This window comes from Pseudoglutamicibacter albus, assembly GCF_031458175.1.
Taxonomy (GTDB): domain Bacteria; phylum Actinomycetota; class Actinomycetes; order Actinomycetales; family Micrococcaceae; genus Pseudoglutamicibacter; species Pseudoglutamicibacter albus.
Genome location: NZ_JAVDXX010000001.1, coordinates 980,415 through 1,038,085 on the forward strand (window position 1 = coordinate 980,415; position 57,671 = coordinate 1,038,085).

Sequence of the window (57,671 nt, forward strand, 5' to 3'; positions counted from 1 at the left end):
GCGGAAACACCGACACCCAGCATCGTGACTTCTGTCTCCTTTTGCTTTGGCGTGTTGTTCGCGGTATCACTCGAGCTCACACGGGCACCGGAGTTCACACGCGCTTCGACAGCTGAGGTGGTGCTAGAGCCTTGTGCCGAACCGGCAGCACGTCGACGACGCCGGCCGCCAGCGCGCGCTTGCGTCGAGTCTGTATCGCTACCCGAAGCCTTCTGGGCAAGCTGAGTAGTCGCTGCCGCTTTCTGTTCAGCAGCTTCAGAGCGTTTCACCGACTTCGACGCCGGCTTAGCTTGAGCTTCCGATTTCTCGCTGCTGCACCCGTTGTTTTCGCTGCGCACGTTGTGCTCGGCGTGCTCGCTATTTTCGGTGCGCTCGTGTTGCTCGCTACGCTGGCGTCCGCGTCCTCCACGGCCACGGCGTCCGCGGCGGCGCCGGCGGCTGCGCCCCTCGCTCGAGGTCTCTGAGGCACGTTTCCCGTCTCGATCGTTCGCATCGGGATTGTGTTTCTGCTCCGCGTGGTCTGTTTCAGTCACCGACTGGGTTGCTTCAGCACCGTCGGATTCCTTGAGCGCCGTCTCGCCTCCAGCGTCGTCACCGTGTTGGGATGCCGCCGCAATTTTGGTCAAAGCTTCGCGCGTGGCGGCAGCACGTTTCTCGCGTTCACGCTCCTGCTCAGCAGACTCTTCGCTGTTGCCGTTGCCCGAATTTTCGTGCCCCTTATCTTCGTGCTGTTGACGCTGGGCTTCACGCTCTGCTTGGCGGGCCTTACGGCGTTCCGAACGTGTCGGGCGGTCATTCGGGCGGTGCACGTGCTGTTGGCGTCCGCCACCGATGAGTGGCTCGTCGTGAATCAGGATGCCGCGGCCCGAGCAGGCCTCACACGAGGTCGAGAACACTTCAACCAGGCCGGTTCCGACGCGCTTGCGCGTCATCTGAACCAAGCCGAGGCTCGTAACCTCGGAGACTTGGTGTTTGGTGCGGTCCCGGGCGAGGCATTCGACAAGGCGACGCAACACGAGGTCGCGGTTAGCTTCTAGGACCATGTCGATGAAGTCGATCACGATGATGCCGCCGATGTCGCGCAAGCGAAGCTGGCGGACTACCTCTTCGGCGGCTTCAAGGTTGTTCTTGGTGACGGTCTCTTCAAGGTTGCCGCCGGTTCCCGTGAACTTGCCAGTGTTGACGTCGATGACCGTCATGGCTTCGGTGCGGTCGATCACCAAGGAGCCACCCGATGGCAAGTTGACCTTCCGGTCCAGTGCTTTAGCTAGGGTCTCGTTGATGCGTTTGGCGTCGAAGACGTCTTCTTCGCCTTCCCACTTGGAAAGACGATCCAGCAGGTCAGGAGCAACGTAGGTGACGTATGCCTCGATCGTGTCCCACACGTGTTCGCCTTGAACCACGAGCTCAGAGAAGTCCTCGTTGAACACGTCGCGAACGGTCTTGATGGTCAGATCAGGTTCCGCATACAGCAGTTCTGGTGCGCGGGTCTTCGTCGAGTTGGCGGCCTTTTCGATCGCTTCCCATTGAACGCGCAGCCGGTTGATGTCGTTCATGAGTTCTTGCTCGGAGGCGCCTTCGGCAGCCGTGCGAACGATGACGCCGGCCTCGTCCGGGGTGTGCTCGCGCAGGATCTTCTTCAGACGCGTGCGCTCGACTTCAGGGAGTTTGCGTGAAATCCCGGTCATCGATCCGCCCGGAACATAAACCAGGTAGCGGCCAGGCAGGGAAATCTGGCTCGTCAGGCGTGCACCCTTGTGCCCTACCGGATCCTTAGTGACCTGAACCAGGACGGAGTCGCCGGATTTGAGTGCGTTCTCGATTCGCTTTGCCTGGCCATCCAGCTGGGCAGCATCCCAATTGACTTCGCCTGCATAAAGCACAGCGTTGCGTCCGCGACCAATATCGACGAAGGCCGCTTCCATGGAAGGCAACACGTTTTGCACACGTCCAAGGTAGACGTTGCCAATCAGAGAGTCTTGGGTTGTGTGGGAGACGAAGTGCTCAACCAGGATGTCGTCTTCGAGCACACCGATCTGGATCCGGTCCTCGTCTTCACGCACGACCATCTTGCGGTCCATAGATTCACGGCGTGCGAGGAACTCGGCTTCTGAGATGCCGTGACGGCGGCGGCCTATATCGCGTGATTCTCGGCGGCGTTGACGCTTAGCTTCCAGCCGGGTTGAGCCGCGCACGGCCGTGACCTTGTCGGGTGCTTTATCCACGGAGGAACGCGGAGCCCTCACGCGCGTGACTGTGCCTGGCGGGTCGTCGTGGCTTCCGCCTTCGATCTCCATGTCCTCAGTTCCCCTGCGGCGGCGACGGCGACGACGCGAGGTCGTTGTCTGCTCCGGCTCATGATTGTCATGGTTACGGGAACCTTTGGGCGCGGATTCGTTCTCTGCGTTCACAAGGTCATCTGTGCTCAGCAGGTCACCGAGCGGCACGTCTGGAATAGCGAACGGATCGTACGTGACGTTAGCTGCCTGTTCAGCCGTCGCGGTGTTTTCTGCCGATGTCGCGTTCTCAGCAGAGGCTGTATGTTCAGCAGATTCTTGTGTCTCTGCTTCTTTATTCTTCGCCATAGGTGGCTACTCCCAGCGGGCCTCCTGCCACAGCCAGGGGCCTCGTACTCGTCATCAGATCTAAGCCGTAGAGTGCGTGTACGCAACGCCTTGATCCGGAAGTCATTGTCCGGCTCGGCCTCTCACACCGAAGCACCCACCGTTTCGGTGTTCCCTCGCGCCCATTCGGGCTTCAATAGCGCACGGTCTCATCCGCTTCGATCATCCTTGAGGATGATTCCAGCCGCGTCATTATGCGGCGGTGAGGGCGATCTCGCGCCCCGGTAACTCATGAGATGCTCATGCGATATTCATGCGGGTTTCCTGGCAGCGAGGCTACGGCGCGCGTGCAGCAGCAAGCACATAGCCGCGTTCAGAACGCCCGCTTAAGATCGAAGGATCTGAGTGCGGTGTCCCTCCGCCCAGGGAAACCCACCAAAACACGTATTATCGAAAAGGAAACACACAATCGGTGAGTAGAGCGCCCCGGCCTGTGGATCCGGAAGGCTCTGACACTGATTGTCTCACATCACCATAGATTGTTCTCGCTACCACTAGATGCTGATAAGGAATTCGCTTCAATGAACTCGTTAGCTTCAACAAATCATCAGGGTTCCGGTGAGAATCTGGCGGCTGATCGTTCCGGGCGTGTCCACGAGCTTCCGTGGTGGGCAAGCACCCGCGGGTTCGGGTGGGTTGTGCTCGTGTGCGGTGTTGGTTCGCTTTATGGTGCTGTGGAGCTCACGCTTGAGCGGATCCAGCTCTACATCAACCCGAATCACATTGCTGCCTGCGATGTGGGTGGCGCGTTCTCGTGTAGCACGGTCATGAAGTCCGCGCAGGCATCCGTTTTCGGGCCGCCGAATCCTTTTATTGGCCTGGTCGGCTTCACTGTCTTGATCGTGGTCGGGGTTGTGTTGGCCACAGGTACGCGTTTGCCGCGCTGGTTCATGAACGCCCACTTGCTGGGGACTGCCGCCGCTACCGGTTTTTTGGTGTGGCTCTACACCCAGGCGGTCTACGAGATCGGTTCGCTGTGCCTCTACTGCATGGTGTGCTGGTTCTTCATGGGTCTTCTGTTGCCGGTCCATGTGGCGAGGAATATCCTCACCAATGATCTTCCTGCACCGAAGGTGTTGCGCGGGTGGGCCCAACACGGCGCCTGGCTGACCTCGTTCATTGTCCTGGTTGCCTGTGCTGGGTCCATCATGGTGGTCTTCTCGAAGCAGCTCTTCGGCTAGCCCGCGCACAGACACCTCAGTGCCTAACCGCACAGTCACCTGAGTGCATAACCGCGCAGACCTGAATTCATAACCGTGTAGGCCTCCATACATGACGATGGCGTGGTCACCTTTAGTAGGTGACCACGCCATCGCTATGTCAAGGCGTTCCTGGAAACCGGTGGCGGCTTAGGCGTCAGCGAACCACAGACCCAGCTCGCGTTCTGCAGAGGCGGTCGAATCGGAACCGTGTACGAGGTTCTTCTGGACTCGTTCGCCCCAGTCGCGGCCGAGGTCGCCGCGGATCGTGCCTGGAGCTGCCTCGGTAGGGTCGGTCGCGCCAGCAAGCGAACGGAAGCCTTCGATGACACGGTTGCCTTCAACCTGCATCGCGAAAACCGGGCCCGAAGACATGAACTCGAGCAACGGCTCATAAAACGGCTTACCCTCGTGCTCTTCGTAGTGCTTCGCGAGCAGCTCACGGGACGGGGTCTCGAGCTTGGCCTTAGTGATGACGTAGCCCTTAGCTTCGATGCGAGCCATAATCTGGCCCGTCAAGCCACGTTCAACGCCGTCTGGCTTAACCAATACAAGAGTGGATTCCATGAAAATGAGTCCTTAGAACTTTCGAAGATGTTTGAGGAACTTCTGCTCTTCAGCGTATATGAGGCTACCTGGCAGACCTAAGCGTCACCTTCGAGACCGAGCGCCCTCTTGGTAGCTAGGCCTCTCCGTGCTGAGCTTCCCATTCGGCTTGCTCCCGGGCCCGCTGGACGTTCTCCCGGTCCATCTGTTTGCCTTTGATAATCCCGTAGGCCCAGATACATCCGAAAAGCCCTCCAACAAAGTACATCATCGGCTCCAAGATCCCGAGCGCGATCATCACGACTTGCAAGCTCCACCCCAGTGCGATACCCCACGGGTAACGCAAGAAAGCGCATGTGAGGATCATCACCACACCGATCACTACACACGTGAGCAGATACGGCAGTCCGCCGCCTTCCATCAGGCCGTGCTTACCGAAAAGTGCGAGGCCTGCGAAAACCACTACGAGGGCTTCAAGCGTCAAGGTTGAGGAACCAAACATGACAGCGATCGACCGCTGCTGCTTGCGCTGACCCGGCCGCCAAGCAAGCTGCTTCTTCGTATAGCGTTTCTGGGCCACCTATACCTCCTTCGTCGGGTTCAGTAAGGCACGCGCCTGACCAATCAGTGTGATCGAGCCGGTCACTAGAACTCCGCCGCCCATGTCCTCGGCCTCATCTGCCTTCGCGGCAGCCCAATCCAGCGCGTCCGGGACCGACTCCGTGATGAAAATATCCTCTTCATCGAAGCCGGCGTCCACAGCCAACGCGGCAAGATCCCCAGCCGGGATCGAGCGCGGTGAATCCGACTGCGTGATAGCGACGTCACGCACCAGCTCACCGAGCTCTTCACGCCAACGAATCAGCATCCCTAAGGCATCCTTCTCTTGCAGAATGCCCAAAACCAATACGAGACGAGAGAAACCGAAGGCTTCCTTGAGCGCTTTCGCTGTCACAGTGACACCGGCGGGATTGTGCGCAGCATCCAAAATGAACGTCGGGGACGTGCGCACTGTTTCGAGCCGTCCGGGGCTCTCGGCAACACCGAAACCTGCACGCACAACCTCGATATTGAGCGGTCTATCTCCCCCGCCGAGGAACGCCTCCACAGCAGCTAAAGCGACCGCGGCGTTCTGCGCTTGATGCTCACCGTGCAAAGCCAACGCGATATCGGTATAACGCTCGGCGAGCCCCTGGATGGTCAGCAGTTGGCCACCTACAGCCAGCTGACGTTCGGTAGTACCGAACTCAACACCTTCGAAACGCCACTGTGCGCCCTTCTCTTTGGCGGCATCGAGCAGAACTTGCGCGGCCTCCGGATCCTGAACGGACGAAACCAGGATCGCGTCCTGCTTGATGATGCCTGCCTTCTCAGAAGCGATGTCGTGGAGGGTATCGCCAAGAAGGTCCGTATGGTCAAGGTCGATCGGCGTGACCACGGCAACCTGACCATCGGCGACGTTGGTGGCGTCCCAGGCCCCGCCCAAACCGACTTCAAGCACAACAACTTCAACTGGTTCATCAGCGAAGACAGCGAAGGCGAGGATCGTGACCGCCTCGAAGAACGTGATCGGGTTCTCCCCTTGCTCACGCAGTTCGGCGTCCACTATCTCAAGGTAGGGCTGGATCTCATCCCATATCCGAACCAGTGTGGTGTCAGCGACCGGATGCCCGTCTATCACGATCCGCTCGGTGACGCTCACCAAGTGCGGGCTTGTGAAACGGCCCGTACGTATGTCATGAGCAAGCAGGAGCGACTCAATCATGCGGGCGGTCGAGGTCTTCCCGTTCGTTCCGGTGATGTGGATGACCGGGGCCGCCTTCTGCGGATCCCCCAGAACATCCATGGCCCGCCGCATCGCGTTCATGCGGGGTTCTATCTTGTTCTCCGGGGCACGCGCAAGCAACTGCGCGTACACCCGAGCCACACCTTCCGGGTCTTTCAGATCCGGTGCGTTGTGTTCAGACACGAAACGTTCAGCCTTCCTGCCCGGCACCATCAGCGGCATCCGCCGCCTCGACCGTAGCGCTCGGCGCATCAACATCCGCGGCTTCAGTTGCGAGCTCGACAGCAAGGGTCTCCCCCGCAACCAGTTCACGATGCGCTTCAACCGCATCGACTACCGCCTGCTCAGCACGGACAACGACCTTGGCGCGTTGGCCCACGCTCAAACCGGAATCACGGCGCGCGGCCTGGATCACACGGATCACGTCGCGGGCAACACCTTCGGCTTCCAGCTCCGGGGTCACGTGAGTGTCCAGAACCACAAAGCCACCCGAAGGCAGAACCGCTGCCGCACGAGCGCCAGCCGAGGCCTCATCGACAACCGTGGTGAGTGTGTACTCACCCTCATGCAGTTCGAGCCCGCCAGCGGTCACCGTGCCGTCCTCGGCAACAGACCAGTCACCTGTCTTCGACGCTTTGATCGCTTGCTGAACCTGCTTACCCAAACGCGGGCCGGCGGCGCGAGCGTTCACCACCAGCGTGCGGGTGATGCCGTAGGCGGCCTCGTCGACCTCAGCGGCATCAGCTAGGCGAACCTCCTTGAGGTTCAGCTCATCAGCGATGATGTCAGCGAACGTACCCTGCAACTGTGCCGCGCCATCGACCACAACATCCATCGCGGCCAGCGGCAAACGAACACGCAACTGGTGAGCCTTACGCAAGCTAGAACCCTGAGAAGTGATCGAACGCGTCAGATTCATGAGTTGAACCAGCTGCGGATCCTGCGGGAACTTATCCGCATCCGGGTAGTCCGTCAAATGCACCGAACGGCCACCCGTCAGGCCACGCCACATCTCCTCAGTAGCCAGCGGCAACAGTGGAGCAGCAACACGGCACACCGTCTCCAAAACGGTGTACAGAACATCCATCGCCTCCGTGTCTTCCTCGAAGAAACGGTGACGAGAGCGGCGCACATACCAGTTGGTCAGCAAATCAGTGAAGCGACGCAAAGCCTCGGTAGCGCCTGCAACCTCGTAGCGATCCATCGAATCGCGAACATCGCGAACCAAATCGCCGGTAGCAGCGAGCAAGAACCGATCCAACGGATCCTTCGCGTCGTAACGCTCTTGAGCCTCATATCCCTTGCCACCTAACGAGGAGTTGGCATAAAGGGTGAAGAAATACCACGTGCTCCACAACGGCAGAAGAACCTGGCGGACGCCCTCACGGATGCCTTCCTCGGTGACGATCAAGTTACCGCCACGCAAGATAGGCGAAGACATCAAGAACCAGCGCATCGCGTCGGAACCATCGCGGTCCAGAACCTCGTTGACGTCCGGATAGTTCTGCAAAGACTTCGACATCTTCTGACCATCCGAGCCCAACACGATACCGTGAGAGATCACGTTCGTGAACGCCGGGCGGCCGAACAGCGCGGTCGCAAGGATATGCATCGTGTAGAACCAGCCACGGGTCTGGCCGATGTATTCAACAATGAAGTCCGCCGGGTTGTGGGTATCGAACCACTCTTCGTTGCTGAACGGGTAATGCACTTGAGCGTAGGGCATCGAACCGGAATCGAACCACACATCCAAAACGTCCTCGACGCGACGCATCACGCCTTGGCAGCCATCGCCACAGCATTCAGCGCCACACTCGACGGTGAGTTCGTCAATGAATGGGCGGTGCAGGTCGACTTCGCCCTCATGGTTGCGTGGCAGACGACCGAAGCGTTCCTCAAGTTCAGCAAGCGAACCGAAAACCTCGATGTGTTCGCACTCGCCGCAGTCGCACTTCCAGACCGGGATCGGGGAACCCCAGAAACGGTTGCGGGAAATCGACCAGTCACGCGCATTTTCAAGCCACTTACCGAACTGGCCATCCTTGACGTTGGAAGGGATCCAGTTAATCTGTTGGTTCAGATCAAGCATGTCCTGCTTGAACTCGGTGACCTTGACGTACCACGACGTGATCGCGCGGTAGATCAGCGGTGTGCGGCAACGCCAGCAGTGTGGATAGGAGTGGTTGTAGGTCGCTTGCCGCATGAGGCGAGCGTTGGCCTTGAGGCTCGCGATGATCGCCGGGTTCGCATCGAAAACCTGGACGCCTGCGATCTCCTCGAGCTCGGTGCCTTTGAAGAACGGCAAGAAGCGGCCGCCCTCATCCACCGACAAGATCACAGGAATCCCGTTGGCTTCACACACCCGCTGGTCATCCTCACCATATGCGGGGGCTTGGTGAACAACGCCGGTACCGTCCGTAGTCGTGACATAGTCATCTACCAGGATCCGGTAGGCATTGGATGTATCGAACTTCTCGTTATCAGCCAGAACCTGCCACAGCGGCTCATACCGCAATCCCGCCAGCTGCTCGCCGGAGTATGTGGCGACCACCGCATCGTGCGCTGCATCAGCATCCGCGTAGCCGAGGTCTTTAGCGTGAGCCGCGATCAGATCCTTCGCCAGCAGGTAGCGAGCGCCCGCGGCGACCGTGTTGGTCTTAGGCTGCTCCGGCCCGGCGGGAAGCACTGCGTACTCGATCTGTGGGCCCACTACCAGTGAGAGGTTAGTCGGCAGAGTCCACGGGGTCGTGGTCCAGGCGAGCACGGCGACGCCGGTCAGTTCGTCTGCCAGCGGGTTATCGCCTTCAGCGGTGATGGGGAACGTGACCGTGACCGTCGGATCCTGTCGATCCTTGTACACGTCTTCATCCATGCGCAACTCGTGGTTGGACAGCGGGGTCTCGTCACGCCAGCAGTACGGAAGGACGCGGAAACCCTCATACGTGAGGCCCTTCTCGTGCAGCGTCTTGAACGCCCACAAGACCGACTCCATGAAGGACGGGTTCAGCGTCTTATAGTCGTTTTCGAAATCCACCCAACGCGCTTGGCGGGTCACATACGTCTGCCACTCTTCGGTGTATTTGAGCACCGACTCACGGCAGGCCGCGTTGAACTTGTCGATCCCCGTCTCGAGGATCTCGTTCTTATCCGTCATGCCGAGCTGCTTCATCGCCTCCAGCTCAGCCGGCAGACCATGGGTGTCCCAACCGAAGCGACGTTCCACGCGGCGGCCACGCTGCGTCTGATACCGGGCAACGAGGTCCTTGACGTAGCCGGTCAAAAGGTGGCCGTAGTGAGGCAGGCCGTTAGCGAAGGGAGGGCCGTCGTAGAAGACGAATTCGTTCTCGCCGCCCTCACGCTGATCGATCGAGGCCTGGAACGTTCCGTCCTTGTCCCAGAACTCGAGGATCCGCTCTTCGATTGACGGGAAATGCGGAGACGACGGGGTCTCACCCGACGGGTCGGTTGTGACGCGAGGATAGTGAGATTCACGAGGACTATGCATGGGTGCCTTTCCAGCTCTTAGACCTAGTACGGCCAGGTCATCGTCGTGGGAAAGGGGACGAGCCACACGATGCAACGCATCGGTGATCCGCGGTACCACCCCGATTGCTGGAGTCAAGAAAACGCCAGCCACTCGTGCTCAGCTGTAACGGGCTGTCCCGTCCGGTTCTACTCACCCAACCATATTGATAGTGGGTTTTCTTCCGGAAGGCTCACCGGTGATTGCCGGGTCAGTGCCTCAATTGTCTGTCAATGATTTTAGCTGAATTGGCGGCAAAAGCCATCACAGCCGCGAGCTACTTCTGGCCGAGTGTGCCGCGAATCACTTTGTGCTGCGCGGCCTGCGCTACAGGCCGGATAACAACCTCGTCGATATTCACGTGATGCGGAGCGTTGACCGCGAAGGAAACAACCGAAGCCACATCCTCCGCGGTAAGTGGATTCTCGACACCCTCATATACGGCGTCTGCCCGCTGTTGGTCGCCGCCGAAACGCCGCAGTGAAAACTCCTCGGTCGCAACCATCCCAGGCAGAACCTCGATGACACGCACGTTATTCTCTGCCTCCTCAAGCCGCAGAACCTGGGTCAACGCGCGCTCTGCCGACTTCGCCGCGTTATAGCCAGCCCCGCCTTCGTACGAGACGATTCCAGCGGTCGAGGTGAGGTTCAGAACCGTACCGCCGCCATCAACCGCACGCAGATGCGAAAGCAAAGCCTTCGTGAGCTTGAGCGTACCGATCACGTTGTTGTTATACATCCACTGCCAGTGCTCAAGGTCAGCTTCAGCTACCGGTTCCTGGCCGCGTGCGCCACCGGCGATGTTGATGAGGGTGTCCGCTCCCGCATCGACCGCTGCGGCCACAATACGGTCAACTTCAACATCCGAGGTGATGTCAGCAGCTACCACACGGCATCCGGTCTCTGCCGCCAGGGCCTCCAGCTTCTCAGCCCGACGGGCAACTGCAATCACTTCCCAGCCAGCCTGACGCAAAGCAACCACTGTCGCGCGACCAATACCGGCCGAGGCACCCGTGACGACAGCACAATGGGAACCAGCCGAGGCAAGGGGCAAGGATGAAGAACTGCTCGCTGCGGAAATACTCGATGCGGGAATATCAGAAGCCATGGCATCAACTGTACGTCGTGACGCAAACCCCACTACACCCTTGCCGTAATCCCCCTACATACATGGGAGAATGGCCGCATGTCTGAGAATCCTCAGGGCACAGACACGCCCACTGAAATCAATGTTCCCGACCGTCCAGGCCTTGAAGGCCTCGAAGAGAAACTCAATCAGCGTTGGGCCGAAGAAGGCACCTACAGCTTCAACGAGGACACCACCCGCGCTGATGTCTACTCGATCGACACGCCACCGCCTACGGCCTCTGGTTCCCTCCACGTAGGACACGTGTTCTCCTACACGCAGACCGACGTACTGGCCCGCTACCAGCGCATGAACGGCAAGAACGTCTTCTACCCCATGGGCTGGGACGATAACGGCCTGCCAACGGAGCGCCGCGTACAGAACTATTACGGTGTGCGTTGCGATCCGGCAGTCCCCTATGACCCTGACTATCAGCCGCCAGCTCAGCCTGCGAAGAACCAGCGTGACTGGGACGCGATCTCGCGTCACAACTTCATCGACCTGTGCCTGAAGCTGTCCGAAGAAGACGAGAAAGTCTTTGAGGACCTCTTCACCCGGCTCGGCCTCTCGGTCGACTGGAACATCACCTACCGCACGATCGATGAACATTCGCGCGCCACCAGCCAGCGTGCCTTCCTGCGTGATCTTGCCGCAGGCAACGCCTACATGGCCGAGGCCCCAACGATGTGGGACGTGACCTTCCGCACCGCTGTAGCCCAGGCGGAGCTTGAGGACCGCGAGGTGGACGGCGCACAGCACCGCTTCAACTTCACTGCGGCAGATGGCCGCGGCATCGAAATCATGACGACGCGCCCTGAGCTTTTGCCTGCGTGCGTCGCGTTGGTGGCTCACCCGGATGATGAACGCTATCAAGACCTATTCGGTTCCACCGTTACTTCGCCGCTATTCGGTGTTGAGGTTGAGGTGCATCCGCATCCGCTTGCCAAGCCTGATAAGGGTACTGGTATCGCGATGATCTGTACGTTCGGTGACGCTACCGACGTGACCTGGTGGCGTGAACTCAACCTTCCGACCCGCTCTATTGTGGGCCGTGATGGCCGCCTCATGCGCGAAACCCCAGAGTGGATCACTACCGATGCCGGGCGTGCAGCCTACGAGCAGATGGCTGGGAAGACGATCTTCTCCGCTAAAGAGTCCGTGGTGAACCAGTTGCGCGAGGCTGAGCTGTTGCTCGCGGAGCCGACCAAGATCAAGCATGCCGTGAACTTCTTTGAGAAGGGCGAACGCCCGCTCGAGATCGTGACCTCCCGCCAGTGGTACATCCGCAACGGTGGCCGCGATGCCGAGCGCCGTGACGAACTCATTGAGCGCGGGCGTGAACTCGAATGGCACCCCGGCCACATGCGTTCCCGGTACGAGAACTGGGTTGAGGGCCTCAACGGTGACTGGCTTGTTTCTCGCCAGCGTTTCTTCGGCGTGCCGTTCCCCATCTGGTACCCGATCACTCAGGACGGCGAACCGGACTACGAGAACCCGATCATCCCGGATGAGCAGCAGCTTCCTGTTGATCCGCTCGAAGACGTCCCTGCTGGATACACGGCAGAGCAGCGCGATCAGCCGGGCGGGTTCATGGGGGATCCTGACGTGCTCGACACGTGGGCTACCTCGTCCTTGACCCCGCAGATCGTTGGGAACTGGGGTGTGGACGAGAAGCGTTTCCGTAACGTCTTCCCGTTCGATCTGCGCCCGCAGGGCCACGACATCATCCGTACCTGGCTGTTCTCCACGGTGGTCCGCTCCAACTCGCTCGAAGGTGTTGCGCCGTGGAAGAACGCGGCACTGTCGGGTTGGATCCTGGACCCGGACCGCAAGAAGATGTCCAAGTCCAAGGGCAATGTGGTTGTTCCAACCGAGATCCTGGACCAGTTCGGCTCCGATGCAGTTCGCTACTGGGCCGCCTCGGCCCGCTTGGGTGCGGACACCGCGTATGAGGTCGGTCAGATGAAGATCGGCCGTCGCCTTGCGATCAAGCTGCTCAACGCATCGAAGTTCGCTTTGAACTTGGGCGCTGACGAATCGCAGATCCTGCACGGCTCCGCTGATGTTGTCACGAACCCGTTGGACCGCTCGCTCTTGGTCCGCCTCGCTGAGGTGATTGAGAAAGCCACCGCGGCGTTTGAGGCTTATGAGTATGCGCGCGCGCTCGATCTCACGGAGTCCTTCTTCTGGGACTTCACCGACGACTATGTTGAGCTCATCAAGGACCGCGCATACGGCGGCCGTTCGGAGGCTGAGACCGCGTCCGTCCGCGCTACTCTCGCCACAACCCTCGATGCGTTGCTTCGCCTGCTGGCACCGTTCCAGCCGTTCGCTACCGAGGAAGTGTGGTCCTGGTGGCGTGCTGGTTCTGTGCACCGTGCGGCCTGGCCGAAGGCTGAGGAGATCCGCGCTGGCCTTGCAGATGCCGACGCCGAGATTCTGCCGAGCGTTGGTCAAGCCCTCATCGGTTTGCGTAAGGCTAAGTCCGATGCGAAGGTCAAGCAGCGCACGCGTGTTCTTTCCGGAACGATCACGGGTCCGGATGCCATAATCGAACGGGTGCGTGCAGCGCTCGAAGATCTCTCGGCTGCTACAGCAGCGGATTCGCTCGAGCTTGTTGTTGGCGGCACCGAACTGGTTGTCTCCGACGTCGAGCTAGAACAGGCCGAGGAAGCATAACCTAACGGATAGCGAACATGAAGGTCCCTGTCACGCGACTATGCGCGTGACAGGAACCTTCATTTTTGGAAGACTCGCGTTACTCAGCAGTCCTCTCCTGAGAGGGCAATACTGCGTCTATGCAGACTTGCGTTCTTCGATGCCCGGATGCAGAACCAACTGAGGTTCTTTACCGTCAGTGATGACGTCTTCAGTCACGATGACTTCGGCGACATCGCTACGGCCCGGAACATCGAACATGATCGAGCCAAGCGATTCTTCGAGGATCGAACGCAGGCCACGGGCACCCGTTCCGCGTTCCAAAGCCATATCGGCGATCGCACCGAGCGCACCCTCCTCGAAGGTCAGGCGCACGCCGTCGAACATGAACATCTTCTGGTACTGCTTGATCAAAGCGTTCTTAGGTTCGGTGAGGATCGAGATCAACGCATCACGGTCAAGGTTCTCTACCGCGGTGATCACGGGGAGGCGACCAATGAACTCTGGAATCAAACCGAACTTGAGGAGGTCTTCTGGCTGAACGTCGGCATAGGAAACCTCGTCAGCCTTCAGCGTAGTCAGCGGAGCGCCAAAGCCGATCCCCTTGCGGCCAGCTCGGGCGGCGATGATGTCGTCGAGACCCGCGAACGCGCCAGCCACGATGAACAGAACGTTGGTCGTATCGATCTGCAAGAAGTCCTGGTGCGGATGTTTCCGTCCACCCTGGGGCGGGACGGAAGCTACCGTGCCTTCCAGGATCTTCAGCAGAGCCTGCTGAACGCCCTCACCCGATACGTCGCGGGTGATCGATGGGTTCTCAGACTTACGTGAGATCTTGTCGATCTCGTCAATGTAGATGATGCCGTGCTGGGCACGTTCAACATCGAAGTCAGCTGCTTGGAGAAGCTTCAGGAGGATGTTCTCAACGTCTTCACCAACATAGCCGGCCTCGGTCAGGCTCGTGGCATCAGCAACAGCGAAAGGAACGTTGAGGCGACGCGCTAAGGTCTGGGCGAGATAGGTTTTACCTGAACCGGTTGGCCCAACGAGCATGATGTTGGACTTCGCTACCTCAACCTCGTCAAAGTCCTTGAGCGATTCGCTACCTGCCGAACCGTTGCCATTAATGCGCTTGTAGTGGTTATAGACCGCAACAGACAAGGCACGCTTGGCGGCTTCCTGCCCTACAACGAACTTCTCGAGGTGCTCGTAAATCTCTTGCGGGCGAGGCAACTCCATCTCTTGGGTTTCCTCAACCTCTACGCTTTCCTCTTCAATGATCTCGTTGCATACCTCGATGCAGTCATTGCAGATGTAAACCCCTGGGCCCGCGATGAGACGGCGAACCTGCTTCTGGCTCTTCCCACAGAAAGAGCATTTCAACAGATCCGTAGCTTCGCTCACGAGAACTCCTTAGAACTTTTCTGCGCAGGCAACTCGCCCGCGCTCTGACTAGCTTCCACTCTAGGCCAGGGGTCTGACACTTATGCATAGATAAAGCGCGTGTTCACCCTTCGACTCCCCTATTCTATGAGGAAGCTGAGGCAAACACGCGCCTTATCTGTGCGCGCGCCTTCTTCGATTGAGTCACACTCATTAACTGTGTGCGCTGAGGCGCGTCGCGCGAAGCCTTGCGCTTATGAGCGGGTCATCTTACGCGAGGTGACAACCTCATCGATCAGGCCGTACTCCTTCGCGCCTACCGCGGTCATGAAGAGGTCACGTTCGATGTCTTTGTCGACCTGTTCGGAGGTCTGATTCGACAGTTCCGCGAGCGTATCAGCAAGCCACTGACGCATACGCAGGACCTCATCGGCCTGGATCTGCAGGTCGGTCGCCGTGCCGCGCTCTCCCCCGCCCATCGCAGGCTGGTGGATCAGTACGCGAGCGTTCGGCAATGCCAGGCGCTTGCCCGGGGTACCTGCAGCGAGAAGTACGGCAGCAGCTGATGCGGCCTGGCCGAGGCATACCGTCTGAATCTCGGGACGGATGAACTGCATCGTGTCATAAATCGCAGTCATCGCGGTGAATGAGCCACCCGGGGAGTTGATGTACATCGTGATGTCGCGTTCCGGGTCCATCGATTCAAGGACCAACAGCTGCGCCATCACATCGTCAGCGGATGCGTCATCGACCTGTGCGCCGAGGAACACGATGCGATCTTCGAACAGTTTCGCGTAAGGGTCTTGACGCTTGAAGCCGTACGGGGTGCGTTCCTCGAACTGTGGGAGGATGTAGCGGTTTTCAGGAAGGTTGCCCGCCGCCGCAGAGAAGTTCTGTGGATCAAAGTTCATGAGTTCTCCTTAGAAGACGTTGGGCTTAGTTCTGGACGCCGCCGGTGCCAGTCACGGAGGATGCGTTCACAGCGATGTGGTCGAAGAAGCCGTATTCCTTGCCTTCTTCTGCGGTGAACCAGGAGTCGCGCTCGTTATCTTTGAGGATCCTCTCAAGTGGCTGGCCGGTCTGTTCCGCGGTCAGTTCGCTCATGACTTTCTTCATGTGCAGGATCAGCTGAGCCTGAATACGAATGTCAGATGCGGTGCCTCCGATGCCGCCGGATGGCTGGTGCATCAGGATGCGGGCATTCGGGGTCGCATAGCGCTTGCCCTTGGTTCCGGAGGACAGCAGGAACTGGCCCATCGATGCTGCGAGGCCGGTAGCGACGGTCACGACGTCGTTCGGGATGAACTTCATCGTGTCGTAGATGGCCATGCCCGCGGTGATCGAGCCACCTGGTGAGTTAATGTAGAGGTAGATGTCCGCTTCCGGGTCTTCCGCGGAGAGTAGTAGCAACTGGGAGCAGATCGTGTTGGCGATCTTGTCTTCTACCTGACTGCCCAACCAGATGATGCGTTCCTTCAGCAGGCGCTTGTAAATGTAGTCTTCCTGCATTGCCGGGTCTACGGAGGACATGCTCGGTGTCTCTTCAGAGCTCGTCATACTTCTCCCTCTCTGTGAGGTCCTCAGAGGTAAACCCATAGCGGGTCTACGTGAATTGCTTGCTAACGACATTACCTAGGGGGCCGTTGCTTATCAGGGGGAAAACAGGGTGTTTCGCTTACGGCGTGAGCTCACTCGCTAGGAGCGGACAACCCAGGCACCGGGTCCACGACTCAGCGATCGCGCGGATCGCTGACGACAACGCGGATGCCTCACAGACAACTCCGTGCCTTTAACGTGGATGTGGCCCCGCTAGATGATCTAGCGGGGCCACACGGGGTTCTGCACGAGGATTTAGTTCTCCTCGGTTGCTTCCTCAGTCTCCTGTTCACCTTCTGGGGTGACGAACGGGGTCAGGTCGACGTCCTTGCCGTCGGTGTCCGTGACCTTCGCTGACTCGAGGACCTTAGCGAGGGCCTTACGGCGGCGAACCTCGCCTACAACTGCCTCGATCTGGCCGCCCTGGCCGAGCATCTGCATGAACTGCTGTGGGTCCATGCCGTACTGCTGGGAGGTCTGGAAGATGTATTCGAGCAATTCGTTCTGCTCGACGCCGATCTCTTCTTCCTCAGCGATCTTGTCGAGGACTACCTCGGCGCGGAAAGCCTTCTCGGTGTTCTGGCGAACTTCCTTACGGTGCTCTTCGGTGTCGTGGTCATCATCTTGGTTAGCCGAGTTGAAGTGCGCTTCAACCTGCTCCTCGATGACGCTCTCTGGGAGCGCGACCTCGACCTTTTCAAGGAGCGCATCAAGTGCCTTGTCGCGAGCCTCGACGCCCTGCTGCATGACTGCGTCTTTCTCTGCACCTTCGCGCAGGGAGTCGCGGAGCTCTTCGATCGTGTCGAATTCGGAGGCCAGCTGAGCGAACTCATCATCAGCTTCCGGTAGCTCGCGCTCCTTGACAGCGGTCAGGGTGACCTTCACGGTAGCGTCCTTACCGGAGTGCTCACCGCCTGCCAGCTTGGTTTCGAATGCGGCGTCCTCGTCAGCGGACAAGCCAATCAACGCCTCATCGATGCCTTCGAGCATGGTACCCGAGCCGATCTCGTACGAGAGGCCGGTTGCCTCATCAACAGTCTCACCGTCAATGGAGGCTGCGATATCGATCGTGGTGAAGTCGCCATCCTGTGCAGGGCGGTCCACGGTCTTGAGTGTGCCGAAGCGGCCGCGCAACTCATCGAGGGCTTTCTGCACGTCCTCGTCTTTAGCTTCGCGTGGCTCAACGGTGAGCTCGATGCCCTCGTAGTTTGGCACCTCGATCTCAGGGCGAGCATCGACGGTGATGGTGAGCGAAACGTCGGCTTCCTTATCAGCTTCGTTGAGCGAAGGAGCCTGCTCGACCTCAACCTCCGGGCGAGCCAGTGGGACAACGCCGGTTTCAGCCAGCGCCTGCTGGTAGTAGGAGTCCAGCTGGCTGTTCAGTGCGTTCTCGACGACGTATTCGCGGCCTACGCGCTGATCGATCATCACTGCAGGAACCTTGCCGCGGCGGAAGCCAGGGACCTGGATCTGCTGGGCTACTTCCTTATACGAGGCATCCAGAGCCGGCTTGAAGTCGGCAAATGGGACCTCGATGTTCAGCTTGACCCGGGTGGGCGTCACACGCTCGAGCGAGGTTTTCACTGTGCTGATGCTCCTGACGTCTAGTCAATTATGAAAGTGATTCAAGTAAGGCCCGCCGTCCGAAGATTCGGCTGGCGGGCCTTGCAAGATATTGAATGAGTCGGGATGACAGGATTTGAACCTGCGACTTCACGCTCCCAAAGCGCGCGCTCTACCAAGCTGAGCTACATCCCGGGATAGGCACCGATCCATCTAAGCACATCTGTGCGCCAAACTGAAATCGTACCCTATTTCCGAAAGTTCCTGAAACTATTGGCTCTAGGCTATAAAGCCTAGACTTATATGTCGTGACGCATTCACATGGGTGGTAGATCCAGCGATGCGCTGCTGACCGTGGCCGGTTCAGGACCAGTGATCACTGTATACGAGGTTTTTATTTTTACGAAATCCACTGTTTGCCTCGCGAGGCGAAATTTTGGTGAATTCGCTCGCACTGTTAGAGTGGATCCGGTCGCTCCAATGAGCGTGCCATGCGGGTGTAGCTTAATGGTAAAGCCCTTGCCTTCCAAGCAAGTTACGCGAGTTCGATTCTCGTCACCCGCTCTGGAATGGACATCTAGGGTTCCCGGCACAAGTAGGGTTCCTAGGGCAAAAAGGTTCTCCCGAAACACGTGGAAGTGTTTCGGGAGAACCTTTTTCAGTACAGAACCGTTTTCAGTACAGAACTAACTTCGCTACCGGTCTAGTCCCGCATCATGGTCCGCTACATCTGGATGTCACCGGTGGTCTCGTAAACCCCGATCTTCCCGATGCGACGTAGGTGACGTTCGTCTCCTGGGAACGGCTCGGAAATGAATGTGCGGATGAGTTCGGTTGCTTCATCTACCGTGTGCTGGCGGCCGCCTACGGCTACGACGTTGGCGTTGTTGTGTTCGCGGGCGAGCTTTGCGGTCTCTTCGTTCCAGACGAGTGCTGCGCGGATTCCTTTGACCTTGTTCGCGGCGATCTGTTCACCGTTACCTGAGCCACCCAAAACGATACCGAGTGCTTCGACACCGTTATCCCAATCTTGAGCGACGGCTACCGCAGCGTTGATGCAGAACCCTGGGTAGTCATCGAGTGGATCGTATTCTTGCGGGCCGTGGTCAATAACTTCGTGACCGTCCTCCCCCAGGACTTTGATCAGATGGTGGCTCAGTTCGAGACCCGCGTGATCTGTAGCGATGTGGATACGCACATTTCCTCCAAGGCGACGTAATCGAAACTCTCAAAGAGTATTCTAGGCAAGAAGCAAGCGCGCACGTCTGGTTAGATTGCATCCCAAGTGGGAAACTATTCAAGAAAGCCTTGACATCACTCACCTGCGCCCCTGAGAGCACCAAAAACTAGAGGAGACTACCTGTGCCTGGACTTAACCTGACCCGCGACGAAGCGATGCAACGCTCCCGTCAGTTAGTGGCTCAGTCCTCCCACATCCACCTGGATCTCACCACAGGTAGCGAAACGTTCCGGACTAAAGCAACCATCGCGTTTCGTTCCGTTCCAGGCGCGTCCTCGTTCATCGACGCAATCACAGCGCGCATCCATTCGATTACCCTCAACGGCAAAGACCTCGATCCCGCGACCCACGCGGATGAATACCGGATCCAGCTGCCGGATCTGAAATCGGAGAACCTCTTGGAGATCGACGCGGATTTCCACTACTCCTCCACCGGTGAAGGTCTGCACCGTTTTGTAGACCCAGTCGATAACGAGGTCTACCTATACACCCAGTTCGAGGTTCCGGATGCACGCCGTGTTTTCCCTACTTTTGAACAGCCGGACCTCAAGCAGGCCTTCAGCTTCACGGTCGATGCCCCGGCTCACTGGACAGTGATCTCCAATCAGCCGACCCCACAGCCGCAATCTCTACCTGCTGAGGCGACCCCAACGGAACAGGGCACGCAACCCCAAACCGACATCGCGCGTTGGGTCTTCCCAGCCACGCCACGCATTTCCTCCTACATCACAGCGCTCGTGGCAGGCCCGTACAAGGGAACCACGGACGTCTACAAGGCAGAAGATGGCCGTAGCGTGCCGCTCGGCGTCTATTCTCGCGCTTCACTTGCACAATACGTAGACGCCCAGAACCTGTTCGAAACCACTAAGGCCGGGTTCAGGTTCTTTGAAGAGCAGTTCGGAACCCCGTACCCGTTCACTAAATACGACCAGATCTTTGTTCCAGACTTCAACGCCGGCGCGATGGAGAACGCCGGTTGTGTGACGATCCTGGAAGACTACGTGTTCCGTTCCAAGGTTTCCGGCGCGTTACGTGAACGCCGCGACATCACCGTTTTGCACGAGCTCGCTCACATGTGGTTTGGCGACCTCGTCACGATGCGTTGGTGGGATGACTTGTGGCTTAACGAGTCCTTCGCCGAGTTCATGTCTCACCTCTGCGCGGTTGAATCTGGCGTGTCCCCTCACGCATGGACGACGTTCGCGGCTTCCGAGAAGACCTGGGCCTACGCTCAGGATCAGTTGCCGACCACACACCCGATTACTGCCGACATGGTGGATCTCGACGCGGTCAACGCGAACTTCGATGGCATCACCTACGCTAAGGGCGCCGCTGTGCTGCGTCAGCTGGTTGCTTGGGTTGGCCAGGAAGCGTTCATGGAGGGCGTCCGGGCGTATCTCGCGGAGAACGCGTGGGGCAACGCCGAGCTTAAAGATCTGCTGCGCCACCTTGAAAAGGCTTCCGGGCGAGACTTGAGCGAGTGGTCTCAGCAGTGGCTGGAAACCTGCGGTGTCAACACTCTTAAGATCGACTATGACATCGACGAAGACGGATACCTTGCCGATCTCACCGTGACCCAGAGTGCGCCCGAGGCGCACCCGCATCTGCGTAAACAGCACATCAAGCTCGCTTTCTACACGCTTGATGCTGCACATAACCTCACACGTGATGTGAGCCTTGATGTGGATATCGAGGGTGAGAAGACCGTCATAGAGCAGGCTGGGCGGGTACCTACCCCTGACCTTGTTCTGCCTAATCACGCTGATCTGGGATTCGCGAAAATCCGCTTGGATTCAGCCTCTCTAGATACCGCTATCCGGCACGTGTCCGGGCTGCAGGAACCGCTGGATCGAGCGGTTGTGTGGTCCTCGCTGTGGGACGCTACCCGTGATGGGGAGCTCGCGGCAACAACCTTCGTCGATACCGTCCTGACCCACCTTCCTGCCGAGACTGACGCGACCCTTGCCAACCTTCTGGTGCGTCAGCTTGAGTACGCACTCAAGCACTATGTGCGCCCTTCTAAGGCCGAGACGCTGCGGCAGCGGGCCGGCAATGTTTTGTGGGGTGCAGCTCAAGAGGCTGCCCGTGGTAGCGACATGCAGTTCCAGCTCGTCAACGCTTTCGCTCGCCTCGCCAATAGCGATGTTCAGTTGGGCATTATTGAAGATCTCCGTAGCGGGGAGACTTCGCTGTCCGGTCTTGAGATCGATCAGGACCTCTCCTGGACCCTCCTGATTTCCCTCGCGACCGGTGGCCGCATCGGCGAAGCCGAGATCGATGCTGAGTACGCGAAGGATTCCTCGGCAACAGGCGCGACGAGCGCGCAAACCGCTAAAGCTGCACTGCCAAATCCTGAGGCTAAGCAGAAGGCGTGGGAAGCGATGGTCAAGGAGCAAAACCTGACGAACACTATGCAGCGAGCCACGCTCTTGGGCTTCAACCGTTGCCACGATGGGCACCTCTTGGCGCCATACGCTGAGCTCTACTTCGAGAACCTCGCCGCGATGTGGGATGACGCAAGCTATGAGATGTCACAACGACTAGTGACGGGGCTCTACCCGTACTTCGCGGCCACACCGGCCACATTGCAGGCGACAACTCAGGCAATCGAGACCCTTGCCGCTGACAAGCCAGGGCTCAAGCGTCCCCTGCTTGAGGCCCGCGACGGGCTTGAACGCATCATCGCCGCCCGCAAGGCGGACGAAGCCGCACACCGGACTAAGGCCACGCACTGAAACCCCACCGATTTCAGGTGAGTGTGGCTTGGCGGGCCGGTGACGGCCCGCCAACGAGCTCGCTACGTGCGTTCTCACGTGAATCCGTAGCAACCACACCGGGGCTCGGGCGTCCGCCGGTTTCGGATTCGTCCTCGCATACAACAGGGCTTGCGCTCTCGGCAGCAAAAGCGTTCTTCGGTGACCCCGCTCAGTGGAATCCGGAAACGCTCATGCTGGCGGCTTTGGGGCAATGCCATGTGCTTTCGTTTCTGCGCGCAGCCGGAATGCGAGGGTTCGATGTTGCCCGGACGAGCGTGGACGTCAGCGGGGAGCTAACCCTCTCCCCTGATGGTTCAGGCCGATTCACACTCATAGAGATTCAGCCTGCTACCCTCATTCCAAGGCTCGATGCACGGGCCCACGCGGAAGAATACAGGCAACTACACAGCCAGGCTCACAAATGGTGTTTTATCGCTAACAGCACCGCATGCAAGATCCTCGTCCACCCGGACAGCGGCGCAGACAACATCGGCGCAGCAGTCAGTAGCGAATAGTTGAGCGGTGGCGTTACGTGAGCGGCGGACGCTAGGGCTTGAGACAATGCTGGTATGGAGATGAACGAGAAACCCACCCCAGGTGTTGAAAAGCGTGAGTTCAAGGGCGCAATCCCTCTAGGCAATGTGCGTCCAGCTGGTCTCAACAGCACCGAGGCGATGGTGGGCAGCGTGTATCACCAGCTAGGTGAAAAGAAGTTCGTGGATCTGGTTGCCGCGTTCTATCGCGGCGTTGCAAAAGATGAGATCTTGCGGGCCGAATATCCCGAAGAAGACCTAGGCCCGGCAGAAATTCGCTTGCGCCTGTTCCTCATCCAGTACTTCGGCGGTCCCAGCACCTATTCCGAACACCGTGGTCATCCACGCTTGCGGGCCCGCCACTTCGCTTTCACCGTCAACCGAGACACTCGCGAACGCTGGCTCAAACACATGCGCGCTGCGATGGACGAAGTCTCATTGCCCCCAGCAATCGACGCGTTGATGTGGGATTACTTTGAGCGTGCCGCGACCGCGATGTTGAACACAGCCGACTAGCTCAACCCCGCCCGGTATAACAAGGTTCCGCCATGGCAGGATAGCCGCCGCCACATGCCTGCCGTGAAAAGGCGAGAACGCCCACCTTTGAGCACAAATCCGAGGGCGTAGGCCGTGAACGCGGCCCCCGCCAGCATGGGTGCCAAACGATCGCTCAGCTCAACCACGCCCAATTCGCTTAGAGATTTCCCCCACACCGCATTGCGTGCCTGCACGAGCACCGGTTGCCCCGGCTGATCCGGCAAGGACTCGCTGACGATTCGCGCGACTTCAGCACCCGCATCGTGCACTGCATCATCAACCACCGTCCCCGCTTGCTCCCATTGCGATTGCAGCGGCACCAGCGACGTCCATGGTGCGTTCACACGCTGCGGCGGGATGCGTAACTGCCCGTGGCCCGCGCTCGTTGCCCGCGGCAGACGATCACGCAGTTCAGCCATCGGGACCACAACGTCCACGAGTTCTGTTTGCTGAGTGAGACGCACCCCGCGCTGAGCGATAATCACGGGCGCGGGGTCCGTCAACATCATCGGGAAAGAAAACGCGGTGTGTAATGCCGCGACCCGGCCGCGCGCAACAATCCGACACACTCCATCACGAATACTGGCAGACCTCTGTAAGAAAGTTCCCACGTCCTCGAGGTCTGTCGCTTCAGACAAGATCAAACTAGTGGCCACCCTCTTAGTGTGCCAGGCACCTCCACCGTTGAGGTTGCGGCTATGATCTGAACAACATCTTTCATCAAGACCACGCAAGCGGAGGGTCATTTTTCATGGCATCGCCAACCGATGTTCTCAAGAACCTACTGGACCTTACAGAACCAGGCGCTCAAACCCACGAAATCATCTCGGTTGGGCACACCCCTAAAATCGGGCCGCCACGTATCTATGGGGGTCAGGTGTTGGGGCAGTCGGTTGTTGCGGCGCAACGCACGGTCGGTGATGACCGTCCGATCCACTCGCTCCACGGCTACTTCCTACGCCCCGGCGATCCTGAGAAGCCCATTACGTACGGTGTCGCGAAGCTACGCGACGGTCGCTCCTTTAGTGCGCGCCGCGTCAACGCTTACCAAGACGGGACACCGATCCTCTCGATGTCCGCATCCTTCCAGGTACCAGGTGCCGGCCCGATCTTCCAGGATGCGATGCCTGAAGGCGTCCCGGCCCCTGAGGATGTGCCGACGCTGGATGAAGAGCTAGCGGATATCGATCACCCGTTGAAGGACATGGTCACCAAGTATCGTCCTTTTGACCTGCGTTATCCGGAGGGCTCCCTCTATGCCCGCCCAGCAGGCACCCCGCAGCGTCATCTCGTGTGGATGAAGACGCGTGCTCAGCTTCCTGATGATCCGCTTCTGCACCGTGCCGCGTTAGCTTTCGGCTCTGACTTCACCCAGGTGGAGACTGCGTTGCGCCGTATGGGTACATCCTGGATTGGGATGCAACAGCTCGGGGCCTCATATGCGAGCCTGGATCATTCGATGTGGTGGCACCGCGAAGCTCGCGTGGATGAGTGGCTGCTCTTCGACCACCACGCCAGCACGGCTCAGGATGGCCGCAGCTTGATCCGCTCCTCAGTGTTCACCCGAGAGGGCGAGCTGGTCGCTTCGGTCGTTCAGGAAGCGATGATCCGCCTGTCTGAAGACCACGAGTATCCGCTCTCCTAGCTTCCCCTGGACCGCTTGCATGTTCACTGCTGGGCGGCACTTAAATGCTGGTGGCTCCCGCGTTATATAACGCGGGAGCCACCAGCATTTGGATTCTCGACTACCTTAGTCGCGGGTGAGGCGGCGGTGCGTCACTCGGGTTGGGCGCGCGGCTTCTGGGCCGAGGCGCTCAACCTTGTTCTTCTCGTAGTCTTCGAAGTTACCCTCGAACCAGTACCAGTTGGCTGGATCTTCCTCGGTGCCTTCGTAAGCGAGAATATGGGTTGCCACGCGGTCGAGGAACCAACGGTCGTGGGAAATGACCACGGCACAGCCCGGGAAGTTCTCGAGGGCATTCTCCAGGGAACCGAGGGTTTCAACGTCGAGGTCGTTGGTCGGTTCGTCAAGCAGCAACAGGTTACCGCCCTGTTTCAGGGTCAGTGCCAGGTTGAGACGGTTACGTTCACCGCCGGAGAGCACTCCTGACTTCTTCTGCTGGTCAGGGCCTTTGAAGCCGAACGCGGAAACATAGGCCCGCGATGGCATTTCAACTTCACCAACGTTGATGTAGTCACGGCCGTCAGAGACCACTTCCCACACGGACTTCTCAGGATCGATCCCGGCACGGTTCTGGTCGACGTAGGCGAGCTTCACGGTTTCACCGACCTTGAGGGTGCCTTCGTCAATCTCTTCGAGCCCAACGATGCACTTGAACAGGGTCGACTTACCTACACCGTTCGGTCCAATCACACCAACGATGCCGTTGCGAGGCAACGTGAAAGACAAGTTGTGGAAGAGCGTGCGGCCGTCGAAGCCTTTCTTGATCTCGTTGGCTTCAAGTACCAGATTGCCTAGGCGCGGGCCTGGCGGGATCTGGATTTCCTCGAAGTCGAGCTTACGCATCTTCTCTGCTTCAGCCGCCATCTCTTCATAGCGAGCCAGGCGAGCCTTCTGCTTGGACTGACGTCCCTTAGTGTTAGTGCGGACCCATTCAAGCTCGTCCTGCAGGCGCTTGGCGAGCTTCGCGTCCTTCTTACCCTGAACCTCGAGACGTTCACGCTTCTTCTCAAGGTAGGTTGAGTAGTTGCCTTCATACGGGATGAGGCGGCCGCGGTCGACTTCAGCGATCCACTCGGCAACGTGGTCGAGGAAGTAACGATCGTGGGTTACAGCGAGCACAGCACCTGGGTACGTCTTCAAGTGCTGTTCGAGCCACAAGACGGATTCGGCGTCCAGGTGGTTGGTTGGTTCGTCGAGTAGCAGCAGGTCTGGCTTCTGCAGCAGGAGCTTACACAAGGCGACACGGCGACGCTCACCACCGGAGAGGTGGGTTACATCAGCATCTGCTGGCGGTAGCTGGAGCGCGTCCATCGCTTGCTCAAGCTGCGAATCGATATCCCACGCATCAGCTGCGTCGATATCGGCTTGAAGCGACCCCATCTCTTCAAGCAACGCATCGAAGTCAGCGTCTGGCTGGGTCATCTCTTCAGAGATCTGGTTGTAGCGTTGCAGCTTCTCGTAGATCTCCCCAACGCCTTCCTGGACGTTGCCCAGTACGGTCTTTTCTTCGTTGAGAGGTGGCTCCTGCAACAGGATCCCTACGGAATAGCCAGGGCTGAGGCGGGCTTCGCCGTTGGATGGCTGGTCAAGGCCCGCCATGATCTTCAGAATCGTGGATTTACCGGCGCCATTCGGGCCGACAACGCCAATCTTTGCCCCGGGATAGAACGACATGCTGACATCGTCGAGAATGACTTTGTCGCCCACCGCCTTGCGGGCTTTGACCATGGTGTAGATGAACTCCGCCATGTTTCCTTTCGGTTGCTATTCCGCCGCAAGAGATCAGTTCCTGGGCGCGCGGACAGGGCCGGGTGCGGCCATCAACCATTCTAGTCCCCTACCACGGCCCTGTCGCACTACATCAGCAAAGCACTACATCACCCAAAGCAGGGCACCAATAATGTGCAACGGCTATTGCCGCCTGACACTTACGGGTGCGGGCACTCAAGCTCAGCCTCAGGCAGTGAGCCGGGCAGTCACATCCTCATCTGCATCGTCTTCTACGAGTGTGGTGGAACCGAAAGCGAACGTGGTGGACGATGATGCGGATGAGTCCACGTTGCCGGCGGGGCTTTCGTTGCCTGTCTCCGTATTGCCAATACCGTTGCTGAGCCCGTTACGGGCTTCTTCGCTTCGGGCTTCCCCATTGGCCGCGCCAGTGCCACGCTTGGCTTGGGAGGTACGGACATATGAAGCGGTACCGAACAGGAGGTCCGGCCCAACCGCATCCGCCAGAACTTCAACAGTGGTGCCGGTGCTGTTGTCCTCCCGCGTAAACTGCCTGACTTTGAGACGGCCCGAAACCATGACGCGGTCCCCCTTCGATAGCGAGCACATCACATTGCTGCCAAGGTCACGGAAAGCGGAGACCGAATACCAGTTGATCCCCGTTTCCTCCCACTCTTGGGTTTCCCGGTTGAAACGTGATTCGGGGCACCCTAGCCGGAACGAGGCGACCTTGAAGTTCTCGTGGTGTTTCAGTTGGATTTCTGTTGCAACGAATCCCCGTAGCGATACATAATCGGTCATCTTCTTCTCCTTAGGTAGTGCTCGGTATAGCGATTGCGTTGAGAGCTCTTGCACTATCAGGTTCACGAAAACAGGGCCGAAAAAGACGGTGGAGCGCAGATTTGTGGATGAATCCTTGTGAGTTGGGGAATGTGAACAACGGATCAAACCGTTATGCTGAAGGGGTTGCCTCTATCCCAGCCTTGAGGCATCCGGCCTCCGTAGCTCAGTTGGATAGAGCAGCAGACTTCTAATCTGCCGGTCGCGCGTTCGAGTCGCGCCGGGGGCGCTTACTGGCGGCTCACGGGACCGTGCACAGTAGGAATATCGGCACAACACAGAAAAGGTCTTAGAATTTGATGTACACGAGCCACAGTTTTGGTTCTGTTCAGATCAGGGAAGGGACCATGCAACAGCAATACCGCGGCACGATGACCGCCTCCAACACCGCTTCATCGAACCGTGCGGCGAAAGGTCAACACGACTTCCGTACCTCTCCCCTGGATAGCCGCGGCAACTTCGTGGCCCACCACAACACGCTCCCTTCCGACGTCGAGTTCACCTTTGAAGGTCGTAACAACCGTGTAGTGATCGATGGTTCCGTCATGCTTTCTGGCTTGAAGGCCCGTTTCCTTGGCTATAACGGTCAGCTCGTCATCGGTTCAGGCAATAAGAACCTCAACATCGAAGTGATTGTTGCCGAAAGCGCTAACATCGTGATCGGAGAGAACGTTACGACAGAGGGCGTGTTGAACATCGCCACTGTCCCCGAGGCCCAGGTTTCAGTCGGATCAGACTGCTACTTCCGCACGGACGTGTGGATCGATGCGGATTCCGAGGCCTCTTTCGGTGGAGCGAGCAAGAACGCCGTCACGATCGAAAACCAGGTGTTGGTGACCGGCTCGGACGTTCAGCTGCGCGCAGGTTCCCATATCGGTACCGGCAGCATTCTGGAAATGACCCCGTTGATCGATGAGGAAATCCCTGCCGGCTCACTGGTTCGAGGTATCCCGGCAACCATTGTGCGCAAGGCCCAATGGTCCCGCAACAACCTGCCACGCATCTAGTTCTCATCTAGTTTTCCAAGCCCGGTTTCTAGCGGCGCGTTACTAGCCGCCACGCCTCACCAGCCGCTACACCACACCGGCGTATCCCCGGGCTTAAGCTCCGCCCCCTAGGTTGCGTCCCCTACTCGGCGTTACGGTGCTACTCGGGGTTGCGGCATCACTCCGGCTGCATTCCTTGCCGCCGGTATGTACGGATCTGTTGCAGACGCCGCGAGAGCGATGCGCGTCGCCGCGGATCGTCCTGGGCGGTCAAGTCGAGATGGTTGTAGCCGAACTTCCACAGCAACAGGTCATCAAGTAGGCGCTCCGGGCCTGGAGAGAATCGGTGGTCCAGGGCCTGGCGCACATGCGTGATCGTTGTCGCATCTAGTAGGGATGCAAGCCCTTTAGGTGTGGTGATGTTGTGCGCGGCGAGCAATTCGAGCGCCCAACCCCAGTCGGAGTCTTCTTTATATTCAAGGTGCGGCCACATCGTGGACCACACTTCACCGATCAGTTCAGACGTTAGCTCTTCTCCCCCAACACCGTTCGCGTCCCAGAAAGCGAGGATGCGCTGGTGACGGTGATCGATGTCGGTGAACAGGTGCTCAACTGAATCAAGCATCGCAGCAGCACCAGTGAACTCACGGTCAAGGTATGGAGTCCAGGCTTCCGAGTTTCTGCGTTTGAACCGGATTTCGTGCTCGAATTCGCTCCAAGCGTGCGTGAGGATCGTACGGATCTGGATTTCGAACACGAACGGTAAGACACGTTGAGGGTGCCGCGCTTCATATTCGGCGACTATTGGATTGTCTTTGGGCCGCACGATGAGGTGCCGTGAGGAGTAGCCGTAGGTGCCAGTCTCCACCGAGCCGGTGTCTTTCTCGCGGTCAGATTCGATATAGAACTCGTTGCGGCAGCGTTTGATGATCTGCGCTGCGGCCCTGACTTGGCGTGGTAACTGGACGATCACGCGGATGCCCACGATGTCGTGCATCATCGAAATGGGGTCCGGGAATTCAAGTTCCCGCTCTTGGCCTTCTTCCTTCGAATACACCGTGCGGGAGGCCTTCTGCCGAAAAGATTCAACCGATTTGGTGCGTGCCGCCACGAAGAGTGGCCGCACATCGGTGTCATTGAAAAGCTGTTTGATCTGCACACGCAACTGTTCGGTGATGACTTCCAGCTCTGGCCGCATTTCGCGGTATTCGTCGATGTATGCAACGACTTTTTCGCGCAAGCGGTCGTCTAGTTCTTTCCATGCTCTCGTCACCGGTGCTGCCAGCTCCTTAGATCAAGCGGTGTTCCCGAACGGGTGCAGTGCCGTATACAGGACCAAGCGCGAGTTCTTTAGAGCGCGCACTATTCCGCTTCAGGCACCCGCTCTAGACTACCGGTTGAACCTGAAGGTTTCATGACTGCACTGTGTAGTTGCTCACCAATGCGGTTTCTCACCATGAGGGACGCACGCGCGGGGTTACCAGACGCGTTCGTCAATGACACGCGGGCTGCTGTAGATGCCAGGCCCGATGGTGCTTCTGTGCCATCTGCTTAGGGTTGGTACAACGATGCTGGTCCTGGCTGGTGTGCGAACGTCACGCCATGCTGGTGGAACAAGTAGCTTGCGTTGAGTACGTGGAAGGCTCACTGCCAGGATGCTGATGGTGGTAGAGATCAGGATGAATACAAGCTGGAAGCTACCGAGTTCTTGCCATGGCGGTAGTGAGATCTGTGTTGAGGTAGTCCAGATGACGTGGGCAATGCTTCCCCACACGATGAGCTGTTCAACGAATCCGAAGTACATGCGGCGGCACAGCAAGAACGGCAAGAACCAGTAGAAGTACCACGGCTGGATGACGGGGTTGAGCAGGCTTGCCGCCAGGAGTACGAGGCCGGATGCCGTCAGTGGCGAGATCTTGGGGCGGGCTAGCGCGAACCACACGGCGAGCCCGATAGCGATGAGTTTACCGACCGCATAGAAGAGGGCTTGGGCGATCAAACCTGCTTGTGCTCCACCCGCGAAGGATACGAGTTTGCCGAACCCTAGACCGAGCAGCCCAAACGGAGCGAAGGGGAAGATCGCCATGCCTTGTCCAGCCATCGCGGTGATCCAACCGAACCACGTCCCGGTCACGATTCCGAGGAGGGTCAAGACGAAGGCTACGGTCACGCCGGTAATGATCCAGCACATCCAGCGGCGGCCCCAGCTCGCGTTCTTGCCCGCCCAGGTGAGGCCAATGAACGGCAGGCATAGAACCACGATGGGTTTGATCGCGATCGCAGCTGTAGCCAGCAACAGCCCAGCGACTACTTTATTGCGCCGTAGCGCTACGAATGCCCACATCATGAGACCGACCATGAGCGCATCGTTATGCCCTGAGGCGATCATCGAATACAGGAAAAGCGGTGACGCTGCAGTGACCCATTGAACCCAGGTTGGGTTCACGCCGTGGTCGCGGCTGAGTTTGGGGATGATCTTCATGAAGATGATGACCCCGACCAGCGCGATGAGTCGGAAGAGGAACAGCGCGATGTCTGGGTTACCCCACGAAACAAGCGCGACGGCTGCCGCCATGATCAGAAACAGCGGCCCGTAAGGGGAGGCGGATTCCGCCCATACTGAGGCGGCACCTTGCCCAAACCAGCCCGGAACCTGGGAGACCCAGTCCGTGTATGGGTTTTTACCCAGCATCAAGAGCCGACCTTGGGCGAGGTAGGAATACATGTCGTTGCTGAAGATCGGTGGCGCGAAGAACCACGGCGCGCTCCATAGAACCACGATGCGGGTCTGGACGTGGTGCCCGTCCGATAGCGAGAGGCGGCGGGCAAGCTGGATCCAGGCGTGACTTGCGAGCCCAACGGCCGTAGCGAGCCCGATGACTGCCGCCCAGAGGACCGCGTCATTAGCGCGCAAAGCATTCACGAATGTAGAGCCGGTGAAGGTCGCATCTGGCGTGTTGGCTACAAACCCGATGGCCCAAGCGGAAACCGCTGCGAGCACCGATGCGAGGAAACCGACCCATACGGTGGTGTTGAGCCGCAAAGCATCAGGGAGCACGCGTCTACGCATACGCGACCACGCCGAACGTGAGGAGCGTGGCCGAGACGAAGCCTGCGGGCTTTCGTGCGCTGTAACGCTGTGATCCATGACTCCCCTGTTCGATTCGAGCTCAATGAGGCGCTGTTTATAAGCCCGGTTCTCTACAACCGTGCTCCCCTAAGGTTACGCTGAGATCTATGGAATCTCGCTCTGATCATGCAACGAAATCTGACCAGGTTCATCATTCCGGATCTGCAATCGGAACAAAACCCACCTCACACAACAGCCGGACGTTGGGCCGCGATGACATGCCGCTGGTGTGGATCGACTGCGAAATGACGGGCCTCGATGCGGTTAACGATGCCCTGATCGAAGTCGCTGTGATCATCACTGACGCGCAGTTGCAGCCGGTTGATGAGGGCATCAGCGTGGTCATCAAGCCACTTGCTGGGGCGATTGAGCGTATGGACGATTTCGTGACTCGTATGCACACGAATTCGGGGTTGTTGGAAGAGCTCGATGCCGGTGTTTCGATGCAAGCGGCTCAAGATTCTGTTCTGAGCTATATTCAACGGTTCGTCCCCGAGGCGGGCATCGCGCTGCTTGCGGGTAATTCGGTAGGCAATGACCGCTTGTTCTTGGCCCGCGACATGCCTGAGGTGATTGATCATCTGCACTACCGCATCGTCGATGTGTCCTCGATCAAGGAGCTTGCCCGCCGCTGGTACCCGCAAGATTTCGATGCGGCACCCGCTAAGACCGGTAACCACCGGGCTCTGGGTGACATTCAAGACTCGATCGATGAGCTCGCTTACTACCGCCGCACCATCATGAAGGCAGCGAGATCATGAAACACAGCGCTACGATGAGCAACAGCGAGGCCTACCCCGTTTTTGTGTTGCTTTCGCCACGGTGAACGCATGCGATTAGGTTGCCAACACTTTAACGTGTAGAGTCTCTGCTGTTGCCTCAATCCCAGGCGCTTCGGTTCCAGCCGAAACCAACGTGGGAGGCTGACAACTGAATATGGTGGGTGTAGCTCAGCCGGTAGAGCGTCTGGTTGTGGTCCAGAAGGTCGCGGGTTCAAGCCCCGTCACTCACCCAGGTACAGGAGGCCCAAACCTCGACACGAGTCAATGACCTAGAAAGTAGGTAATCGTTGTCAGGTTTGGGTCTCTTTTCGTCTAGACCTTCTTGTCTAGCCCCTATTCTCTAGCTTCGCCCACCTACAAGTGCGTGGCGGGTTGTTTCTGACTGAGCTTGCTTCCGGGGGTTAGACTTATCCTCTGTATGGCCCAGGCCCGCATTCACACGCGGACTGCTGGGAGGGTGCGGAACTTGTGGCTATGCCGCAGTTGAATCGCCCCCGACAGTTTGGAGGATGTAGCATCGTGTCCACGCAGATCCAGCGCAAAGTCGGGTTCGACCCTCTCCGCTACATCGACCTCCAATCCAAACACATCGCGGAACGCCGCCAGCAGATCGGCGGCAAACTCTATTTGGAGATGGGCGGCAAACTCTTCGATGATCTCCATGCCTCCCGTGTGTTGCCGGGTTTCACCCCTGATAACAAGATCAGGATGCTCCAGACGCTGGCGGATGAGCTCGAGATCTTGATCACGCTCAACGCTAAAGACCTCGAGAGGAACAAGGTCCGGGCCGATCTGAACATCCCGTACGAAGAAGACGCGCTACGTTTGATCGACGCGTTCCGCGATATGGGCTTCCTTGTAGAGCACATCGTCTTGACGCGTTTCGAAGAAGGCAATGAGGCCGCTGAGCGCTTCAAGGCGCGCCTGATCAAGCTCGGACTCAAGGTCGCTGTGCACCGCACCATTTCCGGTTACCCGGACGACACAGACCAGGTGGTCTCCCCCGAGGGCTTAGGGCGCAACGAATATGTCGAAACAACCCGCGATCTCATCGTGGTCACTGCCCCGGGGCCAGGGTCTGGCAAGCTTGCGACGTGCCTTTCGCAGATCTATCACGATCACCAGCGCGGCACGACCTCTGGTTACGCGAAGTTTGAGACCTTCCCGGTCTGGAACCTGCCGTTGAATCATCCGGTCAACCTCGCTTATGAGGCAGCGACCGCGGACCTTGATGATGTCAACGTGATCGACCCGTTCCACCTCGCCGCATACGGTGAACAAGCCATTAACTACAACCGCGACGTCGAGGTCTTCCCGCTACTGAAGACCCTGCTCGATGAACTCGCTGGCGGTTCCCCCTACGAATCCCCCACCGACATGGGCGTCAACATGGTTGCTGACGCGATCATCGACGACGATGTCTGCCGGGAGGCCGCGACCCAAGAGATCATCCGCCGCTGGTATAAGGCTCGAGTCCAAGAACGCCGCGAGGGGCTCGACCCGATCTATTCACGCCGCATCTCTCTGGTGATGGGTAAGGTAGGCTGCGCACCCGAAGACCGCGCAGTCGTCGCTCCAGCGCTCGAAGTCGCTGAAGCAACCGACGCCCCGGCATCAGCGATCCAGTTGCACGACGGCACCATCATCACGGGTAAAACATCCGCTCTGCTCGGCACGTGCTCGGCGACCCTGCTGAACGCGCTCAAGCATCTTGCAGGGCTTCCCAAAGAAGTGCAGTTGCTCGCGCCTACCTCGATCCGCCCAATCCAGTCGCTGAAGATCGATCACCTCGGATCCCAGAACCCGCGGCTTCACACCGACGAGGTCCTGATTGCGTTGTCTGTGTCCGCGGAGCGTGACCCGAACGCACGCGCCGCATTGGACCAGCTCCAGGCCTTACGCGGGTGCGACGTCCACACAACCACGATCCTCGGCTCAGTCGACGAAGGCATCTTCCGTAACCTTGGTGTGCAGGTGACGTCCGAACCTGTGTTCCAAGCCCGCGGCGTCTACAACAAACGCTAAACCCCATAGTTTTCCAACAACACCAGGAGCTTCCCTCGTGGCCGTACGCCCCATCGTGATCTATACAGAACCGGTCCTGCATCAGCGTGCCGCTGACGTCACAGAGATTGACGACGAGGTCCGCACCTTAGTTGCGGACATGTTCGAAACCATGGATGCGGCTAACGGTGTGGGTCTTGCAGCACCTCAGGTTGGTGTGGGCTTGAGGATTTTCACGTGGGACTACGATGAGCATGAAGACGATGCACCGAGCCGCGGCGTGGTCATCAACCCTCAGATCACGCTGTCGAAGGTCTCGGGTGCTAACCCTGATCCGGAGCGGCACACCGAAGGGTGCTTGTCAGTTCCCGGGCTGGATTTCCCGCTGCAGCGCGCCGACTACGCGCACCTGACCGGTATCGACGTTGACGGTAACCCCGTTGACTTCGAAGCGACCGGTTGGTTCGCTCGCATCCTGCAACACGAATACTGGCATCTTGAAGGGAAGCTCTATGTTGACATGCTCAATGACCGCTGGACCCGCCGGTGGAAACGCGAACGGAAGAAAGCCGGGATGACCGAGCCAGGGCTAACCTGGATGCCCGGTGTTGACCCTGACCCCTTCGGACACTAGGAACCCGCCCGCTGCCAGACAGATACAGGCATGCAACGGAGAAAGGTGTGGCCCGGAGGTTTTCCTCCGGGCCACACCTTTCGTTCTATGCCGCTACTCGGGCTGAATCGGCTGCCTTACTTGACGGCTGGGATTGCGACCGGGTGGCTACCTGCCATCTTCTCGATGATGCGTACCACCTGGCACGAGTAACCGAACTCGTTGTCATACCAAACGTAGAGGATCACGTGCTTCTTGTCGGCTGCGACGATGGTTGCGCGGCCGTCAACGATGCCGGCGCGGCGGGAACCGACGAAGTCAGTGGACACAACCTCTGGGGAGTCGGTGTAGTCGATCTGCTTGTGCAGTTCACCCGAGAGCGAGGTTTCGCGTAGGAAGTTGTTGATGTCCTCGACCGAGGTTTCCTTCTCAAGGGTCAGGTTGAGGATCGCCATCGAAACATCCGGGGTTGGGACGCGTACGGCGTTACCGGTGAGCTTGCCTTCTAGCTCCGGCAGGGCCTTCGCTACTGCCTTCGCGGCACCGGTTTCGGTGAGCACCATGTTCAGGACTGCGGAGCGGCCGCGGCGCTCGCCCTTGTGGAAGTTGTCGATGAGGTTCTGGTCGTTAGTGAACGCGTGGACGGTCTCGACGTGGCCCTGTACAACGCCGTAGCGGTCGTTGACGGCCTTCAGGACTGGGGTGATCGCGTTGGTCGTGCAGGACGCTGCTGAGAGGATCGTGTCTTCGGCGGTGATGTCGTCGTCGTTGACGCCGAACACGATGTTCTTGATCTCGCCCTTACCTGGGGCCGTCAGCAGAGCGGCGCTCGTGCCCTTGGCTTGCAGGTGCTGGCCGAGGCCTTCTTCGTCGCGCCAGCGGCCGGTGTTGTCAACCACGATGGCGTTCTCGATGCCGTACTGGGTGTAGTCCACCTGGGCTGGATCGTTAGCGTAGATGAACTGGATCTGGGTGCCGTTAGCGGTGATCGTGTTGTTCTCTTCGTCAACAACGATCGAACCGTCGAATGCACCGTGGACGGAGTCGCGGCGCAGCAGGGATGCGCGCTTCTGCAGGTCGTTATCTGCGCCCTTACGTACTACAACGCCGCGCAGGCGCAGGCCTACACCGCCGCGTTCGATGAGGATGCGGGCCAGGAGACGGCCGATGCGGCCGAAACCGTAAAGGACTACGTCACGAGCGCCGCTCGCGTCTGCCTTCTGACCTAGAACGTCTGCGTAGAGTTCAGCGAGGAACGCATCCGCGTCGTCTGCACCCTTTTCTTCGAATGCACGGTTCAGACGGCCCAGGTCGATCGAAACGTTGCCTGGGTTGAGTTCATCGAGCTTCACCAGCAGATCGTAGGTGCGCTGCGGGTCGAGTTCCTTGCCCTCAATGCGGCGAACCACACGGTGAGCCTTGAGGATGTCAACTACTGAAACATTGATCAGTTTGCGACCGTAGATCGAGGTCACCACGTTGTTTTCGCGGTAGAGACGACCGATCAGCGGAATCATCTTCTCCGCTAGAGCCTCACGGTTCTTCCAGTCTGCGTATACAGCTTCAGTCTGCTGGGTCACTGACAACTCCTGGTTGATTGGATCAGCCAGCAACCACGCATGTTGTGAGCGTTCGCTGGCCAAGACGGTGTGGTGCCCGCTCCACCTGTTCGGTGCGCGCGCTAATCCGCATACCATTCTACCTAAGGGAGCGGCTCTGGCTAAGAGAGCCATAAAGCCACCCGCTTCCACGCAAAGACTAGCTTGGACGTGGAGCGCCTGAGGGGGCGTACCAGAACGGTGCTGTGGCGGAAGAAGACGGCCATAAGCCGGATTCTGTACGCGTGACGCGTTACCGCACCCCGCGGGACGATCATCTATCTAGAGCCGCCATTGCTGGTGGCTTCAAGCAACCAACCCGACTACTTCGGCGGACAGCCTGATCGCGTAGTCTGCTCGGTCTTGCTCCGGGTGGGGTTTTTCTGGCCGCGCTAGTCACCTAGCGCGCCGGTGGTCTCTTACACCACCCTTTCACCCTTACCGCGCACCCAATCATGGATCGCGGCGGTCTGCTCTCTGTTGCACTTTCCTGCAGGTCACCCTGAGTGGACGTTATCCACCACCCTGTCCTGTGGAGTCCGGACTTTCCTCGACACCTGTGTCGCGATCGTCTGTCCGTCTCCTTCCGCACCCTTCATCCTACCCATGCATGCGGCCCGCTCAGATTTCTGCGGGGCTATGATGTCGTTCGTGATGATTCTTCTGCCGCCTTCCGAAGGTAAGACACCCGCCAGCAACGGCGCGAGCATCGACCTTAATTCGCTCGCATGCCCGGAACTGGCCGAGGCCCGCCGTGAAGTGGCACGCCACCTTGAAGAGGTTTCTGTGGGGGCCGATGCCGCGGAAGTCCTTGGAGTCGGCAAGGCTGTTGCTCACGAGATTGAACGCAACATCGATATCTTCGATGCCCCAGCCGCTCCCGCGCACGATATCTACACTGGTGTGCTTTACGACGCGCTGGACTACGCAGGGATGAGCCCAACACAGAAGAGAAAGGCCGCAGACCGGATCTTTGTGATCTCAGCGTTGTGGGGTGTTGTCGGGCTGGCCGATCGCATCCCGGCGTATCGGTTGTCGATGGACGTGAAGCTACCCGAGCTCGGCAAACTCGGGACATACTGGAAACCACGGCTCGCCACAGCGCTTGCAGACAGCGCGGAAGGCGAGCTCATCGTCGATTGCCGCTCAGCGGCCTATCAAGCAGCCTACGTTCCAGACCCCCAACAGACCGTGACCGTCAACGTGGTTCAGATCAAAGATGGGAAACGCAAGGTCGTCTCGCATCACGCTAAATACACGCGCGGGATAGTTGCTCGTCTACTCATGCAAACCCGTGGCGAAGGACCCCAAACTCCGCATGCCCTGCTCACCGCGATGCAGAAACATTGGCCACAAACAGAACTCACCGAACCCACCCCACGCAAGGCCGGGCAACTCACGGTCGTTCTCGACGAAAACTAGCCGCGCTCATACGACCAGTTACGCACCGTGTCCACGCACTCAGTTAGGCACCGCGCTCACGTACGAGGATAATCCCGGTTTGGGGGCAGAACGCGAGTTCCTCTTCCCCGAGTGCTCGGATGTGTTCGAGTTCTTGCGGGTTCAAAGGCAACCCGGTTGCTGTGCAGGTGTCGTTATCGAGGCGGGCAACCCCAACCCCGTGTTCGGCGACCAGCTTCTCAAAAAGCTCAAGCAGTTCCGGAGCTAGTTTGGCGCTCGCTTCTTGCCGTTGAGCCTCGGCTGCGTTAATACGTTCAACGAGAGATGCCCGCGTATCGCGCACATACACTTGTGCCGCCTGGTTCTCCGCCACGGCCGCGCTCAAGACACGTTCAGCGGCTTGAGCGTCGGCTCGTTTCTCTTCACGCTCTTCGGCCGTGTCAACAAGGGTTTCTTCGAGGGTGGAGCGTCGTTCACGCAAAATATCGAGCATCCGCGCCAAACGGTCGGCCTCGCTACGCGGCTCCACACCGGCAAGCAGCTGCTCTTCCTTCACGTCGATATCTGTTGCGAGCTCGGCGATCGCGTTCTCAAGGTCGGCAACCGAACGGTTCAGCACGTCAAGCTGGCGCAGTTCATCGTCACGTTCAGCACGCGCTTGGATCGCATCGGCGCGCGCCTGACGGACGCGCTCGGCTGTGGCAACCGCATCGTGCTCGCGGCGCCATTGAGCCACCGAGGAGATCAAATCCTGAATCTCAAGCAACAGCTCTTGATGCTCACGTGTTGCAGTAACCACGACGATCCCTACTTCCGTATCCGAGGCCTCACTGCCTATCTTTCCATTCTCCCACGCTTCCCTGAACCCGCATCTAGAAGCCGGGGCTGGAAACGTTGCAAACTGCGAGACTATTTCAGGGGGTCAGAATGAAATCCCACGGGTCCGTGTTGACTTGGCTCACCTGGCATACAACATCGAAGCCGTCATCTTGCAGGGAACGGCTCAACGCATCGGCTGCTGCGGGTAGCCATAACCATTCCGATGCGAAATGCGATACATCGATGAGGTACGGGCGGTCATTCACCGCGGCTTCGCGGGCTTCCGATGCGGGATGGTGGCGTAGGTCAGCTGTTACGTACACATCGGCTTTGGATTTGCGTACGGCATCGAAGAGCGAGTCCCCTGCCCCGCCGCACACTGCAACGCGTTTGACTGCCCCTTCCGGGTTGCCGGCAACCCGGACACCGCCAGCCACAGACGGCATGATGCTGTAGACCCGTTCGGCGAACTCCGCTAGCGTGCATTCCTCAGCCAGGTCGCCCACCCGGCCGATGCCTTCACCTTCAACACCGCGATCAACGGGCGCCAGCGGCTCGGATTGTTCGACGCCCAAGCCGCGGATGATGACGTCGGAAACCCCGCCCAAAGCGGAATCCGCTGAGGTGTGAGCGGTATAGAGTGCGCAACCAGCCTCGATCAGCGTGTGCACTACGCGGCCTTTGAAGCGGTCGCCGGCAACAGAGTTCACCGCCCGCAACATCAGAGGATGGTGTGTCAAGAGCAGATCAGCGCCGCGTTCGATCGCGTCAACTGCGACGTCCTCGGTCGGATCAACCGCGAACACGATGCGTCGAATCAGCTGATCAGGTCGCCCCGTCACCGGGCCCACGGCATCCCACGACTCCGCTAGAGACTCAGGCCACAGCCGATTGATGTGCTCCCAAACCGTGGCGAGCGTAGGAGCCTTGCCCACTGAGACATCCGATGCAGTAGAACTCATAACTATTAAGCTACCCGTGAACCCCGTCTCGGGAACACTCCCAACGCCGCACGTGTTGAACCAATTGATGAATCAACAAAGCGACCACACGATCGTCATGGCAGGCGGATGCTTCTGGTGCCTCGACGCCTGGTTCCGCCAAGTACGAGGAGTCAACCACGTCGAATCGGGATACACAGGAGGCGGCGACGCACCCGCGGACTATTACAGCGTGTGCACCGGCACCACAGGTCACGCAGAAGCCGTCGCCGTGACCTTCGACCCCACCGTCATCAGCGATGACACCGTGCTCGACATGTTCTTCACGATGCACAATCCCACAACGCTGAACCGGCAAGGCTACGACGTCGGGCCCCAATACCGCTCCGCACTGTTCACCAACAGCAAGCAACAATCCGAGCTCTTTGAGGCGGCCATCGAACGTAATCAACCCAACTGGGCAGAGCCGATTGTCACCAGCATCGAACCGCTAGGCCCGTGGTACGCCGCTGAAGCCGAGCATCAAAACTACTACCAACGCAACCGGCAGGCCGGCTACTGCCACGTCATCATCGACCCCAAACTGAGCGCTGCCAGGGCACGTTTCGTTAAGTTTCTTGAAAGTGACGCGCCCACAAGCAATTCCCTAGGCTGAACAGCGAAACCAGTCGGGAGGCCTCTCATCCCAAGGCAAACGTGGCTCGCTCACGAAGGTGACTGACTCGCCAATCCACAACTCCCACATTCCACTTCCCAAACGTCTTTTGGAAACATTTCTTCTAGGAAAGGAGCACTGACGTGCCAATCCTGAACAACGTCACTGAAGCAATCGGAAACACCCCGCTCGTGCGCCTGAACAATCTTGATGCCGACCTTCCAGGTAACGTCGCGGTCAAGCTCGAGTTCTACAATCCCGCTAACTCGGTGAAGGACCGCATCGGTCGCGCGATCATCGACGCCGCAGAGAAGTCCGGAGCTCTGAAGCCGGGCGGAACCATCGTTGAAGGCACCTCCGGCAATACCGGCATCGCACTCGCGATGGTTGGCGCCGCACGCGGCTACCGTGTGGTCTTGACGATGCCAGAGACAATGTCGAGTGAACGTCGCGTGATCTTGCGCGCTTTCGGCGCGGAGATCGTTTTGACCTCCGGTGCTGACGGTATGCGCGGCGCAGTTGAGAAGGCCCAGCAGATCGTCCAGGAGACCGATAACGCAATCCTGGCCAGCCAGTTCTCCAACAAAGCCAACCCGGAAATCCACGAGGCAACCACCGGCCCGGAAATCTGGAACGATACCGAGGGCGCCGTTGACATCCTCGTGGGTGGCGTTGGCACGGGCGGAACCATCACTGGCGCTGGCCGTTACCTCAAGAAGCAGAAGGATTCGGTCAAGGTCGTGGCTGTTGAGCCAGCTGATTCTCCGCTGCTGACTGAAGGCAACGCGGGCCCGCACAAGATCCAGGGTCTGGGCGCGAACTTTATTCCAGAGGTCCTTGACCGCGAAATCTATGACGAGGTCATCGACGCACCGTTGGACGCATCGATCGAGACCGCCCGGGCTCTTGGCGCGAAGGAGGGGATCCTCGGCGGGATTTCCTCCGGTGCAGCTGTGTGGGCTGCGCTCGAGGTTGCTAAGCGTGAGGATAACCGTGACAAGCTCATTGTGGCCGTGGTTCCTGATTTCGGTGAGCGCTACATCTCCACGATGCTCTACGATGACATCCGCGGCTGAAACCAGTTAGCCCTCTCCTAGGCCGAAAGGACCCTCTGTGGGATTGATCTCCACGTTCCGGGAAGATATTGCGAACGCGCGGGCGCACGATCCGGCGGCGCGTTCAGGTGCTGAAGTCGCGATCGTCTACTCAGGTTTGCATGCGATTTGGATGCACCGGCTCGCCCACCGCATGTGGAATGCGTCGCCTCTTCTGCGGCTTCCTGCCCGGGCCCTTTCGCAACTGACGCGTTTCGCAACCGGGATTGAGATTCACCCAGGTGCGACGATCGGCCGTCGCTTCTTCATCGACCACGGCATGGGTGTTGTGATCGGCGAGACCGCAGAGATCGGTGACGATGTGATGCTCTATCACGGCGTGACGCTCGGCGGCCGTTCGCTCGCTAAAACTAAGCGACATCCGACGATTGGTGACCGTGTCACGATCGGCGCTGGCGCGAAGGTACTGGGGCCTGTCGTGATCGGGGCTGATTCGAAGATCGGAGCGAACGCGGTGGTTGTGAAGGACGCCGACCCTGGTTCGATCATTACCGGCGTGCCGGGTAAGGCGCGGGCAGCGAAACCTGAGGAACGCAAACCCGCGGTCGATCCGTGTGAATACATCGACCCGGCGATGTGGATCTGACACATCGGCTGGTGAACCTAAGGCTGGGGTGTCCGATGTGGCAATCACCACATCGGACACCCCAGTTGGGTAAAGCAAGGAAAATAAGGTAGGGTAAATATTCGTGCTCAGGGATCGAAAGTGAACTGAGAACCAACAGTTGGGTCTATAGCTCAGTTGGCTAGAGCATCTCGTTTACACCGAGAGGGTCGGGGGTTCGAGTCCCTCTGGACCCACCAATTGTTTAGTCTCGGGACATCGTTCACACGGTGTCCCGAGACTTTTTTATTTCCTCTCGCGTTGGAATGGCTACGCTGTTGTCGCTGCGCGAGTGGCGTTGCGGGACGGCTTAATCCTCGTAGCGTGAAACGCTGAAATCAATCGCTCCTTCACCGTGCTGTGAACCGAATTACACTCTCGGTTTTGTGTGTGTTTTACGCTCCTAGCTAGCTTCAGGTCTAACGCTTTCCGGGGTACCGGACAGAGAAACCTGTACACAAACGGTTCATCAGCATTCAGCTTCCGCGTATTTATAAGGAAGTTTGACCTTTCGGGCTGTAATCGGGTTATGAAAGATAAATTTTCTTTCGCCCTTCTATGGTGCTTTTGGATGCGCTTGGCTATTTTAGGTTCTAAACAGAAACACATGCCTAAGGGGCGCCATCATGACAAATCTAAAACGAAGCGCTATCGCCACAGCCCTGACGCTCGCGCTTGTTTCCGGGTTAGCCGCCTGCGGATCCAGCGACGATGCGAAGCCAGCCGAAGCGGCACCGTCCGCCTCGCCGCCTGCAAGCCAGAGCGACAAGGAAGCGAAAGGCAAGGCCGCTTCCGGTAGCGGCAAAGAACCTGCGAAACCCAAGCCTTCGGCCAGCCCGTCACCGAAGGGCCCGTATAAACCGGCCACCCCGAAACGCCCGGCCCAGAATGTCCCCGTCCCCGGACCCTTGCCCGAGGTAGCGAAAGAAGAAAGCAAAGCAGGGCAGGTCGCGTTCATCGAGCACTGGGCTAAGGAGTTCAACTACGCAGTGGAAACAGGGAAACTTCGCCCGGAATTCTGGGAAATGACGAGTAGGTCCTGCAATTACTGCAAGGAAGTCGAAAGAGCTCTCAAAAACATGGAGGAACAAAAAACCTGGAACGTCGGCGGCGACATAACCGTGGACAACATACGGCCCGACATTGAGCCTCTCGAAGACGGTATTTACGAGGTGCGCTTCTCAGTTAGCGAGACCGCACGTAAGCGTTATGCGTCGGGGAAAACCAAACCTGTTGAAGAGTATCCCGCCGGCGCGGTAGACCAGGCCTTCGTAGAGCTACGCAGGGTTAAGGGGCAATGGCGATTAGAAGGGTTCTATCAAATTGCGGACTAAACAGAGTGTAGGTTTGTGCACTGTAATTACGCTCGGACTCTTAGGAGTGACTCCGGTATCGGCTTCACCCAGTGCCGATCACGACCAAAAAACAAGTAGTACCACGATCACTGTCACGAAATCTGAAAAATCAGTCATAAGAAAGACGCTTCCGGGCGAGAATGGTCATGCGCCGGCGGCTGCTCCTAAGGTTTTTGCGAAACGCTTGGTCTGGAGCCAGGCCTGTACCGCCTCTGCGTTGGACCGTTCCGGCGCGGTAACCGCTTCCACCAAGGTTGCTGGTAGTGACCTGCACGTAGCCGAGATGGTGGACCCGAAAGCTCGTAACGCGGCTAAAACCCAAGCCTGCACCCGACGAGCAGTGGACGAATGCGGTCAACGTGACGACCTGCTCTACACCACCAACACCGCCACCACCCAACTCGCCTGCCGTGCTAAAAGCAAACCGTCTAAGAACGATGCTCCGGCTCAGCAGGCTCCGCTGACCATCACTGAAATCCGAACCCTGATCGCGACCGAAACCAAACGCATCCGCATCCACCCCGGAGCAGTCACCACCGATGCGATCAAACCCAACACCCTCACCACCGCCTGGACCAACTTCTACCTCACCAAAAACAACAAGAACAACAGCGACACTTCCAGCGCTGATGGTGTGGTGCGGGAAACCATCGACGTCCTCGATGAAAACGTCACAGTGGAACTCACACCTGTGAAGTATCGGTGGAACTACGGCGACGGTGAAGCCCGCACTTCCAGAACCGCAGGGAAAATGCTGCCCACTAAAGCGGATGTGTGGGAGAAAGAAACCCCGACCTCCCACATGTACCAGAAACGAGGAACCTACCGGGTGGAAGCCACCGTGACCTACACCGGGAAGTACTCCCTGGATAACGGTGAAACCTGGGACACCATCCCCGGCACCTTAGAAACCCAAGCCACACCCCTAGACATACGAGTCTGGAGCATGCGATCAGTCAACGTCTCCGGCCCCTGCCAACCAGGCAACCCCAACAACGATCCGACCTGCAAAATACAAGACTTCACCATCTTCAAACCCCGCCAAACACGCTAACCCCACATAACGGCACACACCCACCAAAGCGCGAGCCCCACCAGCCACAGTAGTGGGGCTCGCGCGTTGTCTCTGAGCCCTATGTCCGGCTGAACCGAAGAGCCTGCGCTGGACTACACGAATGCACCCGCTTTGCGCAGCGCATCGACATACGCATCAAGAGGCCTGCTGGCTGTGCGGTCAGCTTCAATTCGGGCGGTCATCCGGCCGGCAGCATCCCACACGAACGCGGTGCGTGTAGCGTGGCCGCGGTCAGCATCGAACGCATCCAAAGACTGAGCGAGCGCGCCGTGCGGCCAAAAATCGCTCAACGCATCAAAGCCCAAACCCAGCTGATCTGACACGGTTCGTAACGTATAGCGTGAATCCACCGAACACGCCGCCACATACACTCCAGCGGCAGTCCATTCAGGCGAGACCTGCGCGAGCATACTCAGCTCCGAATGGCACACCGGGGTGAAACTCAACGGGAAAAAACTCAAAACCGTGATCTGCCCAACACGCTCAGAAAGCACAACCTCCTCGCCGTGTTGGTTCACCACGGGAACCGAGACAGCTGCCAACCCTGGCGCCGCCCCGGTAGGATTCACAGGCATTCAGTTGCGCTTCCGCTGCTGCAAACACACAGCAGACCACAACTCAGACACATCAACGGCACTCGTCCTATGAAGCCCTGCCGTCGGGGCTGCCTCCTGAATCTCAACAGCGGAAACATGGCCCTCCTCCCCCAGCTTCGGGGTCAAAAGCCACACAACACCGCCGTCATCAAGGTCCGTGAGGGCATCAACCATCGCATCGACAAGGTCACCGTCGCCGTCGCGCCACCACAACAACACGGCGTCGACAACCTCATGCTCGTCCTCGTCCAGAATCGGCTCGCCAGTGACCTCCTCGATCACCTCACGCAGCTCAAAATCGACATCCTCGTCATAACCGAGCTCTTGAACAAGGTGATCCCCAGAGATCCCCATCCGCTGAGCAGCACCCTCATACGGCGCCGTCCGAACGCTCACGTTTCAAATCCTTTTCAATAGAACAACGAAAACACTCCCCCGTTCGGGGTACACGTCCTAGAAAACACGTTTTCAGCGCGCAAAACAACTGAACGCGCCAAAACGGCTTGCCCACCGGACTACGATGGGAAGAAGAGAGTTCACTCAACCGTTGAAAACGGTGAAGGAACAAGAACCAGAACTGTCAGCACTAGAAAGGGAACGGCCTTGGCTCAACAGGACCATCACATCACCGACATCCGTAGCGGATTGGTGAAACATCTGTCTGACACCGACCCAGAAGAAACTAAAGAATGGCTCGAGTCATTCGACGGGCTCGTTGAAGCCCACGGGACCGAACGCGCCGAATACATTGTGCGTTCCCTCCTGCAGCGCGCCGGCGCCAAGTCTGTTGCCGTGCCGATGGTCACCACCACCGACTACGTCAACACGATCCCGGTGGACCAAGAACCAGAATTCCCGGGTACTGAAGAACTTGAGCGTGCCTACCGCCGTTGGATCCGCTGGAACGCAGCAGTCATGGTCCACCGTGCACAAGCGCCAGGCTTGTCCGTAGGTGGCCACATCTCCACCTATGCAGGTGCCGCGACCCTCTATGAGGTCGGCTTCAACCACTTCTTCCGCGGCCCGGGCCACGATGGTGGCGGCGACCAGATCTTTTTCCAAGGCCACGCCTCCCCCGGTATGTATGCGCGCGCCTTCCTTGAAGGACGCCTCACCGACGAGCAGCTGGATTCCTTCCGTCAGGAGAAGTCGAAGGCACCAAACGGTTTGCCGTCCTACCCGCACCCGCGCATGATGCCTGACTTCTGGCAGTTCCCGACCGTTTCGATGGGTCTTGGACCAGCGAACGCTATCTACCAGGCACAGTTCAACCGCTACCTGCACAACCGCGGCATCAAGGACACCTCCCAGCAACACGTTTGGGCATTCCTTGGCGATGGCGAAATGGACGAGCCAGAATCGCGCGGATTCCTGCAGCACGCCGCCAACGAAGGCCTCGACAACCTGACCTTCGTCATTAACTGCAACCTGCAGCGCCTCGACGGCCCGGTTCGCGGTAACGGCAAGATCATGCAGGAACTTGAAGCCTACTTCCGTGGCGCAGGCTGGAACGTCATCAAGGTTGTGTGGGGCCGTGAATGGGATGCCCTGCTGGAGAAGGACCACGATGGTTCGCTCGTGAACATCATGAACGAAACACCAGACGGCGACTACCAGACCTACAAGGCTGAGTCCGGTGCTTTCGTGCGCGAGCACTTCTTCGGTAAGTCCCCACAGACCAAGGCAATGGTCGAAGACATGAGCGACCAGGAAATCTGGCAGCTCAAGCGCGGCGGCCACGACTACAACAAGGTCTATGCGGCTTATAAGGCCGCTACTGAGCATAAGGGCCAGCCAACCGTGATCCTCGCCCAGACAGTCAAGGGTTACGGTCTCGGAACCCACTTCGAGGGCCGCAACGCGACCCACCAGATGAAGAAGCTCACCCTGCAAGACCTCAAGGATTTCCGCGATCACCTGCGTATCCCGATCTCGGATGAAGAACTTGAGAAGGATCCGGCGCGCCCGCCGTACTACCACCCGGGCATGGACGATGAAGCGATCCGGTACATGATCACCCGCCGCCAGGCACTCGGCGGTTTCGTGCCGGAACGCCGCGAACGCACTTCCGCGATCGCTCTACCGGATAAGACCGCATACCGCGGCGCAAAGCGTGGTTCTGGCCGTCAGGAAGCCGCAACCACGATGGCGTTCGTGCGTCTGTTGCGCGATCTGATGCGTGACAAGGAATTCGGCCACCGCATCGTGCCGATCATTCCGGACGAGGCACGCACCTTCGGTATGGACTCCTTTTTCCCTACCGCGAAGATCTACAACCCGCAGGGTCAGAACTACGTCTCGGTGGACCGCGATCTGATGCTCGCGTATAAGGAATCCCCGCAGGGTGTCATTCTGCACACCGGCATCAACGAAGCCGGTTCCGTTGCGGCACTAACTGCGGCAGGTTCGTCGTATTCGACGCATCAAGAACCGATGATCCCGGTCTACATTTTCTACTCGATGTTCGGTTTCCAGCGCACTGGTGACAGCATTTGGGCTGCCGCTGACCAGCTGGCACGTGGCTTCATGATCGGGGCGACCGCTGGTCTGACGACCCTCACCGGTGAGGGCACCCAGCACATGGATGGCCATTCGCTCATCTTGGCTGCAACCAACCCGGGTGTTGTCTCTTACGACCCTGCCTATGGCTACGAGATCGGTCACATCGTCCGTGACGGGCTTGAACGCATGTACGGCGGCGAGCACCCAGATCCGAACGTGATCTACTACCTCACGGTCTACAACGAGCCGATCAAGCAGCCGGCAGAACCTGATGACGTCGATGTTGAAGGCATCTTGAAGGGTATCCACCAGGTGTCTAAGGGTGAGGCTGAGGGCCCAACGGTTCAGCTGCTCGCTTCCGGTGTTGCTGTTCCATGGATCTTCAAGGCACAAGAGTTGCTCGCTGAGGACTGGGGTGTCAACGCTGATCTGTGGTCAGTGACCTCGTGGTCGGAGTTGCGTCGCGACGGCCTGCGTGCTGAGAAGCAACGCTTCCTGCACCCTGAGTCCGATGCTCCGGTTCCTTACGTGACCGAGAAGCTCCAGGGCGCGGACGGTCCGTTCCTCGCGGTCAGCGACTATCAGCACCATGTGCCGGATATGATCCGCCGTTTTGTGCCAGGCGACTACACAACGTTGGGTGGCGACGACTTCGGTTTCGCCGATACTCGTCCTGCGGCTCGCCGCTACTTCCACATCGATGCCGAGTCGATTGTTGTCCGTGCGCTCCAGGAGTTGGCGGACCGCGGCGAGATCGATAAGGATGTTCCAGCTCAGGCGATCAAGAAGTACGATCTGCTCGATGTCAACGCTGGTTCGACCGGCGGTGGCGGCGGCGACGCCTAAGCCACATCAGCTGACCTAGCTCTAGGGTGAGGCGGCTTGCGCACCACGTGCGTAAGCCGCCTCACATCGTTAGCATTAGCAACACCAAGGAATCTAAAAGCCGTCAGGAGGGACAAGCATGCTTAACATGCCCGGTGAAGACGGCGCTACCAACAGCGGTATTCCTGATGGCAATGGCGCTTTGCAAGAGACCGGGCTACATGCGTCCGAGCTGGTCACCGAATCCGGTGGGAGGGAAACGTACCCGGCTGGCACATCGATCCCTTCGCAACGTTCCTTACGTCTTGCCGCAACAGTGTCTCAGGCACCGGTTGCGGTGGAGCGGCTCAAAGCACAGGTTGGCCAGCTCTCAACCCTTGCGTTGAACGCATTGGATCAGCAGTTGCCGTGGTATCGCTCGCTTCTACCTGATCAGCGTTCCGCCTTGGGGCTGGTTGCTCAGCGCGGTATCACGCATTTTGTGGGGTGGTGTCAAGACCCTGACACCCCGGCGTGGGTTCTGGCGGACGTGTTCGGTTCCGCTCCGAGTGAGCTCTCCCGCGCTATCTCACTGCAGCGTGCGCTGCAGCTGATCCGTACCGTGGTTGGAGTTGTCGAGGACGAGGTTCCCGAACTGGCTGAGGCTTCCGAACAGCCTGCCCTGCGGGAAGCTGTGCTGTTGTATTCGCGTGAGATCGCCTTCGCTGCAGCCGATGTGTATGCACGCGCCGCTGAACGTCGCGGCGCATGGGACTCCCGGTTAGAAGCGCTTGTTGTTGATGCTGTGTTGCGTGGTGAGGGCGCCGACGCGTTGCGTTCCCGATTATCTGCGGTGGGTTGGCGTTCCGTGGATTCGTTTTGCGTTGTTGTGGGCCGCACTGCTGGGGAATCAACCGCGAATAATGTGGCTGACATCCGGCGGGCGGCGATGCGCGCCGGCAAGGACGCGGTCATCGGGATTCAGGGCGAGCGTTTGCTGGTCTTGCTGGGTGGGGTCAACGAAACTGATGGCGCGTTCGAGCCGTTGGCGGATCAGTTCGGTGGCGAGTATGTGGTGATCGGCCCGGTGGTGGATACAGTTGAGGATTTCCATAATTCTGCGCGCCAAGCCTTGGCTGGTTTGGCGGCCGCGCCGGCGTGGCCAGATGCTCCGCGGGTGATTCGTGCTGAGGATTTATGTCCGGAACGGGCTTTGGCCGGTGACCAGCTCGCGATCGCTGAGCTCATCGAACGGGTGTATGAGCCGATCGCTGAGTCTGATGCGGTGCTGGCGCAAACATTGTCGACCTACGTTGCAGGTGGCCGTTCACTCGAAGGCACGGCTCGGGAGCTCTACGTTCACGCCAACACTGTCAGGTATCGCTTACGCCGGGTCACGGAGCTGACTGGGTGGGATCCTCTGTTGCCTCGCGACGCATTGGTTTTGCATGTCGCGTTAATCGTGGGGCGCATCCACGATTCCGAGGCTACTCCTTAGGGGTTATCGGCCGCTGTTATTGCCGCTATTCGTGTAGCTCATTGTGTTATCTGGCCAATAGATGCCGCCCCTTGGAGCCGGAATCTCGCCTCAGCGCACGCACAGCTTTGTAGAATGTCTACAAAAGTCGTTAGCGACCTTGGTCTCCCGTATGCCAGCCAGAGTTTAGAAAATTTTGGAAGAGTGGAACACGTGTTAGCAATTGTTTGCCCTGGACAGGGTTCACAGACCCCCGGTTTCTTGAACAGCTGGCTTGAAGAGCCTGCTCTTGCCTCCCGTTTGGCTGAACTCTCCGATGCTGCCGGTAAGGACCTCGCGTGGCTCGGAACTGAAGCCGACGAGGAAACGATCAAGGACACCGCTCATGCTCAGCGGCTCATCGTCGCTGCCGGCCTTCTAGCCGCCGATGCGCTGTTCGGGGAAGATGGCGCGCCGGCTGAGGCCGTGTATGCAGGGCACTCGGTTGGCGAGATCACTGCGTCTGCCATGACCGGCATCATGAGCTACGAGGATGCTTTGCGTTTCGTTGCTTTGCGAGCAGATGAGATGGCTAAGGCTTCCAACGCGCAACCGACCGGTATGGCGGCAGTTCTCGGTGGCGAGCACACCGAGGTTATCGCGGCTATCGAAGCCGCGGGTGCCGCACCAGCCAACATGAACGGCGGCGGCCAGATCGTTGCCGCAGGTAGCCTCGAAAGCCTAGAGAAACTCAATGAGAACCCTCCCGCTAAAGCGCGCGTTATCCCATTGAAGGTTGCTGGCGCTTTCCACACGGACTACATGGCATCAGCGGTAGACCCGTTGCGTGAACTCGCCGAGACCATCACCGCTAAGGATCCGCGCGGAACGTTGCTCACCAACGCTGGGGGCTCCCAGGTGGATACGGGCACGCATATGCTGCGGTTACTGGTGGACCAAGTAACGCGGCCTGTGGATTGGGAGTCCTGCCAGGAAACCATGAAGGACCTCGGCGTCACTGGGCTCATCGAACTGACCCCCGCAGGAACACTGACTGGTCTTGCACGCCGAGGGCTCAAGGGTGTGAAGACTTTCGCGCTCAAAACCCCGGACCAGCTGGATGACGCGCGAGCGTTCATCAGCGAACATTCCGGCAACTAAATATTTGCTTTCGCGGGTACCGCTGATCTTGATCCGTTGATCTTTAGCTCGGCGGCCCCGTAATGATGAACTCTGCCCCGCAACCACATAGGCTTAGTTCAGGCCGTCGACGCAGTGTTGGCGGAGAACACCACAGCCTGCCCAACGATGGACAGGTGCTAAACGATAAAGGAGCCGCTCATGGCAGCAAGCAAGGAAGAGATTCTCGCCGGTCTGGCTGAGATCGTCAACGAAGAAACCGATATCGACGTTGAAGAGATCCAGCTTGAGAAGTCCTTCACCGAGGACCTCGACATCGACTCGATCTCGATGATGACCATCGTTGTTGAAGCTGAGTCCAAGTTCGACGTCAAGATCCCAGACGAGGAAGTTAAGAACCTCAAGACTGTTGGCGACGCCGTCGACTACATCGAGAAGGCCCAGGCCTAGTCAGATGTTGTATCGATGTGCGGCTGGCTCCCCTATAGGCCCTCGAGCTTGAGAGCCCGCCGCACATCGCCCCTAGGCCCGACCCAACTGTCCGGGCTACTGGGCACACTTATTAGATCTTGACCGCGCGGAAGCCGGTTCAGCGGCACGTAAACAAAGGATGTTCTATGGCACAGAAAGTTGTCGTGACTGGCCTTGGCGCCACGACTCCGATCGGTGGTGACGTCCCCACGACGTGGGAGGCGGCTCTCTCTGGCACCTCGGGTGTCGACAACCTGAACGAGGGCTGGGTCGAGCAGTACAGCCTGCCAGTGAACATCGCCGCACGTGCCGCCGTCCCCGCCTCCGATGTGCTCTCCCGCGCCGAAATCAAACGCAACGACCCTTCGACCCAGTTCGCACTCGTCTCGGCTCGCGAGGCCTGGGCTGATGCTCAGCTTGAAGATGCCGAGATCGATCACGAACGTCTAGGTGTCTGCTACGCGACCGGTATCGGCGGAGTCAATACCTTGCTTGATGCGTGGGACACCCTACGTGAGAAGGGCCCGCGCCGCGTGCTACCGATGACGGTACCGATGCTGATGCCGAACGCCCCTTCGGGTGCGTTGTCGCTGGCTTTCGGCGCTAAGGCTGCGGCACGCACGCCAGTGTCTGCTTGTGCATCCGGTACTGAAGCGTTCGCTCTTGCTGTGCAGATGCTTCGTGACGGTCAGGCTGACATCGTGATCACCGGAGGCTGCGAGGCAGCTATTCACCCGATCACGATTGCAGCGTTCTCGTCGATGCAGGCTCTATCGCGCCGCAACGATGACCCGCAGGCCGCATCCCGCCCGTATGACGTTGATCGTGACGGTTTCGTCATGGGTGAGGGCGCTGGAACCTTGATCCTTGAAACCGAGGAGCACGCCAAGGCGCGCGGGGCGAAGATCTACGCGGAGGTGGCGGGCACAGGTATCACCGCTGACGCGTTCCACATCACCGCGCCGGATGAGTCTGGCAACGGTGCGATGCGTGCGCTTCAGGCAGCTATGGTTGACGGCGATTTCAGTCCTTCCGATGTTGTTCACGTCAATGCGCATGCCACCTCCACCCCGGTGGGTGACATCCCTGAATACACCGCGATGCGTGCTGCCTTCGGCGATGCACTCGATAACGTCGCGGTATCTGCAACCAAGTCGATGACTGGCCACTTGTTGGGTGGTGCCGGCGCGGTTGAAGCTGTATTGGCTGTCCTGGCTCTTCATCACGCTAAGGCGCCGGTGACGATCAACCTCGAGAAGCAGGATCCGCAGATCCCTCTCGATGTCGTCACTGGAACTGCGCGCGAGCTGAAGCCAGGTGTAGCGGTATCCAACTCTTTCGGTTTCGGTGGACACAACGCAGTGGCTGCGTTCCGTAGCTACTAACCTCACCTGAACGAGCAAATGGTCTGGCCCCACACATCGTGTGGGGCCAGACCATTTAAAGCAGTGAATTGGGAGCGGCGGCTAGGAAGCGTTTCGGCTCGCCTTAGCCTACGTGGTGAAGCCAGCGGATCGGCGCGCCGTCAGAGGCAGCACGGAAAGGTTCGAGCTCTTCGTCCCAGGCTTCCCCGAGCGCGATAGAAAGCTCGTGATAGACAGCCGCAGGGTTGCCTTGTCCTTGTTCGTAGGCGTAGCGGATACGGTCCTCGGAGATCAGGATGTTCCCGGCAACGTCTGTTGTGGCGTGGAAGATACCAAGTTCCGGGGTATGCGACCAGCGACCAGCATCCACCCCACGAGAGGCTTCTTCTGTAATTTCGTAGCGCAAGTGCGCCCACCCGCGCAAGGTGGACGTCAAGACAGCGCCTGTGCCCTGTGGGCCAGCCCAAGCCATCTCGGCTCTGAGCATCCCGGGTGCCGCAGGTTGCGCGACCCATTCGAGGGTCGTGTGGCGTTCCACTACGGACCCGATAGCCCACTCAATATGAGGGCACAGCGCTGCAGGGGCCGAGTGTATATACAAGGCGCCCCTCGTCATTGGTTGTGACATGCCGCTCCTTCTTCACTGCTTCGGTACGTCTTCCCCTACGACCGATGCGAAGATAACAGAACGGTGCGTCCATTGTGCCAATTACTCAGCTGGTTCACAAGCGCACTATCACTTGAGTCACATTGTTCACTACAGCTTCACGGGTTGCTCAACATCCTTGATTCGCTGCGCCTCACGCTCGCGGGTGTCCTTGCTGATACGCCTTCCTCAGTCTTTCTACTGAAACGTGGGTGTATAGCTGGGTTGTGGCCAAGGATGTGTGCCCCAAGAGCTCTTGCACGCTGCGCAGATCAGCTCCTCCGTCGAGTAAGTGTGTTGCAGCAGTGTGACGCAAGGCGTGTGGGCCCCGTGCTGAGGTATCCCCTAGTTTTTCAAGCTCGGCGTTGACGGCTTCACGGATTTGCCTACTACCCCATCGGCCTCCCCTGACGCCGAGAAACAAGGGTTCGCTACTGCCTCGGTGAGCCGAGGCCGCGGTGGTTAGCGCCTTGTCTGCTTCGGACTCGGTTTTCACTATATGCGGCCGCCCGGTACGTAACCACTCTCGGATGGCTTCTTCTGCTGGAACCCCGAACGGGACTACGCGTTCTTTGTTGCCTTTACCCAGGACTTTCGCGGTTCGCTTCTCCAGATCGACGTCTGAGACGTCGAGCCCTTCGAGTTCTGAGACACGGATGCCGCTGGCGTAGAGGAGTTCGAGTGCGGCCTGATTGCGTAGGCGGACGGCGCGCTGCTGTTGGGTTTCGGGCGGGTCATCCGTTGGCTGGGCCGAATGGGTCAAAAGCCGTTCAGCCTGCTGGTTTTTGAGAACCTGAGGAAGATGCTGGCTACGTTTAGGCGCTTTAAGGCGGTTCGAGGGATCGCTCTCGATATAACCTTCACGCAGAGCCCATGCAAGGAACGTGCGAGCCGATGCGGCTTGCCGCGCCAACGTCGCCGATGCCCTACCTTCATGTGCCGCATGGGCGAGCCATGACCTCAGCTGCGCAATGGTGATGCCGCGCAGAGCTGTCGCCTCGTCAGTTTCGAGGTCTAGTCCCGCGTGCTTGCACAGGGCAGTGATGTCTGTGGTGTAGGCGCGGATCGTGTGTTCTGATCTGCCGCGTTCGTAGCGTAAGTGTCGCGCGAACGCATCGAGGGCATCGTTCAGCGAGTTCTCCACGGCCCTTCCTGCCTTACATACGTGTACCTACCTACCAGGAGTCACCTGCTGGGACTCATACACCACCTTACACACGCAGCATTCTGGGCACTCCTAGGGGCCGATCTTCCCGCGTTTCCACATGTGGCCACGCTGGACAGCAAGCCCTCGCCTGTGCAGCTGGCTCAGTATGGGCATCGCTTCTGGCACGGATAGCCCAGCGATCGCGAAGACCTCATCCAAGTTGCGGTAAGTACGTGGCGACAATGCTTCAACGATGCGTTGTTCGAGGGCAGTCAATCCATCGGTTAGCCGTGCCGCTGCAGGGGCCGGGTCACTACCGAAAAGGGCTGGAGTTTGCCCGGCTTGCGCATGCGTCGCCTGGGTGTTCGTGCTGAAGCCGAGGGTTTCACAAAGTTGTGTTGCCGATGCGACTAGCTCCACCGGATAGTCCCTGATGAGTCGATGGGGCCCGGCTGAAGCCGCCGATGTTACCGGTCCCGGGATCGCACCGACCCATCGGCCGATCTCGAGCCCGTGCACCGCGGTTGAGATCGCACCTGATCGGTGCCGGCCTTCGGTCACAAGGATTCCGCGGCTGAGTGCCGCGATGATCCGGTTGCGGGCTAGGAAGCGCCACCGCATCGGTGAAGCCCCTGGTGCGGCTTCAGAAACGATGACATGCTCGGTGCCGATGCGTTCCAACAGTGCCCTGTTTGCCGCCGGATAGAGCCGGTCCACTCCCCCGGCTAAGACAACCGCTGTAGCTAACGGAGCGAGGGAATGCTCAAGCGCTGTGCGATGAGCCAACGCATCGACCCCCAGGGCCCCGCCAGAGATGATGGTTGCCCCGCGTTCGGCCAGTTCTGCCGTGTATTCACGGGTTACGTGCTCTCCGTACGGTGTGGGATCTCGTGTACCCACCACCGCAACGCAGCTCTTTGTGTTGGTTGGAACGGGTTGAGAACCCCGCCACCATAAACCGTAGGGTGTTGACTCCCCCAGATCGTTGAGCGCTTCCGGCCATCCTGGATCCCCCGGAATCAGGAACCCGCCGCCCTGGGACGTGATGAATGCAAGGTCACGTTCGGGGCTGCTCTGATCGCGTCTGCTCGCCCATCGCTGCAAGGCGTGTTCAAGTTTGCTGTGGCGGTGTGCCCGGGCGTTGCTCCCATAGGCCTGCTCAACCGCTTCGCGGTAGCTTGTGTGTTCTTCGGGCAAAGGAGTAGAGCCCATGATGAGTTCCCATAGCCGTACCGCTCCGAACGTCTCCAACCCCAGCCGGGCCGGATAGTCATCTGCCTCGGTCACTCGTGAAAGGCCAGCTCGTGCAAGCCGTTCGGCGGCTAAACCCTCATCGTTCATCGATGCCGTGTTGTGTGAGTTCATTAGTTGAATGCCTCCGGTGTTCCTCTCAGGTGTACGGCTGCTGCTACGTCTTCGGGGCTCGGGGCTTGCCGTTCGGCGAGATCAGCGAGGGTCCAGGAGATCCTCAGAACCCGGTCGAGCCCACGTCCGGTGAGTCCGCTGTGAGCGCTGATATTCATCAGTTCTTGCGCGGCGGCACCGGTCAGTCGGAAGCGTTGCGACCTCAAAACTGAGGCAGGAACGGACGCGTTGGTTGCACTTGCGCCGCTGTACACCTCTTTCTGCGCCGAAACGACGCTGGTTCCTCCACTTCTCACGCCGTCAGCCTTGTTGCCATCGGGTGCCGCACTCAACCAGCGTTCGCGTGCGGCGGCACGCGCGCGTTCAACTCGTTGCCTGATGCTTGATGAGCTCTCTTCCGCTTCATGAGCTAGTAGCGCTGAAAGACGTGCGGCTGGCACGTTCACGCGAATATCGACGCGGTCAAGCAGTGGCCCCGACATGCGCGCCCAATACCGTCGCTTCGTGAGTGCTGCGCATTCGCATGCAGGGCCTTCTTTACCGCACGGGCAGGGGTTCGCGGCCATGATCAGTTGAAAACGCGCCGGATAGGACGCGATTCCCGCTGAGCGGTGCAGCGTGATGATCCCGGATTCGAGTGGTTCACGTAACGCATCGAGTGTGCGTGCCTGAAATTCTGGTGCTTCGTCTAGAAACAGCACGCCACCGTGCGCACGGGATGCTGAGCCCGGCCGTGGGATACCGGAGCCACCGCCCACCAATGCGGCAGCACTCGATGTGTGGTGTGGGGCTTGGAACGGTGGGACCTTGATCAAACCGGAGACGTGTTCTCCTGATAACGAGTGCACGCTCGTGGTGAGCATCGCTTCTTCGTCTGTCAATGGAGGAAGGATCCCCGGCAGTCTTTCGGCGAGCATGGTTTTGCCTGCCCCGGGTGGGCCTGTCAGCAAGAGATGGTGCCCACCGGCCGCCGCGACTTCCAACGCCCACCGCCCAGTCGCCTGTCCTCGGACGTCGGCCATATCTGGAACCGCGAGTGAGCTCGCACTGCTCAGAGCCTCAAGCCGCACACGCTCGCTGTTATGGTCCGCTCGCTTATCCGCCTGGCCCGCTTGTTGCCCGGGGTTGACGATGTTGCGTGCATCCGCGCCCAGGTCGATCAAAAGGTCGCTGACGTGGTTGTAGCTGCGAACCTCTATACCCGGAACGAGCCGGGCTTCTTCATCATTGGCGGCAGGAACCACAATGTGTTCGATTCCCAGTTCGCGCGCTTGAAGCACCGCCGGCAACGTCCCGGTGAATGGCCTCAACGAACCATCCAGCCCGAGCTCCCCTATATAGGCGGTGCTAGCAGGGGACGTTATGTGCCCATCTGCTGCCATGGCGGCGATCAGGATCGAAACGTCGAAGCCGGGGCCTTTCTTGGGTAGCCCCGCTGGAATCAGGTTGATCACCGTACGGCGGGCGCTCAAGGGTATTCCAACGTTGCGGGCCGCAGAACGTACCCTATCGCGGGCTTCGTTGAGACTTGCATCCGGTAAACCTAACAGAGTCATGCCAGGCAGCCCGTTGCCTATATCGGCCTGAACCTCGACCTTGTGTCCTTTCAGGCCAACCAGCGCGATGCTCAGTGAAGACCCCAGGCCGCGCTGATGGGTCGGTGTTGTTGCGACTCGGGGCGGGCGAGTTGCAATCTGGCTGTTCGCAGGGTTGCTCATGCCCCTGCCACCTCACGGTAGTGCTCAACCGTTGTTGGCTCAGTAGCGTCCGGTGGCCACAC

General features: G+C 58.9%; 47 protein-coding genes, 5 tRNA genes and 1 other RNA gene (2 of these 53 cut by a window edge). 25 read left to right on the forward strand and 28 right to left on the reverse strand.

Going from position 1 to position 57,671, the window contains the following annotated elements; all coding sequences use genetic code 11:
• A protein-coding gene (locus J2S67_RS04300) for an Rne/Rng family ribonuclease (RefSeq protein ID WP_310246636.1) crosses the window boundary here: on the reverse strand, positions 1 to 2,585 show its 5' portion. 22 nt of this gene lie to the left of the window's left edge; only the first 2,585 of its 2,607 coding nucleotides appear in the window; the start codon lies at positions 2,583 to 2,585; its stop codon lies beyond the left edge, outside the window.
• A 560-nt stretch (positions 2,586 to 3,145) separates the two neighbouring features.
• Here J2S67_RS04300 and J2S67_RS04305 point away from each other — a divergent pair.
• Entirely contained in the window at positions 3,146 to 3,805 is a 660-nt protein-coding gene (locus tag J2S67_RS04305) for a vitamin K epoxide reductase family protein (protein WP_052048301.1), read from the forward strand.
• 168 nt (positions 3,806 to 3,973) lie between these two features.
• On the opposite strand, the gene ndk is transcribed toward J2S67_RS04305, so the two are convergent.
• The 5 genes from ndk to J2S67_RS04330 form a co-directional block, all read right to left on the reverse strand.
• Complete coding sequence (ndk, locus tag J2S67_RS04310; protein ID WP_035755088.1) at positions 3,974 to 4,390, reverse strand: nucleoside-diphosphate kinase; 417 nt, start codon at positions 4,388 to 4,390, stop codon at positions 3,974 to 3,976.
• 115 nt (positions 4,391 to 4,505) lie between these two features.
• Entirely contained in the window at positions 4,506 to 4,949 is a 444-nt protein-coding gene (locus J2S67_RS04315) for a DUF4233 domain-containing protein (RefSeq protein WP_035755086.1), read from the reverse strand.
• Positions 4,950 to 6,314, reverse strand: coding sequence for a bifunctional folylpolyglutamate synthase/dihydrofolate synthase (locus J2S67_RS04320; RefSeq protein WP_407682072.1), 1,365 nt, complete (start codon positions 6,312 to 6,314; stop codon positions 4,950 to 4,952).
• Positions 6,315 to 6,345: 31 nt separating this feature from the next.
• Complete coding sequence (ileS, locus tag J2S67_RS04325; protein WP_310246644.1) at positions 6,346 to 9,660, reverse strand: isoleucine--tRNA ligase; 3,315 nt, start codon at positions 9,658 to 9,660, stop codon at positions 6,346 to 6,348.
• Positions 9,661 to 9,955: 295 nt separating this feature from the next.
• Positions 9,956 to 10,786 (reverse strand): SDR family oxidoreductase, encoded by an 831-nt coding sequence (locus tag J2S67_RS04330; RefSeq protein WP_239446157.1) that lies wholly within the window; start codon positions 10,784 to 10,786, stop codon positions 9,956 to 9,958.
• A 78-nt stretch (positions 10,787 to 10,864) separates the two neighbouring features.
• Here J2S67_RS04330 and valS point away from each other — a divergent pair, with 78 nt between their 5' ends.
• Positions 10,865 to 13,483 (forward strand): valine--tRNA ligase, encoded by a 2,619-nt coding sequence (valS, locus tag J2S67_RS04335; protein ID WP_070492293.1) that lies wholly within the window; start codon positions 10,865 to 10,867, stop codon positions 13,481 to 13,483.
• A gap of 117 nt (positions 13,484 to 13,600) precedes the next feature.
• On the opposite strand, the gene clpX is transcribed toward valS, so the two are convergent.
• The 5 genes from clpX to J2S67_RS04360 form a co-directional block, all read right to left on the reverse strand.
• Positions 13,601 to 14,866 carry an ATP-dependent Clp protease ATP-binding subunit ClpX gene (gene clpX, locus J2S67_RS04340; protein WP_035755080.1) on the reverse strand — a complete coding sequence of 422 codons (1,266 nt, stop codon included), beginning with the start codon at positions 14,864 to 14,866 and terminating at the stop codon, positions 13,601 to 13,603.
• A gap of 233 nt (positions 14,867 to 15,099) precedes the next feature.
• On the reverse strand, positions 15,100 to 15,756 hold the full coding sequence (locus tag J2S67_RS04345; protein WP_310246649.1) for an ATP-dependent Clp protease proteolytic subunit: 657 nt from the start codon (positions 15,754 to 15,756) through the stop codon (positions 15,100 to 15,102).
• Positions 15,757 to 15,781: 25 nt separating this feature from the next.
• On the reverse strand, positions 15,782 to 16,375 hold the full coding sequence (locus J2S67_RS04350) for an ATP-dependent Clp protease proteolytic subunit (RefSeq protein ID WP_035755075.1): 594 nt from the start codon (positions 16,373 to 16,375) through the stop codon (positions 15,782 to 15,784).
• A gap of 321 nt (positions 16,376 to 16,696) precedes the next feature.
• Positions 16,697 to 18,025: a trigger factor gene (gene tig / locus J2S67_RS04355; protein ID WP_310246654.1), complete on the reverse strand. Its 1,329-nt coding sequence runs from the start codon at positions 18,023 to 18,025 to the stop codon at positions 16,697 to 16,699.
• A gap of 100 nt (positions 18,026 to 18,125) precedes the next feature.
• Positions 18,126 to 18,199 (reverse strand) — tRNA-Pro (locus J2S67_RS04360).
• A 298-nt stretch (positions 18,200 to 18,497) separates the two neighbouring features.
• Between J2S67_RS04360 and J2S67_RS04365 the strand changes: the two genes are divergently transcribed.
• Positions 18,498 to 18,568 (forward strand) — tRNA-Gly (locus J2S67_RS04365).
• Positions 18,569 to 18,728: 160 nt separating this feature from the next.
• Here the strand turns inward: J2S67_RS04365 and J2S67_RS04370 are convergent.
• Positions 18,729 to 19,202 (reverse strand): ribose-5-phosphate isomerase, encoded by a 474-nt coding sequence (locus J2S67_RS04370; RefSeq protein WP_239446159.1) that lies wholly within the window; start codon positions 19,200 to 19,202, stop codon positions 18,729 to 18,731.
• 164 nt (positions 19,203 to 19,366) lie between these two features.
• Here J2S67_RS04370 and pepN point away from each other — a divergent pair, with 164 nt between their 5' ends.
• From pepN to J2S67_RS04385, 3 genes are all read left to right on the forward strand, one after another.
• Positions 19,367 to 21,979, forward strand: coding sequence for an aminopeptidase N (pepN, locus tag J2S67_RS04375; RefSeq protein ID WP_310246657.1), 2,613 nt, complete (start codon positions 19,367 to 19,369; stop codon positions 21,977 to 21,979).
• A 17-nt stretch (positions 21,980 to 21,996) separates the two neighbouring features.
• On the forward strand, positions 21,997 to 22,515 hold the full coding sequence (locus tag J2S67_RS04380) for an OsmC family protein (protein WP_141739884.1): 519 nt from the start codon (positions 21,997 to 21,999) through the stop codon (positions 22,513 to 22,515).
• A gap of 159 nt (positions 22,516 to 22,674) precedes the next feature.
• A complete protein-coding gene (locus J2S67_RS04385) occupies positions 22,675 to 23,049 on the forward strand; it encodes a globin (RefSeq protein WP_070492329.1) in 375 nt (124 codons plus the stop codon).
• Here the strand turns inward: J2S67_RS04385 and J2S67_RS04390 are convergent.
• Positions 23,046 to 23,726: a hypothetical protein gene (locus J2S67_RS04390; protein WP_141739883.1), complete on the reverse strand. Its 681-nt coding sequence runs from the start codon at positions 23,724 to 23,726 to the stop codon at positions 23,046 to 23,048. The genes J2S67_RS04385 and J2S67_RS04390 overlap by 4 nt on opposite strands.
• A gap of 95 nt (positions 23,727 to 23,821) precedes the next feature.
• On the opposite strand from J2S67_RS04390, the gene J2S67_RS04395 reads away from it, so the two are divergent.
• On the forward strand, positions 23,822 to 24,715 hold the full coding sequence (locus tag J2S67_RS04395; RefSeq protein WP_239446162.1) for an acyl-CoA thioesterase: 894 nt from the start codon (positions 23,822 to 23,824) through the stop codon (positions 24,713 to 24,715).
• A 105-nt stretch (positions 24,716 to 24,820) separates the two neighbouring features.
• Here the strand turns inward: J2S67_RS04395 and ettA are convergent, their stop codons facing one another.
• A complete protein-coding gene (ettA, locus tag J2S67_RS04400) occupies positions 24,821 to 26,503 on the reverse strand; it encodes an energy-dependent translational throttle protein EttA (protein WP_035755056.1) in 1,683 nt (560 codons plus the stop codon).
• 207 nt (positions 26,504 to 26,710) lie between these two features.
• Positions 26,711 to 27,283, reverse strand: coding sequence for a single-stranded DNA-binding protein (locus J2S67_RS04405; RefSeq protein ID WP_070490787.1), 573 nt, complete (start codon positions 27,281 to 27,283; stop codon positions 26,711 to 26,713).
• Between the two features lie 194 nt (positions 27,284 to 27,477).
• Here J2S67_RS04405 and J2S67_RS04410 point away from each other — a divergent pair.
• Both J2S67_RS04410 and J2S67_RS04415 read left to right on the forward strand, forming a co-directional pair.
• A tRNA-Arg gene (locus J2S67_RS04410) sits at positions 27,478 to 27,551 on the forward strand.
• Between the two features lie 118 nt (positions 27,552 to 27,669).
• A complete protein-coding gene (locus tag J2S67_RS04415; protein ID WP_310246661.1) occupies positions 27,670 to 28,329 on the forward strand; it encodes a hypothetical protein in 660 nt (219 codons plus the stop codon).
• Positions 28,330 to 28,486: 157 nt separating this feature from the next.
• On the opposite strand, the gene J2S67_RS04420 is transcribed toward J2S67_RS04415, so the two are convergent.
• Positions 28,487 to 29,581, reverse strand: a complete 1,095-nt coding sequence (locus J2S67_RS04420) for a GTP pyrophosphokinase (RefSeq protein ID WP_035755052.1) — start codon at positions 29,579 to 29,581, stop codon at positions 28,487 to 28,489.
• Between the two features lie 204 nt (positions 29,582 to 29,785).
• The gene (mptB, locus tag J2S67_RS04425) at positions 29,786 to 31,456 is read right to left on the reverse strand and encodes a polyprenol phosphomannose-dependent alpha 1,6 mannosyltransferase MptB (protein ID WP_141739789.1); all 1,671 of its coding nucleotides are present in this window, start codon (positions 31,454 to 31,456) and stop codon (positions 29,786 to 29,788) included.
• 200 nt (positions 31,457 to 31,656) lie between these two features.
• Here mptB and orn point away from each other — a divergent pair, with 200 nt between their 5' ends.
• The 4 genes from orn (at position 31,657) to def (ending at position 34,858) form a co-directional block, all read left to right on the forward strand.
• Positions 31,657 to 32,199, forward strand: coding sequence for an oligoribonuclease (orn, locus tag J2S67_RS04430; protein ID WP_084590360.1), 543 nt, complete (start codon positions 31,657 to 31,659; stop codon positions 32,197 to 32,199).
• A 178-nt stretch (positions 32,200 to 32,377) separates the two neighbouring features.
• Positions 32,378 to 32,450, forward strand: a tRNA-His gene (locus J2S67_RS04435).
• Between the two features lie 244 nt (positions 32,451 to 32,694).
• Positions 32,695 to 34,245 carry a DUF1846 domain-containing protein gene (locus J2S67_RS04440; RefSeq protein WP_407682064.1) on the forward strand — a complete coding sequence of 517 codons (1,551 nt, stop codon included), beginning with the start codon at positions 32,695 to 32,697 and terminating at the stop codon, positions 34,243 to 34,245.
• 37 nt (positions 34,246 to 34,282) lie between these two features.
• Entirely contained in the window at positions 34,283 to 34,858 is a 576-nt protein-coding gene (def, locus tag J2S67_RS04445; RefSeq protein ID WP_070490779.1) for a peptide deformylase, read from the forward strand.
• A gap of 116 nt (positions 34,859 to 34,974) precedes the next feature.
• On the opposite strand, the gene J2S67_RS04450 is transcribed toward def, so the two are convergent.
• Together J2S67_RS04450 and rnpB are read right to left on the reverse strand one after the other, a co-directional pair.
• Entirely contained in the window at positions 34,975 to 36,354 is a 1,380-nt protein-coding gene (locus tag J2S67_RS04450; RefSeq protein ID WP_377650360.1) for a glyceraldehyde-3-phosphate dehydrogenase, read from the reverse strand.
• A gap of 292 nt (positions 36,355 to 36,646) precedes the next feature.
• An RNA gene (gene rnpB, locus J2S67_RS04455) (RNase P RNA component class A) lies at positions 36,647 to 37,019 on the reverse strand.
• Between the two features lie 70 nt (positions 37,020 to 37,089).
• Here rnpB and J2S67_RS04460 point away from each other — a divergent pair.
• A complete protein-coding gene (locus J2S67_RS04460) occupies positions 37,090 to 37,857 on the forward strand; it encodes a YaaA family protein (RefSeq protein ID WP_310248726.1) in 768 nt (255 codons plus the stop codon).
• 43 nt (positions 37,858 to 37,900) lie between these two features.
• Here the strand turns inward: J2S67_RS04460 and J2S67_RS04465 are convergent, their stop codons facing one another.
• Both J2S67_RS04465 and J2S67_RS04470 read right to left on the reverse strand, forming a co-directional pair.
• Complete coding sequence (locus J2S67_RS04465; protein ID WP_310246671.1) at positions 37,901 to 38,635, reverse strand: zinc ribbon domain-containing protein; 735 nt, start codon at positions 38,633 to 38,635, stop codon at positions 37,901 to 37,903.
• A gap of 115 nt (positions 38,636 to 38,750) precedes the next feature.
• Positions 38,751 to 39,617 (reverse strand): Nif3-like dinuclear metal center hexameric protein, encoded by an 867-nt coding sequence (locus tag J2S67_RS04470; RefSeq protein WP_310246673.1) that lies wholly within the window; start codon positions 39,615 to 39,617, stop codon positions 38,751 to 38,753.
• Positions 39,618 to 39,684: 67 nt separating this feature from the next.
• On the opposite strand from J2S67_RS04470, the gene msrA reads away from it, so the two are divergent.
• The 6 genes from msrA (at position 39,685) to J2S67_RS04500 (ending at position 44,379) form a co-directional block, all read left to right on the forward strand.
• A complete protein-coding gene (gene msrA / locus J2S67_RS04475; protein ID WP_310246676.1) occupies positions 39,685 to 40,251 on the forward strand; it encodes a peptide-methionine (S)-S-oxide reductase MsrA in 567 nt (188 codons plus the stop codon).
• Positions 40,252 to 40,394: 143 nt separating this feature from the next.
• Entirely contained in the window at positions 40,395 to 41,327 is a 933-nt protein-coding gene (gene cysK, locus J2S67_RS04480) for a cysteine synthase A (RefSeq protein ID WP_310246678.1), read from the forward strand.
• Positions 41,328 to 41,364: 37 nt separating this feature from the next.
• Entirely contained in the window at positions 41,365 to 41,952 is a 588-nt protein-coding gene (gene epsC, locus J2S67_RS04485; RefSeq protein ID WP_070490771.1) for a serine O-acetyltransferase EpsC, read from the forward strand.
• A gap of 141 nt (positions 41,953 to 42,093) precedes the next feature.
• Positions 42,094 to 42,170, forward strand: a tRNA-Val gene (locus J2S67_RS04490).
• Between the two features lie 426 nt (positions 42,171 to 42,596).
• Positions 42,597 to 43,304 (forward strand): DUF6318 family protein, encoded by a 708-nt coding sequence (locus J2S67_RS04495; protein ID WP_070490770.1) that lies wholly within the window; start codon positions 42,597 to 42,599, stop codon positions 43,302 to 43,304.
• A 205-nt stretch (positions 43,305 to 43,509) separates the two neighbouring features.
• Positions 43,510 to 44,379 (forward strand): PKD domain-containing protein, encoded by an 870-nt coding sequence (locus J2S67_RS04500; RefSeq protein WP_310246686.1) that lies wholly within the window; start codon positions 43,510 to 43,512, stop codon positions 44,377 to 44,379.
• Positions 44,380 to 44,492: 113 nt separating this feature from the next.
• Here the strand turns inward: J2S67_RS04500 and J2S67_RS04505 are convergent, their stop codons facing one another.
• Both J2S67_RS04505 and J2S67_RS04510 read right to left on the reverse strand, forming a co-directional pair.
• Entirely contained in the window at positions 44,493 to 44,975 is a 483-nt protein-coding gene (locus J2S67_RS04505; protein ID WP_070490344.1) for a redoxin domain-containing protein, read from the reverse strand.
• On the reverse strand, positions 44,976 to 45,350 hold the full coding sequence (locus J2S67_RS04510; protein ID WP_070490564.1) for a DUF3052 domain-containing protein: 375 nt from the start codon (positions 45,348 to 45,350) through the stop codon (positions 44,976 to 44,978).
• Between the two features lie 249 nt (positions 45,351 to 45,599).
• Between J2S67_RS04510 and aceE the strand changes: the two genes are divergently transcribed.
• The 5 genes from aceE (at position 45,600) to fabF (ending at position 52,754) form a co-directional block, all read left to right on the forward strand.
• A complete protein-coding gene (gene aceE, locus J2S67_RS04515) occupies positions 45,600 to 48,344 on the forward strand; it encodes a pyruvate dehydrogenase (acetyl-transferring), homodimeric type (RefSeq protein WP_310246691.1) in 2,745 nt (914 codons plus the stop codon).
• 118 nt (positions 48,345 to 48,462) lie between these two features.
• Complete coding sequence (locus J2S67_RS04520; protein ID WP_310246693.1) at positions 48,463 to 49,800, forward strand: PucR family transcriptional regulator; 1,338 nt, start codon at positions 48,463 to 48,465, stop codon at positions 49,798 to 49,800.
• A 192-nt stretch (positions 49,801 to 49,992) separates the two neighbouring features.
• The gene (locus tag J2S67_RS04525; protein WP_035754288.1) at positions 49,993 to 50,919 is read left to right on the forward strand and encodes an ACP S-malonyltransferase; all 927 of its coding nucleotides are present in this window, start codon (positions 49,993 to 49,995) and stop codon (positions 50,917 to 50,919) included.
• Positions 50,920 to 51,099: 180 nt separating this feature from the next.
• On the forward strand, positions 51,100 to 51,348 hold the full coding sequence (locus tag J2S67_RS04530) for an acyl carrier protein (RefSeq protein WP_035754216.1): 249 nt from the start codon (positions 51,100 to 51,102) through the stop codon (positions 51,346 to 51,348).
• A gap of 167 nt (positions 51,349 to 51,515) precedes the next feature.
• Entirely contained in the window at positions 51,516 to 52,754 is a 1,239-nt protein-coding gene (gene fabF, locus J2S67_RS04535) for a beta-ketoacyl-ACP synthase II (RefSeq protein WP_070490346.1), read from the forward strand.
• Between the two features lie 103 nt (positions 52,755 to 52,857).
• On the opposite strand, the gene J2S67_RS04540 is transcribed toward fabF, so the two are convergent.
• The 5 genes from J2S67_RS04540 to J2S67_RS04560 form a co-directional block, all read right to left on the reverse strand.
• Entirely contained in the window at positions 52,858 to 53,361 is a 504-nt protein-coding gene (locus tag J2S67_RS04540) for a DUF3145 domain-containing protein (protein ID WP_035754213.1), read from the reverse strand.
• 172 nt (positions 53,362 to 53,533) lie between these two features.
• On the reverse strand, positions 53,534 to 54,523 hold the full coding sequence (locus J2S67_RS04545) for a tyrosine recombinase XerC (protein ID WP_310246709.1): 990 nt from the start codon (positions 54,521 to 54,523) through the stop codon (positions 53,534 to 53,536).
• A 93-nt stretch (positions 54,524 to 54,616) separates the two neighbouring features.
• A complete protein-coding gene (gene dprA, locus J2S67_RS04550) occupies positions 54,617 to 55,891 on the reverse strand; it encodes a DNA-processing protein DprA (RefSeq protein ID WP_310246711.1) in 1,275 nt (424 codons plus the stop codon).
• On the reverse strand, positions 55,891 to 57,609 hold the full coding sequence (locus J2S67_RS04555; RefSeq protein ID WP_310246713.1) for a YifB family Mg chelatase-like AAA ATPase: 1,719 nt from the start codon (positions 57,607 to 57,609) through the stop codon (positions 55,891 to 55,893). The genes dprA and J2S67_RS04555 overlap by 1 nt, the downstream gene beginning before the upstream one ends.
• Positions 57,606 to 57,671, reverse strand: the end of a protein-coding gene (locus J2S67_RS04560) for a YraN family protein (RefSeq protein ID WP_052048179.1). The gene runs 369 nt beyond the window's last position; only the last 66 of its 435 coding nucleotides appear in the window; its start codon lies off the right edge, out of view — the gene reads right to left on this strand; the stop codon is at positions 57,606 to 57,608. The genes J2S67_RS04555 and J2S67_RS04560 overlap by 4 nt, the downstream gene beginning before the upstream one ends.

Coding starts and splice junctions, on each gene's coding strand:
- J2S67_RS04305 (WP_052048301.1), top strand. CDS start 3,146: ATGAACTCGTTAGCTTCAACAAATCATCAGGGTTCCGGTGAGAATCTG.
- ndk (WP_035755088.1), bottom strand. CDS start 4,390: ATGGAATCCACTCTTGTATTGGTTAAGCCAGACGGCGTTGAACGTGGC.
- ileS (WP_310246644.1), bottom strand. CDS start 9,660: ATGCATAGTCCTCGTGAATCTCACTATCCTCGCGTCACAACCGACCCG.
- J2S67_RS04330 (WP_239446157.1), bottom strand. CDS start 10,786: ATGGCTTCTGATATTCCCGCATCGAGTATTTCCGCAGCGAGCAGTTCT.
- valS (WP_070492293.1), top strand. CDS start 10,865: ATGTCTGAGAATCCTCAGGGCACAGACACGCCCACTGAAATCAATGTT.
- J2S67_RS04345 (WP_310246649.1), bottom strand. CDS start 15,756: ATGAACTTTGATCCACAGAACTTCTCTGCGGCGGCGGGCAACCTTCCT.
- J2S67_RS04350 (WP_035755075.1), bottom strand. CDS start 16,375: ATGTCCTCCGTAGACCCGGCAATGCAGGAAGACTACATTTACAAGCGC.
- J2S67_RS04385 (WP_070492329.1), top strand. CDS start 22,675: ATGGTGGGCAGCGTGTATCACCAGCTAGGTGAAAAGAAGTTCGTGGAT.
- J2S67_RS04395 (WP_239446162.1), top strand. CDS start 23,822: ATGGCATCGCCAACCGATGTTCTCAAGAACCTACTGGACCTTACAGAA.
- ettA (WP_035755056.1), bottom strand. CDS start 26,503: ATGGCGGAGTTCATCTACACCATGGTCAAAGCCCGCAAGGCGGTGGGC.
- J2S67_RS04405 (WP_070490787.1), bottom strand. CDS start 27,283: ATGACCGATTATGTATCGCTACGGGGATTCGTTGCAACAGAAATCCAA.
- J2S67_RS04415 (WP_310246661.1), top strand. CDS start 27,670: ATGCAACAGCAATACCGCGGCACGATGACCGCCTCCAACACCGCTTCA.
- mptB (WP_141739789.1), bottom strand. CDS start 31,456: ATGGATCACAGCGTTACAGCGCACGAAAGCCCGCAGGCTTCGTCTCGG.
- orn (WP_084590360.1), top strand. CDS start 31,657: ATGCCGCTGGTGTGGATCGACTGCGAAATGACGGGCCTCGATGCGGTT.
- J2S67_RS04440 (WP_407682064.1), top strand. CDS start 32,695: ATGCCGCAGTTGAATCGCCCCCGACAGTTTGGAGGATGTAGCATCGTG.
- J2S67_RS04450 (WP_377650360.1), bottom strand. CDS start 36,354: ATGATTCCGCTGATCGGTCGTCTCTACCGCGAAAACAACGTGGTGACC.
- J2S67_RS04460 (WP_310248726.1), top strand. CDS start 37,090: ATGATTCTTCTGCCGCCTTCCGAAGGTAAGACACCCGCCAGCAACGGC.
- J2S67_RS04470 (WP_310246673.1), bottom strand. CDS start 39,617: ATGAGTTCTACTGCATCGGATGTCTCAGTGGGCAAGGCTCCTACGCTC.
- msrA (WP_310246676.1), top strand. CDS start 39,685: ATGAATCAACAAAGCGACCACACGATCGTCATGGCAGGCGGATGCTTC.
- J2S67_RS04495 (WP_070490770.1), top strand. CDS start 42,597: ATGACAAATCTAAAACGAAGCGCTATCGCCACAGCCCTGACGCTCGCG.
- J2S67_RS04505 (WP_070490344.1), bottom strand. CDS start 44,975: ATGCCTGTGAATCCTACCGGGGCGGCGCCAGGGTTGGCAGCTGTCTCG.
- J2S67_RS04510 (WP_070490564.1), bottom strand. CDS start 45,350: ATGGGGATCTCTGGGGATCACCTTGTTCAAGAGCTCGGTTATGACGAG.
- J2S67_RS04520 (WP_310246693.1), top strand. CDS start 48,463: ATGCTTAACATGCCCGGTGAAGACGGCGCTACCAACAGCGGTATTCCT.
- J2S67_RS04530 (WP_035754216.1), top strand. CDS start 51,100: ATGGCAGCAAGCAAGGAAGAGATTCTCGCCGGTCTGGCTGAGATCGTC.
- fabF (WP_070490346.1), top strand. CDS start 51,516: ATGGCACAGAAAGTTGTCGTGACTGGCCTTGGCGCCACGACTCCGATC.
- J2S67_RS04540 (WP_035754213.1), bottom strand. CDS start 53,361: ATGTCACAACCAATGACGAGGGGCGCCTTGTATATACACTCGGCCCCT.
- dprA (WP_310246711.1), bottom strand. CDS start 55,891: ATGAACTCACACAACACGGCATCGATGAACGATGAGGGTTTAGCCGCC.
- J2S67_RS04555 (WP_310246713.1), bottom strand. CDS start 57,609: ATGAGCAACCCTGCGAACAGCCAGATTGCAACTCGCCCGCCCCGAGTC.